At 55.5% G+C, this 57671-nt stretch carries 50 protein-coding genes (1 of these 50 only partly in view); 16 read left to right on the top strand and 34 right to left on the bottom strand.

Annotated features, from left to right (window positions below):
• The 4 genes from metQ to proS all read left to right on the top strand — a co-directional run.
• Positions 1–778, top strand: the 3' portion of a protein-coding gene (gene metQ / locus ACOTX7_RS04610) for a methionine ABC transporter substrate-binding lipoprotein MetQ (RefSeq protein ID WP_006810023.1). The gene continues 38 nt to the left of window position 1, outside the view; the window shows 778 of its 816 coding nt (coding positions 39–816); its start codon lies off the left edge, out of view; the stop codon is at positions 776–778.
• A gap of 106 nt (positions 779–884) precedes the next feature.
• Positions 885–1289 carry an Rcs stress response system protein RcsF gene (gene rcsF / locus ACOTX7_RS04605; protein WP_003856133.1) on the top strand — a complete coding sequence of 135 codons (405 nt, stop codon included), beginning with the start codon at positions 885–887 and terminating at the stop codon, positions 1287–1289.
• Positions 1286–1993 (top strand): tRNA (N6-threonylcarbamoyladenosine(37)-N6)-methyltransferase TrmO, encoded by a 708-nt coding sequence (tsaA, locus tag ACOTX7_RS04600; protein WP_006810024.1) that lies wholly within the window; start codon positions 1286–1288, stop codon positions 1991–1993. The genes rcsF and tsaA overlap by 4 nt, the downstream gene beginning before the upstream one ends.
• 112 nt (positions 1994–2105) lie before the next feature.
• A complete protein-coding gene (proS, locus tag ACOTX7_RS04595; protein WP_006810025.1) occupies positions 2106–3824 on the top strand; it encodes a proline--tRNA ligase in 1719 nt (572 codons plus the stop codon).
• Between the two features lie 45 nt (positions 3825–3869).
• Here proS and nlpE read toward each other — a convergent pair whose 3' ends face one another.
• From nlpE to ACOTX7_RS04580, 3 genes are read right to left on the bottom strand one after another with little or no spacing between them, the layout of a single operon-like run.
• The gene (gene nlpE, locus ACOTX7_RS04590) at positions 3870–4568 is read right to left on the bottom strand and encodes an envelope stress response activation lipoprotein NlpE (RefSeq protein ID WP_221256947.1); all 699 of its coding nucleotides are present in this window, start codon (positions 4566–4568) and stop codon (positions 3870–3872) included.
• A 39-nt stretch (positions 4569–4607) separates the two neighbouring features.
• Positions 4608–5024, bottom strand: a complete 417-nt coding sequence (arfB, locus tag ACOTX7_RS04585; RefSeq protein ID WP_006810027.1) for an alternative ribosome rescue aminoacyl-tRNA hydrolase ArfB — start codon at positions 5022–5024, stop codon at positions 4608–4610.
• Entirely contained in the window at positions 5021–5566 is a 546-nt protein-coding gene (locus ACOTX7_RS04580) for a YaeQ family protein (protein ID WP_006810028.1), read from the bottom strand. Before ACOTX7_RS04580 ends, arfB begins: the two co-directional genes overlap by 4 nt.
• Before the next feature lie 195 nt (positions 5567–5761).
• Here ACOTX7_RS04580 and ACOTX7_RS04575 point away from each other — a divergent pair, with 195 nt between their 5' ends.
• Together ACOTX7_RS04575 and rof are read left to right on the top strand one after the other, a co-directional pair.
• Positions 5762–5962, top strand: coding sequence for a YaeP family protein (locus ACOTX7_RS04575; protein ID WP_221256946.1), 201 nt, complete (start codon positions 5762–5764; stop codon positions 5960–5962).
• Positions 5949–6209 carry a Rho-binding antiterminator gene (rof, locus tag ACOTX7_RS04570; RefSeq protein ID WP_221256945.1) on the top strand — a complete coding sequence of 87 codons (261 nt, stop codon included), beginning with the start codon at positions 5949–5951 and terminating at the stop codon, positions 6207–6209. Before ACOTX7_RS04575 ends, rof begins: the two co-directional genes overlap by 14 nt.
• A gap of 26 nt (positions 6210–6235) precedes the next feature.
• Here the strand turns inward: rof and tilS are convergent, their stop codons facing one another.
• From tilS to rpsB, 20 genes are all read right to left on the bottom strand, one after another.
• On the bottom strand, positions 6236–7522 hold the full coding sequence (gene tilS, locus ACOTX7_RS04565) for a tRNA lysidine(34) synthetase TilS (RefSeq protein ID WP_221256944.1): 1287 nt from the start codon (positions 7520–7522) through the stop codon (positions 6236–6238).
• Positions 7523–7580: 58 nt separating this feature from the next.
• Positions 7581–7970: a VOC family protein gene (locus ACOTX7_RS04560; protein WP_033486498.1), complete on the bottom strand. Its 390-nt coding sequence runs from the start codon at positions 7968–7970 to the stop codon at positions 7581–7583.
• Positions 7971–8036: 66 nt separating this feature from the next.
• A complete protein-coding gene (locus tag ACOTX7_RS04555) occupies positions 8037–10169 on the bottom strand; it encodes a lysine decarboxylase LdcC (RefSeq protein ID WP_221256943.1) in 2133 nt (710 codons plus the stop codon).
• A 100-nt stretch (positions 10170–10269) separates the two neighbouring features.
• Positions 10270–11229 (bottom strand): acetyl-CoA carboxylase carboxyl transferase subunit alpha, encoded by a 960-nt coding sequence (accA, locus tag ACOTX7_RS04550; protein WP_006810033.1) that lies wholly within the window; start codon positions 11227–11229, stop codon positions 10270–10272.
• A gap of 12 nt (positions 11230–11241) precedes the next feature.
• Positions 11242–14724, bottom strand: coding sequence for a DNA polymerase III subunit alpha (dnaE, locus tag ACOTX7_RS04545; protein WP_221256942.1), 3483 nt, complete (start codon positions 14722–14724; stop codon positions 11242–11244).
• Positions 14725–14762: 38 nt separating this feature from the next.
• The gene (gene rnhB, locus ACOTX7_RS04540) at positions 14763–15359 is read right to left on the bottom strand and encodes a ribonuclease HII (protein WP_006810035.1); all 597 of its coding nucleotides are present in this window, start codon (positions 15357–15359) and stop codon (positions 14763–14765) included.
• Positions 15356–16504, bottom strand: coding sequence for a lipid-A-disaccharide synthase (gene lpxB, locus ACOTX7_RS04535; RefSeq protein WP_006810036.1), 1149 nt, complete (start codon positions 16502–16504; stop codon positions 15356–15358). Before lpxB ends, rnhB begins: the two co-directional genes overlap by 4 nt.
• A complete protein-coding gene (gene lpxA / locus ACOTX7_RS04530; protein WP_003856164.1) occupies positions 16504–17292 on the bottom strand; it encodes an acyl-ACP--UDP-N-acetylglucosamine O-acyltransferase in 789 nt (262 codons plus the stop codon). Before lpxA ends, lpxB begins: the two co-directional genes overlap by 1 nt.
• A gap of 3 nt (positions 17293–17295) precedes the next feature.
• Positions 17296–17751, bottom strand: coding sequence for a 3-hydroxyacyl-ACP dehydratase FabZ (gene fabZ, locus ACOTX7_RS04525; protein WP_003856165.1), 456 nt, complete (start codon positions 17749–17751; stop codon positions 17296–17298).
• A gap of 104 nt (positions 17752–17855) precedes the next feature.
• On the bottom strand, positions 17856–18881 hold the full coding sequence (gene lpxD, locus ACOTX7_RS04520) for a UDP-3-O-(3-hydroxymyristoyl)glucosamine N-acyltransferase (RefSeq protein WP_006810038.1): 1026 nt from the start codon (positions 18879–18881) through the stop codon (positions 17856–17858).
• 3 nt (positions 18882–18884) lie between these two features.
• Positions 18885–19379 carry a molecular chaperone Skp gene (gene skp, locus ACOTX7_RS04515; protein ID WP_006810039.1) on the bottom strand — a complete coding sequence of 165 codons (495 nt, stop codon included), beginning with the start codon at positions 19377–19379 and terminating at the stop codon, positions 18885–18887.
• 123 nt (positions 19380–19502) lie between these two features.
• The gene (gene bamA, locus ACOTX7_RS04510; RefSeq protein ID WP_125359086.1) at positions 19503–21920 is read right to left on the bottom strand and encodes an outer membrane protein assembly factor BamA; all 2418 of its coding nucleotides are present in this window, start codon (positions 21918–21920) and stop codon (positions 19503–19505) included.
• A 31-nt stretch (positions 21921–21951) separates the two neighbouring features.
• Positions 21952–23304, bottom strand: a complete 1353-nt coding sequence (rseP, locus tag ACOTX7_RS04505; protein WP_006810041.1) for a sigma E protease regulator RseP — start codon at positions 23302–23304, stop codon at positions 21952–21954.
• Between the two features lie 11 nt (positions 23305–23315).
• On the bottom strand, positions 23316–24173 hold the full coding sequence (gene cdsA, locus ACOTX7_RS04500; protein WP_214592327.1) for a phosphatidate cytidylyltransferase: 858 nt from the start codon (positions 24171–24173) through the stop codon (positions 23316–23318).
• A gap of 12 nt (positions 24174–24185) precedes the next feature.
• Positions 24186–24944, bottom strand: a complete 759-nt coding sequence (gene ispU / locus ACOTX7_RS04495; RefSeq protein ID WP_032673638.1) for a (2E,6E)-farnesyl-diphosphate-specific ditrans,polycis-undecaprenyl-diphosphate synthase — start codon at positions 24942–24944, stop codon at positions 24186–24188.
• 185 nt (positions 24945–25129) lie between these two features.
• Positions 25130–26329 carry a 1-deoxy-D-xylulose-5-phosphate reductoisomerase gene (gene ispC / locus ACOTX7_RS04490; protein ID WP_221256941.1) on the bottom strand — a complete coding sequence of 400 codons (1200 nt, stop codon included), beginning with the start codon at positions 26327–26329 and terminating at the stop codon, positions 25130–25132.
• A 92-nt stretch (positions 26330–26421) separates the two neighbouring features.
• Positions 26422–26979 carry a ribosome recycling factor gene (gene frr, locus ACOTX7_RS04485; protein WP_003856180.1) on the bottom strand — a complete coding sequence of 186 codons (558 nt, stop codon included), beginning with the start codon at positions 26977–26979 and terminating at the stop codon, positions 26422–26424.
• A 167-nt stretch (positions 26980–27146) separates the two neighbouring features.
• Entirely contained in the window at positions 27147–27872 is a 726-nt protein-coding gene (gene pyrH / locus ACOTX7_RS04480) for a UMP kinase (protein ID WP_008501910.1), read from the bottom strand.
• Positions 27873–28021: 149 nt separating this feature from the next.
• Positions 28022–28873: a translation elongation factor Ts gene (gene tsf, locus ACOTX7_RS04475; RefSeq protein ID WP_006810044.1), complete on the bottom strand. Its 852-nt coding sequence runs from the start codon at positions 28871–28873 to the stop codon at positions 28022–28024.
• A gap of 117 nt (positions 28874–28990) precedes the next feature.
• Positions 28991–29716, bottom strand: coding sequence for a 30S ribosomal protein S2 (gene rpsB, locus ACOTX7_RS04470; protein ID WP_003856207.1), 726 nt, complete (start codon positions 29714–29716; stop codon positions 28991–28993).
• Positions 29717–30037: 321 nt separating this feature from the next.
• On the opposite strand from rpsB, the gene map reads away from it, so the two are divergent.
• From map to ACOTX7_RS04450, 4 genes are all read left to right on the top strand, one after another.
• Positions 30038–30832: a type I methionyl aminopeptidase gene (gene map, locus ACOTX7_RS04465; protein WP_006810045.1), complete on the top strand. Its 795-nt coding sequence runs from the start codon at positions 30038–30040 to the stop codon at positions 30830–30832.
• A 62-nt stretch (positions 30833–30894) separates the two neighbouring features.
• The gene (gene glnD / locus ACOTX7_RS04460; protein WP_032673788.1) at positions 30895–33570 is read left to right on the top strand and encodes a bifunctional uridylyltransferase/uridylyl-removing protein GlnD; all 2676 of its coding nucleotides are present in this window, start codon (positions 30895–30897) and stop codon (positions 33568–33570) included.
• Positions 33571–33602: 32 nt separating this feature from the next.
• Positions 33603–34427, top strand: a complete 825-nt coding sequence (gene dapD / locus ACOTX7_RS04455) for a 2,3,4,5-tetrahydropyridine-2,6-dicarboxylate N-succinyltransferase (RefSeq protein WP_006810047.1) — start codon at positions 33603–33605, stop codon at positions 34425–34427.
• A 111-nt stretch (positions 34428–34538) separates the two neighbouring features.
• A complete protein-coding gene (locus ACOTX7_RS04450; protein WP_003856216.1) occupies positions 34539–34925 on the top strand; it encodes a DUF3461 family protein in 387 nt (128 codons plus the stop codon).
• A gap of 92 nt (positions 34926–35017) precedes the next feature.
• Here the strand turns inward: ACOTX7_RS04450 and ACOTX7_RS04445 are convergent, their stop codons facing one another.
• The 3 genes from ACOTX7_RS04445 to dgt all read right to left on the bottom strand — a co-directional run bounded on the left by ACOTX7_RS04445 (position 35018) and on the right by dgt (position 39402).
• Positions 35018–36175, bottom strand: coding sequence for a CdaR family transcriptional regulator (locus ACOTX7_RS04445; protein WP_003856217.1), 1158 nt, complete (start codon positions 36173–36175; stop codon positions 35018–35020).
• 146 nt (positions 36176–36321) lie between these two features.
• Positions 36322–37755, bottom strand: a complete 1434-nt coding sequence (degP, locus tag ACOTX7_RS04440) for a serine endoprotease DegP (RefSeq protein WP_221256940.1) — start codon at positions 37753–37755, stop codon at positions 36322–36324.
• Between the two features lie 132 nt (positions 37756–37887).
• Complete coding sequence (gene dgt, locus ACOTX7_RS04435) at positions 37888–39402, bottom strand: dGTPase (protein ID WP_006810050.1); 1515 nt, start codon at positions 39400–39402, stop codon at positions 37888–37890.
• An 82-nt stretch (positions 39403–39484) separates the two neighbouring features.
• Here dgt and mtnN point away from each other — a divergent pair, with 82 nt between their 5' ends.
• The 3 genes from mtnN to ACOTX7_RS04420 are packed head-to-tail and all read left to right on the top strand — an operon-like array spanning position 39485 to position 41632.
• Positions 39485–40183, top strand: coding sequence for a 5'-methylthioadenosine/S-adenosylhomocysteine nucleosidase (gene mtnN, locus ACOTX7_RS04430; protein ID WP_003856223.1), 699 nt, complete (start codon positions 39485–39487; stop codon positions 40181–40183).
• On the top strand, positions 40176–40985 hold the full coding sequence (btuF, locus tag ACOTX7_RS04425; protein ID WP_221256939.1) for a vitamin B12 ABC transporter substrate-binding protein BtuF: 810 nt from the start codon (positions 40176–40178) through the stop codon (positions 40983–40985). Before mtnN ends, btuF begins: the two co-directional genes overlap by 8 nt.
• 23 nt (positions 40986–41008) lie before the next feature.
• Positions 41009–41632 (top strand): TRIC cation channel family protein, encoded by a 624-nt coding sequence (locus tag ACOTX7_RS04420; protein WP_006810052.1) that lies wholly within the window; start codon positions 41009–41011, stop codon positions 41630–41632.
• 58 nt (positions 41633–41690) lie between these two features.
• Here the strand turns inward: ACOTX7_RS04420 and erpA are convergent, their stop codons facing one another.
• Entirely contained in the window at positions 41691–42035 is a 345-nt protein-coding gene (erpA, locus tag ACOTX7_RS04415; RefSeq protein ID WP_003856230.1) for an iron-sulfur cluster insertion protein ErpA, read from the bottom strand.
• An 85-nt stretch (positions 42036–42120) separates the two neighbouring features.
• The gene (clcA, locus tag ACOTX7_RS04410) at positions 42121–43521 is read right to left on the bottom strand and encodes a H(+)/Cl(-) exchange transporter ClcA (protein WP_006810053.1); all 1401 of its coding nucleotides are present in this window, start codon (positions 43519–43521) and stop codon (positions 42121–42123) included.
• Between the two features lie 177 nt (positions 43522–43698).
• On the opposite strand from clcA, the gene hemL reads away from it, so the two are divergent.
• Positions 43699–44979, top strand: a complete 1281-nt coding sequence (hemL, locus tag ACOTX7_RS04405; RefSeq protein ID WP_205924850.1) for a glutamate-1-semialdehyde 2,1-aminomutase — start codon at positions 43699–43701, stop codon at positions 44977–44979.
• An 80-nt stretch (positions 44980–45059) separates the two neighbouring features.
• Here the strand turns inward: hemL and fhuB are convergent, their stop codons facing one another.
• The 6 genes from fhuB to hrpB form a co-directional block, all read right to left on the bottom strand.
• Positions 45060–47042 carry a Fe(3+)-hydroxamate ABC transporter permease FhuB gene (gene fhuB, locus ACOTX7_RS04400; RefSeq protein ID WP_047353529.1) on the bottom strand — a complete coding sequence of 661 codons (1983 nt, stop codon included), beginning with the start codon at positions 47040–47042 and terminating at the stop codon, positions 45060–45062.
• A complete protein-coding gene (gene fhuD / locus ACOTX7_RS04395; protein WP_205922238.1) occupies positions 47039–47929 on the bottom strand; it encodes a Fe(3+)-hydroxamate ABC transporter substrate-binding protein FhuD in 891 nt (296 codons plus the stop codon). The genes fhuB and fhuD overlap by 4 nt, the downstream gene beginning before the upstream one ends.
• The gene (fhuC, locus tag ACOTX7_RS04390) at positions 47929–48726 is read right to left on the bottom strand and encodes a Fe3+-hydroxamate ABC transporter ATP-binding protein FhuC (RefSeq protein WP_003856242.1); all 798 of its coding nucleotides are present in this window, start codon (positions 48724–48726) and stop codon (positions 47929–47931) included. The genes fhuD and fhuC overlap by 1 nt, the downstream gene beginning before the upstream one ends.
• 50 nt (positions 48727–48776) lie before the next feature.
• On the bottom strand, positions 48777–50987 hold the full coding sequence (gene fhuA, locus ACOTX7_RS04385) for a ferrichrome porin FhuA (RefSeq protein WP_006810058.1): 2211 nt from the start codon (positions 50985–50987) through the stop codon (positions 48777–48779).
• A 232-nt stretch (positions 50988–51219) separates the two neighbouring features.
• Complete coding sequence (mrcB, locus tag ACOTX7_RS04380; RefSeq protein WP_421626051.1) at positions 51220–53742, bottom strand: bifunctional glycosyl transferase/transpeptidase; 2523 nt, start codon at positions 53740–53742, stop codon at positions 51220–51222.
• A gap of 145 nt (positions 53743–53887) precedes the next feature.
• Positions 53888–56317: an ATP-dependent helicase HrpB gene (hrpB, locus tag ACOTX7_RS04375; protein ID WP_221256937.1), complete on the bottom strand. Its 2430-nt coding sequence runs from the start codon at positions 56315–56317 to the stop codon at positions 53888–53890.
• Positions 56318–56390: 73 nt separating this feature from the next.
• Between hrpB and thpR the strand changes: the two genes are divergently transcribed.
• Entirely contained in the window at positions 56391–56945 is a 555-nt protein-coding gene (thpR, locus tag ACOTX7_RS04370; protein ID WP_205922240.1) for an RNA 2',3'-cyclic phosphodiesterase, read from the top strand.
• Positions 56935–57639: a DNA/RNA nuclease SfsA gene (sfsA, locus tag ACOTX7_RS04365; protein ID WP_006810062.1), complete on the top strand. Its 705-nt coding sequence runs from the start codon at positions 56935–56937 to the stop codon at positions 57637–57639. Before thpR ends, sfsA begins: the two co-directional genes overlap by 11 nt.
• Positions 57640–57671 lie beyond the last annotated feature (32 nt).

Raw genomic sequence — 57671 nt, 5'->3', positions numbered from 1 at the left:
ACTGATTGGTTCGCTGGCACTGGTGGGTTGCGGTCAGGACGAAAAAGATCCCAACCACATCAAAGTAGGCGTTATCGTCGGTGCAGAGCAGCAGGTTGCTGAGGCCGCGCAGAAAATCGCGAAAGAGAAATATGGTCTGGACGTTGAACTGGTGACCTTCAACGATTACGTTCTGCCGAACGAAGCGCTGAGCAAAGGCGACATTGACGCTAACGCCTTCCAGCATAAACCGTATCTGGATCAGCAGATCAAAGATCGCGGGTACAAGCTGGTTGCTGTCGGTAACACCTTCGTTTACCCGATTGCCGGTTACTCCAAGAAAATTAAATCGCTGGATGAACTCCAGCCAGGTTCACAGGTTGCCGTCCCTAACGACCCAACCAACCTCGGCCGTTCCCTGCTTCTGCTTCAGAAAGTGGGCCTGATTAAACTGAAAGAGGGTGTTGGCCTGTTGCCGACCGTTCTGGACGTAACCGAAAACCCGAAAAATCTGAAAATTGTTGAACTGGAAGCCCCTCAGCTGCCACGTTCTCTGGACGATGCACAGATCGCGCTGGCCGTTATCAACACCACTTACGCCAGCCAGATCGGCCTGACCCCAGCGAAAGACGGCATCTTCGTTGAAGACAAAGATTCCCCGTACGTCAACCTGATCGTGACTCGCGAAGACAACAAAGACGCGGAGAATGTGAAGAAATTCCTCCAGGCATATCAGTCTGAAGAAGTGTACCAGGAAGCCAATAAGGTGTTTAACGGCGGCGCTGTTAAAGGCTGGTAATCTCCCCTCAGTGTAATATCATCAAGACGGGCATTTGCCCGTCTTGTCATTTATGCGGTCAACTGCTTCAATATCTGACGTTTTGATTATCCACTGAGGAATTATTATGCGTGCTTTACCGATCTGTCTTTTAGCACTGATGCTGAGCGGCTGTTCTATGCTAAGCAGATCTCCTGTTGAACCTGTTCAAAGCACTGCAACCCCGCCAAAAGCGGAGCCAGCAAAACCGAAAGCGCCTCGTGCTGCGCCGGTACGTATCATTACCAAAGCCGACGAACTGGTCGGTAAGCCATTCCGTGAACTGGGCGAAGTAAGCGGCGAATCCTGCCAGGCAACGAATCAGGACTCCCCACCCAATATCCCGACAGCCCGCAAGCGCATGCAGATTAACGCGTCGAAGATGAAAGCCAACGCGGTACTGCTGCACAGCTGCGAAGTCACCAGCGGTACGCCAGGTTGCTATCGCCAGGCGGTATGTATCGGTTCTGCGCTTAACATTACGGCGAAATGAGTTCATTTCAGTTCGAGCAGATAGGCGTTATCCGCTCCCCTTATAAAGAAAAGTTCGCCGTGCCGCGTCAGCCGGGTCTGGTCATGAATGGTGGCGGCGAGCTTCACCTTGTCGCGCCGTATAATCAGGCCGATGCGGTGCGCGGGCTTGAGGCGTTCAGCCATTTATGGGTAGTCTTTGTGTTTCACCAGACCATGGAAGGTGGCTGGCGTCCCACCGTGCGTCCTCCTCGTCTGGGCGGAAATGCCAGAATGGGTGTCTTTGCCACCCGCTCAACCTTTCGTCCCAACCCCATCGGGATGTCTCTGGTCGAACTGAAAGGCATACGCTGTCAGAAAGATCAGGTGATCCTGGAGTTAGGTAGCCTTGACCTGGTTGATGGCACGCCGGTCATAGATATTAAGCCTTACCTGCCCTTTGCCGAAGCGCTGCCGGATGCCCGGGCAAGCTATGCTCAGGACGCACCGCAGGCCGATATGCCGGTTCACTTCACTTCTGAAATAACCACGCAACTCAGCCAGCTGGAAACGCGTTATCCTCGACTGCGTGACTTTATCGTTGAAGTGCTGGCGCAGGACCCCCGTCCCGCCTACCGCAAAGAAGAGGAAGCCGGAAAAACGTACGCCGTCTGGCTGCTGGACTTTAACGTGCGCTGGCGCGTGACTGCGGCGGGTTTTGAAGTGTTTGCCCTGGAACCCAGGTAATTTTGTTCTCCTCTCTTTTGGCATCTTTGCCACACTGGTAAACTAAACCACTTTTTTTGTGTCAGGCTGGTGTTTCAGCCTGTTCCAATCGTCGAAATGGAACCGTAACAACATGCGTACTAGCCAATATCTGCTCTCCACTCTGAAGGAGACACCTGCCGACGCCGAGGTGATCAGCCACCAGCTGATGCTGCGCGCCGGGATGATCCGCAAGCTGGCCTCCGGGTTATACACCTGGCTGCCGACCGGCGTGCGCGTCCTGAAAAAAGTCGAAAACATCGTGCGTGAAGAGATGAACAACGCCGGTGCTATCGAGGTGTTAATGCCGGTCGTTCAGCCCTCTGAACTGTGGCAGGAGAGCGGTCGCTGGGAGCAGTACGGTCCTGAACTGCTGCGTATTGCCGATCGTGGCGATCGTCCATTCGTGCTCGGCCCAACGCATGAAGAAGTCATAACCGACCTGATTCGTAACGAGCTGAGCTCTTACAAACAGCTGCCGCTGAACTTCTTCCAGATCCAGACCAAGTTCCGTGACGAAGTGCGTCCACGCTTTGGCGTCATGCGCTCTCGCGAGTTCCTGATGAAAGATGCTTACTCTTTCCATACTTCTCAGGAATCGCTGCAAGAGACCTACGACAAAATGTACGCGGCCTACAGCAAAATCTTCTCCCGCATGGGTCTGGATTTCCGTGCTGTCCAGGCTGATACCGGTTCAATCGGCGGTAGCGCCTCCCATGAGTTCCAGGTACTGGCGCAGAGCGGTGAAGACGATGTGATCTTCTCTGACTCCTCTGACTACGCCGCGAACATCGAATTTGCAGAAGCGCTGGCACCAAAAGAACCACGCGGCGCGGCAACGCAAGAGATGACGCTGGTTGATACGCCAAACGCGAAAACCATCGCCGAGCTGGTTGAGCAGTTTAATCTGCCGATCGAAAAAACCGTAAAAACCCTGCTGGTGAAATCGGCTGAAGGTAGCGCTTATCCGCTGGTTGCCCTGCTGGTGCGAGGCGATCACGAGCTGAACGAAGTGAAAGCCGAGAAACTGCCGCAGGTTGCCAGCCCGCTGACCTTCGCAACGGAAGCGGAGATCCGCGCCGTGGTGAATGCAGGTCCTGGTTCTCTGGGTCCGGTGAACCTGCCTGTTCCGGTGGTCATTGACCGCACCGTTGCGGCGATGAGCGACTTCTCTGCTGGCGCAAACATCGACGGTAAACACTATTTCGGCATCAACTGGGATCGTGACGTAGCGACGCCGGAAGTGGCTGATATCCGTAATGTGGTCGCAGGCGATCCAAGCCCGGACGGCAAGGGTACCCTGATGATCAAACGCGGTATCGAAGTGGGGCACATCTTCCAGCTGGGCGACAAGTACTCGCGCGCAATGAACGCTGCCGTTCAGGGCGAAGATGGTCGTAACCAGGTTCTGACCATGGGCTGCTACGGCATTGGCGTAACGCGTGTTGTTGCTGCCGCTATCGAGCAGAACTATGACGAACGCGGAATCGTCTGGCCGGATAACATCGCGCCGTTCCAGGTGGCGATCCTGCCAATGAACATGCACAAGTCTTACCGCGTGCAGGAGCTTGCTGAGAAACTCTACGCTGAGCTGAGCGCGAAAGGTATCGACGTGCTGATGGATGACCGTAAAGAGCGTCCTGGCGTGATGTTTGCTGACATGGAACTGATCGGTATTCCACACACCATCGTCATCGGCGACCGTAACCTCGACAGCGACGAGATTGAATACAAGTACCGTCGCAACGGCGAAAAACAGATGATCAAGACGGGCGACATTCTTGATTACCTGGTGAAAGCCATCAAAGGTTAAGCAATAAAAAACCCCGCCAGAGCGGGGTTTTTTAATGGCTATATCTTATTTGCTTTCGCAGTCTTTACCCGCAGCAAATTTCGCGTCTTTATCTGCTACCAGCGTTTTCACCAGCTCGCCGCTATCCGGATTTGGCTCCAGCGTAAAATGCCCTTCAACCGTCAGCAACACGGGCTTACTGTCGTTGCCGCGCGCGACGGCATAGTCACGCTCCAGTTGGGCATTGTTCGCCACGCTGACTTTCTTCCCGGTTACACAGTCCGTGAATATCGCCGCATCCGCCATGTAGAAATACATCCCTCGCATCGCCATTGGGGTGGCTGGCAGGGTCGCTTTCACCGGGGCCAACGTGTAGTTGAACTGGGATTCAATCGGATTGCCTTCGCGATCGAGCATTTCCATCCCCTCGCCTTTGGCGCGGAAATACGTTTTATCGCCCGTGGTATCCGTCAATACCAGCTTCTCAGCCGTACGCGCCCATGTTCCGTAAGTTGCGAAAGAAGACGGCTCTTTCGCCCCCTGGTAACTCTGGTTCATTACCCAGGTGCCATCTTTTTGCAGGAACAGAGAGGTTTCGATGCCCTCGCAATCTGCACATGGCAATACGCCGCGCCAGCTCTGCTGCATCGGCTTTAATTCTTCGTTTTGCGTTGGCTGTAGTACCTGCGTTTCTGAACGGTTGTTACAGCCAAAAAGCGCGAACAGGCTTGTCACGGCCAGCGCTGATAATAATGCTTTTTTCACAATACTTTCCTTATGAAAAAGGGTGTCCCTTTCGTCACATTACGGGTGACGGACTTTGCCACGCAGTGATTTTACAGTGGATTTTTGCGCCTTCGATGACAACCGACGTTCTTTCGATGCCCGTGTTGGACGGGTTGCCCGGCGACTTTTTTGCACAGCCGTCAGCTCCTTGATGACCGCGACCAGCCGGGCTATTGCCGCTTCCCGGTTAAGTTCCTGGCTGCGATACTCCTGCGCTTTAATCACCATCACACCCTCGCTGGTGATCAGGTGATGGCTGGCGGCAAGCAGGCTTTCTTTATAATACTCTGGCAGGCTGGAGGCCCGAATGTCAAAGCGCAAATGGATAGCAGTTGAGGCCTTGTTAACGTGCTGCCCCCCTGCTCCCTGGGCACGGATGGCGGTGATCTCCAGCTCGTTATCAGGGATGCTGACGTTTCGGGACAAAACAATCATGATGCGGGCTGCCAGGCTGTGAGATGTATTTCCAGATTATTCTGAGAATCGGAAAGCCAGATAGCCCCGTCCTGAATGGTTGCCTGTAGCGCCATCGTCCGGCTGGCGAACGCACTCAGCTGCGAAAGCTGTTCATCATCCAGATACCAGACGGTCAGGTTTTTGAACTGCGCACATTTATTTTTGATTTGTTGCCACCAGATCTCCGCGGCGCGCTGGTTGTAGGCAAACAACGCCACTTCAGCAGACTGGGTGCACGCCTTTTTGATCCGGCGTTCATCAGGCAGGCCAAGCTCAATCCATAAATCAATACCCAGATGATCGTTGCGCAGCCAGGCTTCCGGTTCATCTTCCGCGCTTAAACCACGGGTAAATTGCAGACGGTCGTCGGCATACTTAATCCACGCCAGCAGACGCAGCATCATGCGCTCCTGGGTTTCAGAAGGGTGACGCGCCAGCGTCAATGACGCATCCAGAAACTGGTTACGGTCAAGATCCGCCACATTGACCACAGCTTTATAAATTGTCGCTTTCAGCGCCATGAGAGAACTCCTTTCGATTCAGGCGTACATTGTAGCGAAAACCACGGCAAAAGGCTGTTACGAGGTGGTGCTTCCCTCTCATCAAGGCGCTGATATTGCTTAAATGAGTATGGTATAGTCACCTTGCTAAACCGAGTTTAACTTCGTAGGCTTAATGATATCTCACAGTAAGTCAGTACGCTGGCAGGAGGTGATGTGAATAATTATTGTGAGTTGATTCGCAAACGGTATGCGGAAATCGCCAGAGGAGATCTGGGGTACATCCCGGATGCGTTGGGCTGTGTATTGAACGTGCTAAATGAAGTGGCCTCTGATGAGAGCCTTTCTGAATCGGTCAGGGAAAAAGCAGCGTATGCTGCGGCGAATTTACTGGTGAGCGATTATGTCGATGAATGATACTTATCAACCCATCAATTGTGATGACTATGACAACCTCGAACTCGCCTGCCAGCATCATTTAATACTGACGCTGGAGCTAAAAGATGGCGAAGTGCTAAAGGCTAAGGCCAGCGATCTGGTTTCCCGTAAAAATGTGGAATACCTGGTTGTGGAAGATGCAGGTGCAATGCGTGAGCTACGCCTCGACAAGATTGCCAGTTTCAGCCATCCGGAAATCGGCACCGTTGTGGTGAGCGAATCCTGATAACAAACGGGCAGCCAGGCTGCCCGTTACGCTTTCCATTCAAACTTCACACCGGCTTCGGCCCACCCTGCCTGAGTAATAAACACCCCTGCCGCCGCGATGAGCGTGTCGCCGTAAAACAGAAGCGGCGTGGTATCACGTCGCCAGGGCGGAACGCTCTGTTCCTGCCAGATTTTCTTCAGCTTACGCCCGCCGTTACGCCCGACGATATGCAGCATGCCGCTGGCCCTGAAGCGGATGGTAACGTTCTCGTCCGGCTCAGGTAGACGCACATTACCCGATGGGCTTAACGCAACGATACCCGCATTCAACGGCAGCGTTAATGCTTTCTCTGGCGATGGCCAGTCGAGCACAGCGTCAGCCATCGACGGCACAGATTTTACCCACCAGAGTTGCCCCTTATAACGCCTGACGTCAAATCCATTCAGATGTATACACGGTGCGGCATCTTCCCGCGCCTCTGCTACTTCCTCCCAGATACGGTTGAGCATCGCCCGGGACGGCATTGCTGCACGGTGGGTAGCCAGCCAGCGACGAATAAGAGCAGCCCGACGCACGGGACTCATCACGTTTAACGGCGCAATGTTCAGGGCACCGTCAGCGGTAATCAGCGTATTCAGCTCCTCGTTCAGCAACTCATCCAGCAAGCTTTCCTGTTCAGCACAAAGCATGGCGCTTCTGGCCGCCGCTTCGGAAAAATGCGCCCAGCGTTCGCTCAAAAGCGGTAAGACACGCAGACGCAGGAAGTTACGGTCGTAACTGTCGTCCTGATTGCTTTCGTCTTCAATCCAGCGCAGATGATGCTGCTGCGCCCAGGCTTCCAGTGACGCGCGTGTCTCGCCCAGCAGCGGACGGATGAGCTCTGTTCCGGCAAAATCAGCGCGCTCAGGCATGGCGGATAAACCCGCAGGTCCGCTGCCCCGCTTGAGCGCCAGTAAAAATGTCTCGCACTGATCGTCCAGATGCTGCGCGGTAACCAAGGCTTCTCCAGGCTGTAATGCGCCGGAAAACGCGGCGTAGCGGGCTTTCCGTGCCTGCGCCTCAATACCCAGCCCTTCATCCTCAAGCGTAACGCGCTCAACAATCAGCGGGATTGCCCACCCTGAGCACACCGCTTCGCAGTGCGCCACCCACTCGTCGGCATGGGGGCTTAAGCCGTGATGGATATGCATCGCCCGCAGCTGGACGTCAGGCTCACGGTCACGCCAGAGTTTTAGACGGTGAAGCAATACGGTGGAATCCAGGCCACCGCTAAACCCCACCAGAAGCTGGCGGTAGGGCGAAACGGCGTGCGCGATAGCGGGTAGGGTCATAGAAAATTACACATAAAAAATGCCCGAAGTGAACGGGCATTATCACACAAGACGGTGATTACTGCTGGTAAAGCTCCAGCGGAAGGCCGTCCGGATCGTTGAAAAAAGTGAAACGTTTATCAGTAAAGGGATCGACGCGAATCGCTTCACAGGCCACGCCGTGGGCATCCAGATGCTTTACCGCGCTGTCCAGGTCATCGACGCTGAAGGCCAGGTGGCGCAGGCCGCAGGCTTCCGGGCGCGAAGGACGTGCTGGCGGGAAAGGAAAAGAGAACAGTTCAATCACATATTGTCCGTTTAACGCCAGATCGCCTTTCCAGGAGTCGCGCTCCTCACGGTAGGCCTCGCTTAACAGCGTAAAGCCGAGAACGTCGCAGTAGAACGCCTTACTTTTCGCGTAATCGGTGGCAATGATCGCAATATGATGAACAGCTTTTAAACCCAGCATAGTTTCTCCTTTTTATGATGCCCAGAACGTTACAACCGACAACCCGCCCCTGGCAAGCGGCCCCTTTTATTTTAGGACTCTCACCCAGTACACGCCGTTATCATCGCGTTTTGCACCATGAATATCCGTCTCAAAACCGGGATAGTGGCGCCCCACCGAACAGAGCATCAGCAGGAAATCAAGCACCGCCCGGCTCTCCTCGGTGATCATCTCACCCGGCATCAGCAGCGGCACGCCCGGCGGATAAGGCAGGATCATGTTGGCCGACACGCGTCCGACCAGGTTCTCCAGCTCAACGGTTTCAACCTCCCCTTTCACCTGGCGCTGCCACGCCCTGTGCGGCGTCAGCTTCATTTCCGGCAGGACATCAAATGCCTGCAACATCAGGCGCGGCAGATCGTGCTGGCGGATCAGCCTGTGGATCCCCTGGGCCAGATCCTTAATACGCATATTGCGGTAAAAGTCAGGATCTTCCGCGTAGAGATCAGGCAGCATATTCTTCACCCGCAGGTTCAGATCGTATGCGCGCTTGAACTCCATCAGTCCACGCAGCAGCCCCATCGCGCGGGTTTTATCGATCCCGATGCTGAACAGGAACAGCAAATTATAGGGGCCGGTTTTCTCCACCACCACGCCGCGCTCATCGAGGAACTTCGCCACCAGCGCAGCAGGGATCCCTTCCTCACCCATCACGCCCTGCTCATCCATGCCCGGCGTCAGGATCGTTACCTTAACCGGATCGAGGAACATGTGGTCCGCATCCGCATCCCGGAAGCCGTGCCAGCTCTCCCCCGGCGCGACGGGCCAGCATTCCGCCTCGTCGATCTCTTCCGGCTGCCAGATATCAAAGAACCAGCCGTCCGCTTCATCTTTAAGCCGCTGAACCTCTTTACGGAAATGCAGCGCCCGCTCGACCGAACGATTGATCAGGCGTTTACCCGGATTACCCCGCAGCATCGCCGCCGCCGTTTCGATGGACGCCACCAGCGGGTAGCTCGGCGACGTAGTGGTGTGCATCATAAAGGCTTCGTTAAAGGTGTCCTCGTCGTACTCGCCTTTAATATGGATTAACGAAGCCTGCGAAAACGCGGCCAGCATTTTGTGCGTTGACTGCGTTTCGAAGAACACTTTGCCCGGCACCCGCTCGCCGCTCATCCCGCTTTTACCGGAATAAATCGGGTGGAAATTGGTATAGGGCACCCACGCAGAATCAAAGTGGATCGACGGCACATCCAGCGTCTGCTTGATCCAGTTCGTGTTGTAAAGCAGCCCGTCATAGGTGGAGTTGGTGATCACCGCATGGACGGGCCAGCTTGCCTCGGGGATCCCCGCGATCTTGGTTTCAATGGCGTCATGCGCGAACTCACGGCGAGGAATGCCGCCGAGAATACCCAGCGCATTACGCGTGGGCGACAGCCAGAGCGGCACCACGTCACTCATCATCAGTAAATGCGCCAGTGATTTGTGGCAGTTCCGGTCAATCAGCAGCGTACTGCCGGCAGGCGCGGCATACATCCCGACAATTTTGTTCGACGTCGAGGTGCCGTTGGTCACCATGTAGCTTTGCTCAGCGCCAAAGGTCCGGGCGATGTACTCTTCGGCTTCCAGATGCGGGCCGGTATGATCCAGCAGAGAGCCTAACTCGGTGACCGAAATCGACACATCCGCTTTCAGCGTGTTGCCGCCGAAGAAATCGTAGAACAGACATCCCACCGGACTTTTTTGATAGGCCGTTCCCGCCATATGGCCTGGCGTACAGAAGGTGTACTTCCCTTCATTCACATAGGTGAACAGCGCGCGCGTAAACGGCGGTGTGATGTTATCAAGGTATTCACCGGTGTACTGTTGAATGCGGGTCGCGATGTCCTCGGCAACGCCGAGTGAGTATTCAAAAAACCACAGCGCCATACGCATATCGTGCGCGCTGACGTCCATGGTTGAGTGAGTGTTGATAAAGGCGTACAGCGGAAGATATTCGTTGAGCTTATTGATATCGCTGCACAACTCCATGTCGTATTCGTCCCAGTCGAATATCACGCCACAGATACGCGGATTGTGTTCGATAAATTTCAGCAGGTCGGCGCTGTTTTGCGGCCATATCAGCTGATATCCGCGTGCTTTAAGGGCTTGCTCCAGCTCCTTGATGGGTTCGTCTTTATAAAAGACGCCGTGTGGCCCCATGATGGCAATGATGTTCATGGTTTACCTCCTTGAAAAACATCAGATAAGCATAGTTAAGGTAAACGGCAGGTATAAAAAAAGCCGCAACAATGTGCGGCTTTTAGGATAATTGTGAGGCTTACGCGTAACCGTAGGTCATCAGACGCTGATAACGACGGTTGAGCAGATCTTCTTTGCTCAGCACGTCCAGGTCCGCCAGGTCTGCCAGCAGTTGTGCTTTCAGGGAAGCCGCCATCACTTCCGGCTTACGGTGTGCGCCACCCAGTGGTTCAGGGATAACGGTGTCGATCAGCTTCAGCTCTTTCAGACGCGGGGCAATGATGCCCATCGCTTCCGCAGCCAGTGGCGCTTTATCGGCGCTTTTCCACAGAATGGAGGCACAGCCTTCCGGAGAGATAACGGAATAGGTGCTGTACTGTAGCATATTCACTTTATCGCCCACGCCAATTGCCAGCGCACCGCCGGAACCACCTTCACCGATAACGGTACAGATGACCGGCACGCTCAGGCGAGACATCTCACGCAGGTTGCGTGCAATGGCTTCAGACTGACCGCGCTCTTCCGCGCCAACACCCGGGTAAGCACCCGGCGTGTCGATGAAAGTGATGATTGGCATATTGAAACGCTCAGCCATCTCCATCAGACGCAGGGCCTTACGGTAGCCTTCTGGTGCTGGCATACCGAAGTTACGACGGATTTTCTCTTTGGTTTCACGGCCTTTCTGGTGACCAATGATCATCACCGGACGTCCATCCAGACGCGCGATCCCACCGACGATAGCTTTATCGTCAGCGTATGCGCGGTCGCCTGCCAGTTCGTCAAATTCGTCAAACGCCAGGCGGACATAATCCAGGGTGTACGGACGCTGTGGATGACGCGCCAGCTGGGCGATCTGCCATGCGCCGAGATCGGCAAAGATTTTGCGCGTCAGTTCTACGCTTTTTTCGCGCAGACGATGCACTTCTTCGTCGATGTTAATATCCAGTTTTTCATCCTGACGGCTTACGGCTGTCAGAGAATCGATTTTCGCTTCCAGCTCTGCAATCGGCTGTTCGAAATCAAGGAAATTCAGACTCATAGTATTCCTGTATTAGTCAAACTCCAGTTCCACCTGCTCCGAACCAATGAGGCCACGGAGATCGTTCAGTAAACGATCGCTCGGAGAGACACGCCACGTTGCACCAAAGCGCAACCGCGCACGTGCATCCGCCCTCTGATAGTAGAGATGTACTGGAATGGTCCCCGAGCGGTGGGGTTCCAGAGACTGACGGAGTCGGTTTAAAAGCTGGTCATCAATTTGCCTGTCCGTCAGCGAGATAGCAAGCCCGCGAGCATATTTTTCCCGGGCTTCGTCAATGTCCATCACTTCGCGGGCGGTCATTTTAAGCCCCCCGCTGAAGTCATCAAAGCTGACCTGTCCGCTGACGATAAGTATGCGGTCTTTTTCCAGCAATTGCTGGTATTTATCCAGCGCGTCGGTGAACAACATCACCTCCAGACGCCCGGAACGGTCATCCAGGGTACAGATGCCGATACGATTGCCGCGCTTGGTGACCATTACCCTTGCAGCAATCACGAGCCCCGCAGCCGTGGTGATTTTACCACGTTCTGTCGGATGCATGTCTTTAAGCCTGTGGCCGCCGACATAGCGCTCAATTTCTTTCAGATACTGGTTGATCGGGTGCCCCGTCAGGTACAGACCTAACGTCTCACGCTCCCCATCCAGCACCACCTGTTCTGGCCAGGGCTGGCAGTTGGAATAAGACTGCTCAATCTGCTCTGGCTCTTCCGCCAGCACGCCGAACATATCCGCCTGGCCAATGGCTTCCGCTTTCGCATGCTGATCGGCCGCTTTCAGCGCATCGCCGAGCGAGTTCATCAGCGCGGCGCGGTGTGGCCCCAGCCTGTCAAACGCGCCGGACATAATCAATTTTTCCAGCACGCGGCGGTTCAGTTTTTTGGTATCGGTGCGGGCGCACAGATCGAACAGCTCACGGAAATAACCGCCGTTGTTACGCGCTTCGATGATCGCCTCGATCGGCCCCTCACCCACGCCCTTGATCGCGCCGATCCCATAGACGATTTCCCCGTCATCATTAACGTGGAAATGATACAGGCCCGAGTTAATATCCGGCGGCAGGATCTTCAGGCCCATGCGCCAGCACTCGTCCACCAGGCCAACAACCTTCTCGGTGTTGTCCATATCGGCGGTCATTACCGCCGCCATAAACTCAGCGGGATAGTGAGCCTTCAGCCACAGCGTCTGATACGACACCAAAGCATAGGCGGCGGAGTGAGATTTGTTAAATCCGTACCCGGCGAATTTCTCCACCAGGTCGAAGATTTTCATCGCCAGTTCGCCATCGACGCCGTTTTTCTTCGCCCCATCCTCAAAGATGGAACGCTGTTTGGCCATCTCTTCCGGCTTTTTCTTACCCATCGCACGACGCAGCATGTCTGCGCCGCCAAGGGTATAACCAGAAAGCACCTGGGCGATCTGCATGACCTGTTCCTGATACAGGATGATGCCGTAGGTCGGCTCCAGTACCGGTTTCAGGCTTTCATGCTGCCACTGCACGTCCGGGTAGGAAATCTCTTCGCGCCCGTGTTTACGGTCGATAAAGTTATCCACCATCCCCGACTGCAACGGCCCCGGACGGAACAGGGCCACCAGCGCGATCATATCTTCGAAGCAGTCAGGTTGCAGACGCTTAATCAAATCTTTCATGCCGCGGGATTCAAGCTGGAAGACGGCTGTCGTCTCCGAGCGTTGCAGCATGTCGAAACTTTTCTTGTCATCAAGCGGGATGGCCGCGATATCCAGCGGCGGTTCGCCGTTCTTCTCGCGGCGGGCGTTGATCATCTCCAGCGCCCAGTTGATGATGGTGAGCGTACGCAGGCCGAGGAAGTCAAACTTCACCAGCCCGGCGTATTCTACGTCGTTCTTATCAAACTGGGTGACCGGGTGCTGGCCCGCTTCGTCGCAGTACAGCGGCGCGAAGTCGGTAATTTTGGTCGGGGCGATAACCACGCCCCCCGCATGCTTACCGGCATTTCGCGTGACGCCTTCCAGCTTGCGCGCCATGTCGATCAGCGCTTTCACCTCTTCGTCGGCTTCGTAGATTTCCGGCAGCTGAGGTTCGGCTTCAAAGGCTTTCGCCAGGGTCATGCCCGGATCGGGCGGCACCAGCTTAGAGATACGATCGACAAAACCGTACGGGTGGCCCAGGACGCGGCCCACGTCGCGGATAACCGCTTTCGCCGCCATCGTACCAAAGGTAATGATCTGCGAAACCGCATCACGACCGTACATATCGGCCACGTGCTCAATCACCTGGTCGCGTTTTTCCATGCAGAAGTCGACGTCGAAGTCGGGCATGGAGACACGTTCCGGGTTAAGGAAACGTTCGAACAGCAGGTCGAATTCCAGCGGATCGAGGTCGGTGATTTTCAGCGCATACGCCACCAGCGAGCCAGCGCCGGAGCCACGGCCCGGACCAACCGGTACGCCGTTATCCTTCGACCACTGGATAAACTCCATTACGATCAGGAAGTAGCCCGGGAACCCCATCTGGTTGATCACCTGGAGTTCAATATCCAGGCGCTCGTCATATTCAGGGCGCTTCTCTTTACGGACCGCTTCATCCGGGAAGAGGAATTCCAGACGCTCTTCAAGACCCTCTTTCGATTTCATGACCAGGAAATCTTCCGTGGTCATGTCGCCCGTCGGGAACTGCGGCAGGAAGTATTCGCCGAGACGCACGGTAACGTTACAGCGCTTGGCAATCTCTACGCTGTTTTCCAGCGCTTCCGGGATGTCGGAGAAGAGCTCGCACATCTCCTCTTCATTGCGCATGTACTGCTGCGAGGAGTAGTTGCGCGGGCGTTTTGGATCGTCGAGGGTGAAACCGTCGTGAATAGCGACGCGAATTTCGTGCGCGTCAAAATCGCCCGGCTCAAGGAAGCGCACATCGTTGGTGGCCACCACAGGCAGACCACGCTCTTCCGCGAGGGCGACTGCCGCATGCAGATAGCTCTCTTCGTCCGCACGTCCGGTACGGATCAGCTCCAGATAATAGCGATCCGGGAAATACTCTTCGTAGAACGAGATGCACTGATCCACCAGCGCGTTGTTACCGCGCAGCAGACATTTGCCGACATCCCCCATACGGCCACCGGAGATCAGCAGCAAACCTTCGTTCAGCTCCGCCAGCCAGTCGCGGTCAATCCATGGACCCAGTGCGCCGTAGCCACGCTGGTAGGCTTTTGAGATCAGCAGAGTGAGGTTCTGATAACCCGTGTTATTCATGGCTAACACGGAGATTTGCGTCAGTTCATCGCCGATGAGATCGCTCTGCACGTGAAAATCCGCGCCGACGATAGGCTTTAATCCTGCGCCATGCGCCGTTCCGTAGAACTTCACCAGGCCACACAGGTTGGTAAAATCGGTGATCGCCAGCGCAGGCATGCCAAGCGAGGCCGCCTTTTTTACCAGCGGCCCGGTCTTTGCCAGCCCATCGATCATGGAGTAGTCGCTATGCACCCGCAGGTGTACGAAACGTGGTTCAGCCATCTTCAGATCCCGCGTTACTTAATTGCTTGCGTCTTGATTCAGGACACCAGTCCCAGCGCGCGTTTCACCGGGCCAAAGCTGCGCCGATGATGTTCAGTTGCGCCATGTTCAGCCAGCTTTTCCAGATGGAAAGCCGTTGGATATCCCTTGTGCTGGGCGAAACCATACGCGGGATAAGTGAGGTCCAGCGCGGCCATTTCGGCATCGCGCGTCACTTTGGCAATGATTGACGCCGCACTGATTTCTGCGACGCGGCTATCGCCTTTTACAACAGCCATTGAAGGCATCGGCAGCGCCGGGCAACGATTACCGTCGATCAGCACATATTCAGGCACAATCTTCAGACCAGCAACGGCACGCTGCATCGCCAGCATGGTGGCATGCAGAATATTCAGATCGTCGATCTCTTCCGGCTCTGCGCGCCCGAGACTCCAGGCCAGCGCCTTCTCTTTAATTTCATCGAACAGCGCCAGGCGACGCTTTTCGCTCAGTTTTTTCGAGTCGTTCAGGCCAACGATCGGGCGGGCTGGATCGAGGATCACCGCCGCGGTAACAACGGCACCGACTAACGGGCCACGACCGACTTCATCCACACCAGCAACGAGGTGGGTATGGGGATAAATAAATTCCATCATTGTGCTAACTCCAGCACCGCATCGGCCGCCTGCTCATCAGCATTACAGCGGATCAGTTGATGCAGTTCGCGGAAGGTATCGTGCATCTGGTGACTGGTTTTACCGTTGGCGAGCAGCGGCAGTAATGCCTCCGCCAGCGCCTGCGGCTGGCATTCATCTTGCAAAAGCTCTTTCACCAGCTCGCGACCCGCAAGCAGGTTTGGCAGGGATACGTAATCTGTTTTTACCAGACGCTTTGCCAGCCAGAAGGTAAAGGGCTTCATGCGATAGCCGACCACCATCGGGCATTTCGCCAGCATACACTCCAGCGCAGCCGTACCAGAGGCCAGCAGTGCGGCATCGCTCGCAAACATCGCTTCCCGCCCTTTCCCGTCCAGCAGGCGGACGTGAAGATCCGGGGCGACATCGGCCTTGATACGCTCAAACTGCTCGCGGCGTTTGGCATTCACCAGCGGCACGACCACTTCAAGATCGGGGTACGTTTTGCGAAGAATCTGCGCCGTTTTCAGGAAATCGGCACTGAGCATTTCAACTTCCGCACCCCGGCTTCCCGGCAGCAGCGCCAGACAGTGCACATCATGCGGAATGCCCAGTGCGTCACGCGCGGCGTTTTTATCCGGATCCAGCGGCATGGCATCCGCCATGGTATGACCGATAAAACGGCACGGAACATTAAATCTGTCGTAAAACGCTTTTTCGAAAGGCAGAAAAGCCAGCACCAGGTTGGTGGACCGTCCGATTTTGAAAACGCGTTTCTGTCGCCACGCCCACACGGACGGACTGACGTAATGGATCGTTTTGATCCCCTGCTTTTTCAGGTTCCCTTCAAGGGTAATATTGAAATCAGGCGCATCAATGCCGACAAACACATCGGGCTTGAGGTCGGTAAAACGGCGGGTAAGGTCTGCGCGGATATGCAGCAGGCGGCGCAGGCGGCCCAGCACCTCGACGATGCCCATCACGGCCAGCTCTTCCATTTCGTACCAGGCTTCACAGCCTTCGGCCTGCATCAGCGGCCCAGCCACGCCCACAAAGCGGGCATTGGGTACACGGGCTTTAAGCGCGCGGATAAGACCTGCACCAAGAATATCGCCGGAGGTTTCTCCGGCGACCAGGGCGATGGTAAGCGGACGACTGTCGACCATTAACGAATCAGACCACGGGTTGAACGCTCAAAGAATTCCATGAACGTTTTCACTTCAGGGTGCTTATTCGCCAGCTCGGCAATTTCCGGCTTAGCCTCTTCCAGCGTTTTACCGCTACGGTACAGCAATTTGTACGCGTTGCGGATCGCGGTAATTGCTTCGCGGCTGAAGCCACGACGCTTGAGGCCTTCAATGTTCACGCCAAACGGCGTGGCATGGTTGCCCTGCGCAATCACAAACGGTGGGACGTCCTGCGCCACACCGGAGCATCCGCCGACCATCACGTGTGCACCAATGATGCAGAACTGATGGACTGCGGTCATGCCGCCAATAATCGCGAAATCATCGACCGATACGTGTCCCGCCAGCGTTGCGTTGTTGGCGAGAATACAGCGGCTACCCACGGTACAGTCATGCGCAATATGCGCATTAACCATAAACAGGTTGTCGCTGCCCACCTTCGTCAATCCACCGCCTTGCGTTGTACCACGATGAATGGTGACGCTTTCGCGAATGCGGTTACGATCGCCGATTTCCACGCGGGTCGGTTCGCCAGCATACTTAAGATCCTGGTTAACTTCGCCGATGGAGGCGAACTGATAGATCTCATTGTTGCAGCCAATGGTGGTATGACCATTCACGACAACGTGAGATTTCAGTACTGTACCCTCACCAATTTCGACATGGGGTCCAACAATACAAAACGGGCCAATGTGGACGTTAGCGCCAATGATGGCACCCGTTTCCACAATGGCGGTAGGATGAATAAAGGCGGATTTATCAATCACGTATCAGGCCTCCCGGCTACGCGCACACATCATTGTCGCTTCGCAAACAACTTTGCCGTCAACCATAGCTACGCCTTTGAAGCGAGTCAGGCCGCGACGCGTTTTTTCAAAAGTGACTTCCATGATCATTTGATCACCAGGCACGACCGGACGCTTGAAGCGCGCTTCATCGATACCCGCGAAGTAATAGAGTTCACCCGGCTCCAGTTTACCTACGCTTTTAAACGCCAGAATACCGGTTGCCTGTGCCATCGCTTCCAGGATCAACACACCCGGGAAGATAGGCTTACCAGGGAAGTGCCCCTGGAAGAACGGCTCGTTAACGGAGACATTTTTCACTGCGCGCAGAAAACGACCTTCTTCAAAATCCAGCACACGGTCTACCAGTAAAAACGGATAGCGGTGCGGCAGAAGTTCTAAAATCTCTTCAATATGCAGAGTATGAGTGTCAGTAGTCAAAATACTCTTCCTGTCAAATGTACTAAGTAGCAATAATAACACGGCCTGCCGGTTTATAAACAAAGCCGACAGGCCGGGAAATTTAGCGTTAAACGGATGAACGCTTAGTCTTGTTGATCGATTTTGCGCTCAATCGCTTTGAGTCGCTTGCTCATATCATCAATATTCATCACCAGTGCAGCTGTTTTACGCCATACCTTGTTCGGTTGCAGCGGAATACCTGAGGAATAAACGCCTGGCTCAGTGATTGGACGCATCACCATGCCCATCCCCGTCACCGTGACTTTGTCGCATATTTCCATATGACCATTGATCACGCTGGCACCGCCAATCATGCAGTAACGGCCAATTTTCAGGCTGCCTGCCATGATAACACCACCCGCAACTGCGGTATTGTCGCCAATCACAACGTTATGTGCAATCTGGCACTGATTATCTATGATAACACCGTTACCAATAATGGTGTCGTCAAGCGCACCACGGTCAATGGTTGTGCAAGCGCCGATCTCAACACGATCGCCGATAATCACGCGACCCAATTGAGGGATCTTAACCCAGTTACCCCGATCGTTGGCGTAACCGAATCCGTCAGAACCAATCACCGTGCTGGACTGTACGAGGCAATTCTCGCCAATCTCAACCTCATGGTAGACAGAAACATTGGCCCACAGACGAGTCCCTGCGCCAATTTTCGTATTTTTTCCAACAAAGCAGCCAGGACCAATCACCACGTTATCACCCAGCACTACGCCGGACTCGATAACGGCGTTTGCGCCGATTGCTACGTTGTTACCCAGCTGAGCCGTCGGATCAATCGCAGCACTGGCTGCAATGTTCTGCGCCGGCTGCGGCGTGGTATCAAGAATTTGAGCCATGCGCGCATAGGTCAGGTAGGGATTTTTCACTACCAGTGCAGCGCCAGAGGCAAACGGAAGATCGTCCTGCGTCAGAACAACGGCAGACGCCTGGCACTGGGCCAGGTGTTCACGGTACTTAGGGCTTACCATGAAGGTAATAGTGCCTGCTTTAGCAGATTGCATGGACGCAACAGCGGTGATGACGATATCGCCATCACCGTGTAATTCTGCATCCAACTGCTGAGCTAAATCAGCCAGTCGAATTGAAGGCATTACTTATTTAACCTGTTTCAGAACATCAGCGGTGATGTCTTTAACATCGCTGCTGTTGAATGCAACGGCGTTCGCATCAACAACCAGATCGATGCTCTGATCGGCTGCTACTGCTTTAACGGCAGACTGAATACGCGTCACCAGTTTGCCACGCTCTTCGTTAGAACGACGCTGACGATCCTGCTCGAAAGCCTGCGCTTTCTGAGAGAAGGTCTGGCGCTGAGACATGACATCTTTTTCCAGTTTGCTGCGCTCGCTCGCTTTCATGGTAGAACCATCACGCTGAAGACGCTGCATCTTGGACTGAAGATCACCTTCCATACGTTGCAGTTCGCTCGCACGGCCTTTGAATTCGTTTTCCAGCGTTGCAGAAACACCGGTTTTCTGTGCAACTTGCTGGAACAAATTACCCATGTTGACGATTGCAATTTTGTCCGCTGCCTGAGCAGAAGTTGCCATCGCTAAACCGAGACCTGCAGCTAATAACCACTTTTTCACAATTAACTCCTTACCATCCCATTGGCACCCGAGGGGTGCCGTTCTTTGCGTGGCAAGGCGACCGTTTTACCGATCGCCGGTTGTCAGCGCTACACTGCCAACGCATTCCATTGCAGCGGATTATTACCAGGTTTTACCAATGTTAAACTGGAACTGCTCCGCTTTGTCTCCATCGTATTTCTTAAACGGCTGGGCGTAAGAGAAGACCAACGGCCCCAGCGGTGACATCCATTGTAATGCGATACCTGCGGACATGCGAATGTTGCCCGGATCGCTGTAGTCTGGCACACCGGCTGCACGCATCTGGGCAGTGTTCTCCCAGTTGGTGTCCCACACCGTACCTGCGTCCATAAAGAAGGAGGTACGCACAGAGTTCGCATACTTGTCGCTGATAAACGGCGTCGGCGTGATGAACTCGAGGCTCGCCACGGCCATAGCGTTACCGCCTACCGCATCATCAGAGCTACATACTTGCTTAGGATCACGGCTTGCGCAGTTATCTTCGTCATTACCGCCGTAATAAACCGCTTTCGGACCAATGTTATTGGACTGGAAGCCACGCACGGTGCTTGAACCACCGGCGTAGAAGTTCTCATAGAACGGCAGCTCTTTGCTTCCGATACCGTCACCATAACCCCAACGGGTACGACCCAGAACGACCCACTTGTGATCTTCATCAATTGGGAAGTAGGACGCCGTATCCAGCGTGACCTTGTAGAACTCGTTATCCGAGCCAGGGATAGTCACTTTACCGTTCAGGTTGACGCGTGAACCTTCCGTCGGGAAGTAACCACGGTCAAGACGGTTGTAGGTCCAACCGTAGTTGAAGGTGAAGTCATCCGCGGCGAAACCGTTGTCATCGCTGGAGGTACTCGCCGACTGACCGATGGAGTCCAGATAACGCCACATCGCCACCTGCGGTTGCATGTTGGACAGGTCGTTGTGCACGTACCCTAAACCTGCACGCAGGGTGTTGTATTCGTTAACCGGGAAGCCGAGCGTACCATCCAGACCGTAACTCTTGTTGGTATACGAGGAGAGGTCCGCGTCGTCCGCTTTAAAGTCGTTATAGAAGATACGACCGCCCAGGCTTACACCGTCAACGGTGAAGTATGGGTTGGTAACGGAGAACTCAGAGTAGGTCTGGTAGTCGTTTTTCGTCCCGTTGATACCGACAGAGTAGCCTGTACCCAGCCAGTTATCCTGCTGAACACCGACCTGGAAGCTCACGCCACTTTCAGTACCGTAACCAATACCGAAGTTGAAGCTACCGGTATTACGTTCTTTAACTTTATAAACGACATCAACCTGATCCGGACGACCCGGTACACGCTGAGTATCGGTATCAACCGTTTCGAAGTAGCCCAGACGGTTCAGACGCTCTTTACCCTGGTCTACCAGATCGCTTCCCAGCCATGCCCCTTCCATCTGGCGCATTTCACGGCGCAGAACAGAATCTTTAGAGGTGTCGTTACCTTCGAAGCGGATCTTACGCACGTAGAAACGGTTGCCCGCATCAACGTTAACGTGAAGCTTAACGGTTTTATCCGTGTCGTTAATTTCCGGCTGCGTTTGCACACGCGGATACGCATAACCATAACGGCCGAGCAGCTTCTTAATGCTGTCTTCCATTTTGGTGACTTTAGATCCGCTATACAGATCGCCCGGCTGAATTTTGGTCAGCGATTCAATTTCAGCTGAATGCCCTGCCAGGTTGCCGCTGACTTCAACACCCGAAAGCGTGTACTTATCGCCTTCTGTGATGTTAACGGTAATGTAGATACCTTTCTTGTCCGGAGTCAGACTCACCTGAGTTGAATCGATGTTGAAACGGGCGTAACCGCGATCCAGATAGTAGCTGCGCAGGGTTTCAAGGTCACCTGCCAGTTTCTGTTTCTGGTATTTACGATCGCCCACCACGTTCCACCACGGCACTTCGTCACGCAGCTGGAAGTTGGAGATCAGTTCGTCGGTGCTGAACGCGTGGTTACCCACGATGTTGATTTGCTGGATCTTCGCAGAAACACCTTCCTGGAAGACCAGTTTCAGATCAACACGGTTACGTGGCAGCGGTGTAACAACCGCTTTAACGCTCGCGCTGTATTTACCGACGCTGTAGTAGAAGTCTTCCAGACCTTTTTCAATGTCTGCAAGGGTTGTGCGGTCCAGAGATTCCCCCACACGAACACCCGATGCCTCAAGGTTCTGCTTGAGCATGTCATCTTTCACCGATTTGTTACCGGAGAAAGTGATGCTGGCAATCGTTGGACGTTCTTTTACCTGAACCACCAGCGTATCACCATCGCGCAGGACGCGGACGTCCTCAAAGTTGCCAGTGGCAAACAGAGCACGGATGGTGTTACTGATATCTTCATCATTAACCGTATCGCCGGGGCGCACAGGCATACTGAGGAGGGCCGCACCAACGGCGACACGCTGAAGGCCTTCGAAATGAATATCTTTCACTACGAACCCGTCAGCACCGTATACGGTCGCGCTGCTAAACAGCAGCGACGCTATGAGCAACTTTTTCATCGCCATCGTTATTATGCGTTCTTCCTAACTAACTCTCTTACAACCGAGAGAAATCATTGAAAAGTGCAAGCCCCATTAACAGCACCAGCAAAATCGAGCCAATGCGATAACTAAAGTCTTGAACTCGCTCGGATACCGGTCCGCCTTTTAGCTTTTCAATCGCTAAAAACAGCAGATGGCCCCCATCTAATACGGGAAGCGGGAACAGGTTGATTATCCCCAGGTTCACGCTAATCAGCGCAAGGAACATGAGATAGTAAATCACCCCGAACTCCGCTGACATCCCAGCCCCCTGAGCAATCGAAATTGGCCCACTGAGGTTGTTCAGTTTCACATCACCGGTTATCAATTTCCCCAACATGTTGACCGTTAGCTTCATCAGCTGCCATGTTTTATCCGTGGCCTCAACGATGGCGCTAAACGGCCCATACTGGCGTATTGTTTTGTACTCGTCTGGCAGTGGGATCACTTTCGGCACAACGCCTGCAAACCCTTCCGCCTTACCGCCGCCCGATTTGGTATCCGGGGTGAGGGTCAGTGAGAGCGCACTCCCCTGCCTTTCCACCTCCAGCGCAAGCGGCGTGCCTGGATTATCGCGCACCAGAGTAACAAAGGTCATCCATTGTGTTAATGGCTGACCATCGACTTTAACGATCCTGTCACCCGCTTGTAAACCTGCTTTACTTGCCGCCGACTTGGCCTGTACTTCGGCTAATACTGGCTCGATCTGCGCGCCGCGCGGTCGAATCCCCAATGCGGCGACAGGATCTTCTTTGTCTGGCTCAAAGCGCCAGTGGCGTAAATCCAGCACTTTTTCCTGCCGCTGGTCGGAACCAAAAGGAGATACGCTGACGGTTGTCTGCTCATCACCGATTTTGGCAACCAGTTGTAACCTTACGGCATCCCAATCAGGGGTTTCGATACCATCAATCGCTTTAAGTTCCATTCCCGGTGTAATTTGCGCCGTTGCCGCAACAGAACCCGTGGTGATTTCGCCCACAACCGGGCGTACGCCAGGCACGCCGATGATGAACACCAGCCAGTAGGCGAAGATAGCGAAGATGAAATTGGCTACCGGACCGGCAGCAATGATGGCAGCACGTTGTCCAACGGTTTTGTTGTTAAACGCGCGATGTCGAAGTTCAGGGGCGACAGGCTCAACGCGTTCGTCGAGCATTTTGACGTAGCCGCCCAGGGGAATCAGAGCAATGACAAACTCGGTGCCATGCTTGTCGGTGCGCTTCCAGAGCGATTTGCCAAAGCCAATCGAGAATCGCTCTACCCGCACACCACAGCGCCGGGCAACCCAGAAATGGCCAAATTCATGCACGGTAATCAGTACACCCAGTGCAACAATGAACGCCGCCAGATTCCAGAGAATGCTCAGCATAAAACCTTCCGTTATATCGTCCCAAACACCAGTAAAAGCAGGCAAGCAAACACTGGAACAGCCGCGGTAAGGCTGTCAATGCGATCCAGTATTCCGCCATGTCCTGGAATCAGGTGACCACTGTCCTTAATCCCTGCTTCACGCTTAAACATACTCTCGGTTAAATCACCCAGTACCGATGCCAGCGCCGCGAAAATCGAACATACCAGCAGCGTAGTGGGGGCAACCTCAAGATTCGCCCAGACGCCGTAGCCCCAGGAGATGATCGCTGCCGTAAACAGGCCGCCGATGAAACCTTGCCAGGTTTTGCCCGGAGACACCTTTGGCGCCAGTTTATGTTTGCCGAACAGTTTACCAAACATATAGGCCCCGGAGTCAGCCCCCCAGACGAGAATCATCACATAAAGCAGCCATATCGCACCGCTATAGTGGTTTTCATCATAGTGCCAGGCGCGCAGCGCAACCATACCCCAGAAAAACGGCACAATGGTGAGCAGGCCAAAAATAAGGCGCAACACTTTAGAGTTACGCCAGATTGCCGCAGAGCCCGGATAGAAAAGCACTAAAACAAGCGCAGCAATCCACCAGGCCAGCGATATCCATAAGGATCCGGCAACCAGCGGCTGGTGAACATCGTGATGATATTCAGGCAAGGTATACAGCATCAGGGCCAGTAAAAAACCACAGAGTACCGCCAGCCATACCCGCTGAGTGCGCGAGGTAAAGCCGCTAAGCTGCCCCCATTCCCACGCGGCGAGCATACACACCACCAGCGTAACAATGGCGAATCCCACCGGAGGCAGTAAAAACAGCGCTGCGATGACGACGGGTATTAATACAAAAGCGGAAATCAGGCGATACTTCAGCAAAAGCTACCCCCATCAGGCGTTATCGCCACCAGGCTCGGTGCCGCCGAAACGACGCTCTCGATTGGCAAAGGCATGCAGCGCACCTTCAAAGTCTTGTTCATCAAAATCTGGCCAAAGAACATCCGTAAAGTAAAGTTCGGCGTAGGCGATTTGCCACAGCAAAAAGTTACTTATGCGATGTTCCCCCCCTGTCCTTATAACCAAATCCACGGGTGCCAGTTCATTCATGCAGATTTGCTGACTCAGCGCCTCTTCATCAATCTGGTCGGGACTTAACAGCCCTTCCTGAACCTGCTCAGCCAAATGCCGAACCCCCTGGATAATATCCCAGCGTCCGCCGTAATTCGCCGCGATATTGAGCGTCAGGCCGGTATTATTTTCCGTCAGCGCTTCTGCTTTGCGAATCCGTTCCTGTAGACGTGAGTTAAAACGACTGGTATCGCCAATAATACGCAAGCGGACGTTGTGGCGGTGCAGGCTTTTTACTTCACTATCGAGCGCCCACACAAACAGTTCCATCAACGCAGTCACTTCCTGCGCAGGTCGATTCCAGTTTTCACTGCTAAAAGCATAGAGCGTTAACGCATCAATGCCGTTATTGGCGGCAAAAGAAACGGCGCGGCGAACAGATTTCGCCCCAGCTTTATGCCCAAAGGCTCGTATCTTCCCTTGTCTTTTCGCCCAGCGGCCATTGCCATCCATGATGATTGCAACATGGCGACAGCCATGTGCTGGCAAGTTTTCGCTTATTGGTTGATTCGCAGACAACATAACGCGTTTTTAGTCCCTGAAAGGATTTAACGGTACACAGGAATACTGAAGCCTATACATAAAAAAGCCGTGTCAAACCACGGCTTACCTGACCACTTAAAGCCAAATACCTGCGATCAGGTGGCGCAGACTATATCACTGAAGCCCAACGCTAACAAATAGCACGACGACTAGTGCTTGCTTTATCACCAGCTTGCGAGACGTGTCACTTGTTTACGCGCAACAATACGTGCCTGTTCATCCACGGCCAGCATCTCTTCCACGCTCTGCGGCTCACGCAAATCCATCATCTCCAGCACGGATAAATTCAACGCAGCGATGTCGGTAAAGCGGATCTGCTGATTCAGGAATGCGTCAACGGTCACTTCATTGGCTGCATTAAGCGCGGTTGTTGCCGCCTGCCCCTGATCGAAGGCCGTCATCGCCAGTTTCAGGCACGGATAACGGTCGTAATCAGGCTCGCTAAACGTCAGTGAACTCAGCTTGCAAAAATCGAGTGGCTTAACGCCTGATTTTACGCGGTTTGGCCACGCCATCGTATGAGCGATAGGCGTGCGCATATCCGGTTCACCCAACTGTGCCAGCACGCTGCCGTCCTGATAGCGCACCATCGAGTGAATCACCGATTGCGGGTGGATCAGCACTTCCATCTGTTTCGCCGACGCATTGAACAGCCAGCGAGCTTCAATGTATTCCAGACCTTTGTTCATCATGGTGGCCGAATCGACGGAGATCTTACGCCCCATTGACCAGTTCGGATGGCGACACGCCTGATCCGGCGTCATTGCGCTCAATTCAGACAGTGGCGTTTCACGGAACGGGCCACCAGACCCGGTAAGCAGAATCGACACAACGCCATTCTGCTCCAGGTCAGCGTACCCCAGGTTTTGTTGAAAAGGTTGAGGCAAACTCTGAAAAATCGCGTTGTGCTCGCTATCGACCGGCAAAAGTCGCGCCCCACGCTTTTTAACCGCCTCCATAAAGAGGCGTCCGCAGGTGACCAGCGACTCTTTGTTCGCAAGCAGGACATCTTTTCCCGCATCAATAGCGGCAAGCGTCGGCAGAAGACCCGCCGCCCCGACGATTGCCGCCATGACCTGATCAACTTCATCAAGCGCGGCCATCTCGCACGCCGCCTGTTGCCCGCTGAGCACCTCGGTACGGCAGCCCTTCTCCTGCAACAGCGCTTTCACCTGCCGGGCGCTCTCTTCATCATCCATCACCGCAAAACGGGGGGTAAACTCCAGGCACTGTTCGACCATTCGCTGCACGTTTTTTCCGGCCACAAGCGCGGCCACGGTGTAACGGTCAGGATTATGACGTACAACGTCGAGAGTGCTGCAACCGATAGAGCCGGTCGAGCCGAGGAGAGTGAGATGCTTCATGAGATGCCCAAAAGTTAGACCAGATAAAAGCAAAACGCCGCCAGCAAGACTCAACGTCCTTCTGAACGGCGTTTATCAGTGTACAGCGAAAATCAGAACTGCATCAGTTCCGCTTCTTTTTCTGCTAGCGCCGCATCAATTTTCTTGATGGCAGCGTCAGTCATTTTCTGAATGTCGTCCTGAGAACGACGATCGTCATCTTCGCTGATCTCTTTTTCTTTCAGCAGTGCTTTCACTTTATCGTTCGCGTCGCGACGTACGTTACGCACGGAAACACGACCCTGCTCAGCTTCACCGCGAACCACTTTGATCAGGTCTTTACGGCGTTCTTCCGTCAGCGGAGGCAGTGGAACACGGATGTCAGCGCCCGCAGAGCTTGGGTTCAGACCCAGGTCAGATGCCATGATCGCTTTTTCAACGGCCGGGCTCATTGAGCGGTCGAACACGTTGATTTTCAGGGTACGGGTATCTTCTACCGTCACGCTCGCCAGCTGACGCAGAGGCGTTGGCGTACCGTAATATTCTACGATGATGCCATCCAGCAGGCTTGGGGAAGCACGGCCAGTACGGATTTTGCTGATTTGGTTTTTGAACGCTTCTACGCATTTGTCCATGCGTACTTCAGCATCTTTTCTGATGTCGTTAATCACGTTACGAATCCTTGAAAACTTGTCTCAGGCAGACTATCCGCCAGCACAGCGCTACAGGTGTGCTAAGTATAGTCGCGTTTAATTCATGACAACGCCAAAGGCGCGCCCGGGTAAGATACCACTTCGAAATAAAGCGGAATCTTACCTGTATTTATCGCCGACGGAAATTATTCCGTGATCAAAGTGCCTTCTTTTTCGCCCATAACAACGCGACGCAGCGCGCCAGGCTTGTTCATGTTGAAGACACGGATCGGCAGTTTGTGATCACGAGCCAGCGTAAAGGCGGCAAGATCCATCACTTTCAGCTCTTTATCCAGCACTTCGCTGTAGCTCAGCTGATCGTACATGGTCGCAGACGGATCTTTTGCCGGATCGGCAGTAAACACGCCATCCACTTTGGTCGCTTTCAGCACCACATCGGCTTCGATTTCGATACCGCGCAGGCAGGCTGCGGAATCGGTGGTAAAGAACGGGTTACCCGTACCGGCGGAGAGGATCACCACGCGGTTGTTGCGCAGCAGGCTGATAGCCTCTGCCCAGCTGTAGTTATCGCATACACCATTCAAAGGAATAGCGGACATCAGGCGAGCGTTCACATAGGCGCGATGAAGCGCATCACGCATCGCCAGGCCATTCATCACGGTTGCCAGCATACCCATGTGGTCGCCCACTACGCGGTTCATCCCCGCTTTCGCCAGACCAGCACCACGGAAAAGGTTGCCACCGCCAATGACCACGCCAACCTGAATACCCAGTTCGACCAGTTCTTTGATTTCCTGTGCCATGCGATCAAGGATGCTTGCGTCAATACCGAAGCCTTCCGATCCTTGCAGCGCTTCGCCACTCAGCTTAAGCAGAATGCGTTTGTACACGGGTTTTGCATTGGTAGCCATGTTTCTTTCCTGAGACTGTCAACGATTAAGATGGGGTTAATTCTGGCGACATGATATGTCGCATATCAGCACAGCGATACTGGAGCCTGTCTGATTTCGTGAGACGGGTGACAAAAAGAAGCCGCCCTCAGGCGGCTCCTTTTCCATCATTAAGACTGCTTGGACATTGCAGCAACTTCTGCTGCGAAGTCAGTCTCAACTTTCTCGATGCCTTCGCCAACTTCGAAGCGGATGAAGCCAGTCACGTCAGCGTTGTGCTCTTTCAGCAACTGAGCAACAGACTTGCTTGGATCCATTACGAAAGGCTGGCCAGTCAGAGAAACTTCGCCGGTGAATTTCTTCATGCGGCCTTCAACCATTTTCTCTGCGATTTCTTTTGGCTTACCAGACTGCATCGCGATGTCCAGCTGAACCTGGTACTCTTTCTCTACCACTTCAGCAGACACGTCTTCTGGCTTAACGAATTCTGGTTTGCTTGCAGCGATGTGCATTGCCAGCTGTTTAACCAGCTCTTCGTCAGCGCCTTTAGCCGCAACCAGAACACCGATACGCGCGCCGTGCTGGTAAGAGCCCAGAACGTCACCTTCCAGAGAAGCAACGCGACGGATGTTGATGTTCTCACCGATTTTAGCAACCAGCGCAACACGCTCTTCTTCGAACTGTGCTTTCAGAACTTCAACGTCAGTGATTTTGCCTGCAACCGCGGCGTCCAGAACTTTGTTAGCAAATGCCTGGAAACCAGCATCTTTAGCAACGAAGTCAGTCTGGCAGTTAACTTCCAGAATGATGCCGTAGGTGCCGTCGATTTTGGTGATGATCACGCCGTCAGCAGCAACGTTGCCTGCTTTCTTAGCTGCTTTGATCGCACCGGATTTACGCATGTTTTCGATTGCCAGCTCGATGTCGCCGTTCGCTTCGGTCAGCGCTTTTTTGCAATCCATCATGCCTGCGCCAGTACGCTCACGCAGCTCTTTTACCAGGGATGCGGTAATTTCAGCCATTCTTAAATCCTCGGGAGATGTGAACTGCCCGGCCGGGAGCCAAACAGTATAAATTGAAAAAAGGGGCCGATAATGGGCCCCTATTCATACACGGTACTAATAAGGGGTAAAACCTTATTATTCAGCTTCTACGAAGCTTTCTTCCGCCTGAGAAGCCAGATCCTGGGAACGGCCTTCACGAACGGTAGCAGCTACAGCGCTCAGGTACAGGCTAACAGCACGGATTGCGTCGTCGTTACCCGGGATAACGAAGTCAACACCGTCCGGATCCGAGTTGGTATCAACGATAGCGAATACCGGGATACCCAGGTTGTTAGCTTCTTTGATTGCGATGTGCTCGTGGTCTGCATCGATTACGAACAGCGCGTCTGGCAGGCCGCCCATATCTTTGATACCGCCCAGGCTGTTTTCCAGCTTGTCCAGTTCACGAGTGCGCATCAGCGCTTCTTTCTTAGTCAGCTTATCGAAAGTACCGTCCTGAGACTGGGTTTCCAGATCTTTCAGGCGCTTGATGGACTGACGAACAGTTTTCCAGTTGGTCAGCATGCCGCCCAACCAGCGATGGTTCACGAAGAACTGGTCGCAGCTGTTAGCAGCATCTTTCACAGCTTCGCTTGCAGCGCGCTTAGTACCAACGAACAGAATCTTACCTTTACGGGAAGAGATCTTGTTCAGCTCAGCCAGGGCTTCGTTGAACATTGGTACAGTCTTCTCAAGGTTGATGATGTGAACTTTGTTACGTGCGCCGAAGATGAAAGGCTTCATTTTCGGGTTCCAGTAACGGGTCTGGTGACCGAAGTGAACACCAGCCTTGAGCATGTCGCGCATGGAAACAGTTGCCATGTTTAAAACCTCTATATTGAAAGTTGGGGTTATGCCTCCACGTATCCCATATTACCGACCCCGAAGGGCACCCCGGAATATGTGCCGATACGTGTGTGTTGTTACACAAAGTGAGATTTGTCGCTCCCGTCCAGCCTGTGTATCTGAGATGGATCGGAAGTCCGGCGCGCTTTATACCACAAAACACGGTCAGAAACCAATAATTGTTGGCGGAGTGTGCTGTTAATGATTCTCAATTTGGCACGGGGTGCGCCTGACTGATACCATTGACAACACTTACACTAGTATTGTCGAAAAAATCGACACCGATGGACAGATTACATGGCTATCTCTATTAAGACACCTGAAGAAATTGAAAAGATGCGCGTCGCCGGTCGTCTGGCCGCGGATGTGCTGGAAATGATCGAACCGTTTGTGAAACCGGGCGTCAGCACTGGCGAACTGGATCGCATCTGTAACGACTATATCGTCAACGAGCAGCACGCGGTTTCCGCCTGCCTCGGCTATCACGGCTTCCCGAAATCCGTCTGCATCTCTATTAATGAAGTGGTGTGCCACGGCATTCCGGATGACGAGAAGCTGCTGAAAGATGGCGACATCGTCAACATCGACGTGACCGTCATTAAAGACGACTACCACGGTGATACCTCTAAGATGTTCATCGTTGGCAAGCCCACCATCCTTGGCGAGCGCCTGTGTAAAGTTACCCAGGAGAGCCTCTACCTGGCGCTGAAGATGGTTAAGCCGGGTATCCGCCTGCGTACCCTCGGTGCGGCTATTCAGAAATTTGTAGAAGCGGAAGGTTTCTCCGTGGTGCGCGAATACTGCGGTCACGGCATTGGTCGTGTGTTCCATGAAGAACCGCAGGTTCTGCACTACGATGCAGACGACGGCGGCGTGGTACTGCAAAAGGGCATGACCTTCACTATCGAACCGATGGTCAACGCGGGTGATTACCGCATCCGTACCATGAAAGATGGCTGGACGGTAAAAACCAAAGACAGAAGCTTGTCTGCCCAGTACGAGCATACTATTGTGGTAACAGACAACGGCTGCGAAATTATGACGTTGCGCAAGGATGACACCATCCCGGCGATACTGACGAACATTGAGTAATAAGAAGCCGGCGAATGCCGGCTTTTTTAATGGCGATAGCTTTTTCTTATGGGTGGCGCACGATGAGTAATCTCTTACCCGAACAGTATGCTAACACAGCACTTCCCACCCTCCCCGACCAGCCTGACAACCCGGGCGTCTGGCCGCCGCACGAGCTGACCTGCGCGCATATCAAAGCCCACATGGCGGTTTTCCATCGCTGGCTGGGGAGCGCGTTCGACGCGGGCGTGTCTGCCGAACAGCTTATTGAAGCGCGTACCGAATTTATCGACCAGCTCCTGCAACGTTTGTGGATCGACTACGGTTTCGGCCAGGTGAGCGACGTCGCGCTGGTTGCGGTCGGCGGCTATGGCCGGGGTGAACTGCATCCGCTCTCGGATATCGACCTGCTGATCCTCAGCCGCAAAAAGCTGCCGGACGAACAGGCGCAGAAAATCGGTGAACTGCTGACGCTGCTGTGGGACGTCAAACTGGAAGTGGGCCACAGCGTGCGCACCCTGGAAGAGTGTCTGCTGGAAGGGTTATCTGACCTGACCGTTGCCACCAACCTGATTGAAACCCGCCTGCTGATTGGCGACGTCGCGCTGTTCCTCGAACTGCAAAAGCACATATTTAGCGACGGCTTCTGGCCCTCGGAAAAATTTTTCGCCGCGAAGGTCGACGAACAAAACCAGCGTCACCAGCGTTATCACGGCACCAGCTATAATCTCGAACCGGATATCAAAAGCAGCCCCGGTGGCCTGCGCGATATTCACACCCTGCAATGGGTCGCCCGACGCCATTTTGGGGCAACATCGCTGGACGAAATGGTCGGTTTTGGTTTTCTGACCGAAGCCGAACGTAACGAACTCAATGAGTGTCTGCATCTGCTCTGGCGCATCCGTTTTGCCCTGCACCTGGAAGTCACCCGCTACGATAACCGCCTGCTGTTTGATCGTCAGCTTAGCGTGGCGCAGCGCCTGAATTATCAGGGCGAAGGCAACGAGCCGGTCGAGCAGATGATGAAGGATTTCTTCCGCGTCACCCGCCGCGTCTCTGAGCTGAATCAGATGCTGTTACAGCTGTTCGATGAGGCGATCCTCGCGCTGACGGCAGACGAAAAACCGCGTCCGATTGATGACGAATTTCAGCTGCGCGGCACGCTGATCGATCTGCGCGACGAAACGCTGTTCATTCGCGAACCGGAAGCGATCCTGCGCATGTTCTACACCATGGTGCGTAACAGCACGATCACCGGGATCTACTCCACCACCCTGCGCCATTTACGCCATGCACGGCGTCATCTGAAGCAGCCTTTGTGTTACATCCCAGAGGCGCGCTCGCTATTTCTGAGCATGCTTCGTCATCCGGGCGCCGTCAGCCGCGGTCTGCTGCCGATGCACCGCCACAGCGTATTGTGGGCCTATATGCCGCAGTGGTCGCATATTGTCGGGCAGATGCAGTTCGACCTGTTTCACGCCTATACGGTAGATGAGCACACGATCCGCGTCATGCTGAAGCTGGAAAGTTTCGCTAAAGAAGAGACGCGATCCCGCCATCCGCTGTGCGTTGATCTGTGGCCGCGTCTTTCTCACCCGGAACTGATCCTGATCGCCGCTCTGTTCCATGATATCGCCAAAGGACGCGGCGGCGACCACTCGGTGCTGGGCGCACAGGACGTGCTGAAATTTGCCGAGCTGCACGGCCTGAACTCGCGTGAGACACAGCTTATCGCCTGGCTGGTTCGCCATCATCTGTTGATGTCGGTTACCGCTCAACGTCGTGATATTCAGGATCCGGAAGTCATCAAGCAGTTCGCCGAAGAGGTGCAAACGGAGAACCGCCTGCGCTACCTGGTTTGTCTGACGGTGGCCGATATCTGCGCCACCAACGAAACCCTGTGGAACAGCTGGAAGCAGAGCCTGCTGCGCGAACTGTATTTCGCCACCGAAAAACAGCTGCGACGCGGGATGCAAAACACCCCGGACATGCGCGAGCGTGTGCGCCACCATCAGTTGCAGGCGCTGGCCCTGCTGCGCATGGATAACATCAACGAAGAGGCGCTGCATCAAATTTGGGCGCGCTGTCGCGCTAACTACTTTGTGCGCCACAGCCCAAACCAGCTTGCCTGGCACGCCCGGCATCTGCTGAAGCATGACCTGACGAAACCGATGATTCTGCTCAGCCCGCAGGCCACGCGTGGCGGGACGGAGATCTTTATCTGGAGCCCTGACCGGCCTTATTTGTTTGCAGCGGTCTGTGCCGAGCTGGACAGGCGTAACCTGAGCGTTCACGACGCGCAGATTTTTACCACCCGCGACGGCATGGCGATGGATACCTTTATTGTGCTGGAGCCAGACGGTAGCCCGCTGTCGTCGGATCGTCACGAAGGAATACGCTTCGGTCTGGAGCAGGCTATCACCCAGCGCAGCTGGCAGCCACCGCAGCCGCGTCGCCAGCCGGCAAAACTGCGCCACTTTACCGTCGATACCGAGGTCAATTTCCTGCCGACCCATACGGACCGTAAATCGTTTCTTGAGCTGATCGCGCTCGACCAGCCAGGGCTGCTCGCCCGCGTCGGCCAGGTTTTTGCCGATCTGGGAATTTCGCTTCATGGCGCCCGAATTACAACCATTGGCGAGCGAGTAGAAGATTTATTTATAATCGCCACCGCCGACCGGCGTGCCCTTAATAATGACCTGCAACTTGAAGTGCAACAACGGTTGACAGCAGCCCTCAATCCAAACGATAAAGGGTGACGTGTTTTTTAGTGAAATGGAAAGAGTAAACAATGCAGCAGTTACAGAACGTTATTGAGTCCGCTTTTGAGCGTCGCGCCGACATCACTCCGGCAAATGTGGATACCGTGACCCGTGAAGCGGTTAACCAGGTTATTTCCCTGCTGGATTCCGGCGCGCTGCGCGTGGCAGAAAAAATCGACGGTCAGTGGGTCACTCATCAATGGCTGAAGAAAGCTGTGCTGCTCTCTTTCCGTATCAACGATAACCAGGTTATCGACGGAGCAGAAAGCCGCTACTTCGATAAAGTGCCAATGAAATTTGCGGAGTACGACGAAGCGCGCTTCCAGAAAGAGGGCTTCCGCGTAGTACCACCGGCGGCGGTTCGTCAGGGTGCCTTCATCGCACGCAACACCGTGCTGATGCCATCCTACGTGAACATTGGCGCCTACGTTGACGAAGGCACCATGGTGGACACCTGGGCTACCGTCGGCTCCTGTGCGCAGATTGGTAAAAATGTTCACCTGTCCGGCGGCGTGGGCATCGGTGGTGTTCTGGAGCCACTTCAGGCTAACCCAACCATCATTGAGGACAACTGCTTCATCGGCGCACGTTCCGAAGTGGTTGAAGGCGTGATCGTAGAAGAAGGTTCTGTGATCTCCATGGGCGTCTACATTGGCCAGAGCACCCGCATTTACGATCGCGAAACCGGTGAAATCCACTACGGCCGCGTTCCGGCCGGTTCCGTTGTGGTTTCCGGCAACCTGCCGTCTAAAGATGGCAAATATAGCCTGTACTGCGCGGTCATCGTGAAAAAAGTGGACGCGAAAACCCGCGGTAAAGTGGGCATCAATGAACTGCTGCGCACCATCGATTAATCGGGTATAACAAAAAGCGGGGGCAACCCCGCTTTTTTTATAACCGAAGGTGGCGAAAATAGATTTTTTCGTTAATTATTCATAGGTTATGTTGAGATCAAGGGTACCGCTATGTACGATAATCTGAAAAGTCTGGGCATTACCAATCCTGATGAAATTGATCGTTATAGTCTCCGCCAGGAAGCCAATAACGATATTTTGAAAATCTATTTTCACAAGGACAAAGGAGAGTTTTTCGCCAAAAGCGTGAAGTTTAAATATCCACGCCAGCGTAAGACCGTTGTCGCTGACGGTATCGGTCAGGGATATAAAGAAGTACAGGAAATCAGCCCTAACCTGCGCTACGTGATCGACGAACTTGATCAAATCTGCCAGCGCGATCGCAGCGAAGTCGATCTGAAACGTAAGATCCTTGACGACCTGCGTCACCTTGAAAGCGTTGTCACCAATAAGATCAGCGAAATTGAAGCGGATCTTGAGAAATTGACGCGGAAATAAAAGCAAAACGGCAATCCTTGATTGCCGTTTTTAATGTTTGCGCCCTCTCCCCGTGGGAGAGGGATGGGGTGAGGGCACCAGACCGCACTCAGTCATCTCTGTTCATCCAGCTGCAACGCCACATACAGCAGTAGCCGGTCGTCGAAATTTCCTAAATCCAGCCCCGTCAGTTCCGAGATCCGGTTTAGCCTGTACTCCAGCGTATTACGGTGAATAAACAGCGCTTTTGACGTTGCCAGCGGCTGCACGTTATGCCGGAACCACGCCTGCAACGTGCGGCGCAGCAGCCCGTTGTTGTCCATCGCTTTCAGACGCACCAGCGGGCGCGCCAGCTCGTTGGCCTGCCAGCCGCCGCGCAAACTGTCGAGCAGGACCGGCAGCATCAGATCCTGATAAAAATAACTGCGGCTCTCCGGCATGCGCTGTTTACCCACCATCATAGTAGTGCGCGCCGTTCGCCATGAACGGGCGATACTTCCCGGCCCGGTAAAGTAATTCCCCAGCGCGACGCGAAAACGGAGCTGACCGTTCTCCTTCATGCGCTCGATGAGTAACTCAACGCGACGACGATGATCTTCCGCGTCCCAGCGACCAAACTGATTAAGCGCGGGCTTGAGCACCACCATCTCCGTTAAAGAGACAATCGCCACCAGGTTGTTACGCTCGGGGGTCGCCAGCATATTTTGCAGCTGCTGTAGCTCCACCATGGCGCTGTCCACACCAAGCTGGCCGCTATCCACCTCGATAACGGCGACCACGCGCGGCTGATTCAGGTCGATCCCCAGACGCTGCGCCCACTCGCTCAGGGCAGGCGTGTGCTCTTCCGCCTGAATCAAATTCATCACCAGCTCTTCGCGCAGGCGGCTGTCCTGGGCAAGCAGGTGCATCAGACGCGACTGCTCCAGCATCATCTCCGCCGTCATGCAGACCAGTTCGCCGTATTTACGCAGCGATTCAGGATCGCCGGTCAGACCGATAACGCCAACAATTTCCCCTTCCAGACGCAGCGGCAGGTTGATCCCCTGTCGGACCCCGTGCAGATGTTTCGCCACGGCGTCATCGATGTCGACCACGCGCCCCTGAGAAAGCACCAGCAACGCTCCTTCGTGCAATTCACCAATACGCTCACGATCGCCGCTGCCAATAATGCGCCCTCGGGCGTCCATTACGTTGATATTGGTATCAATGATGCGCATGGTGCGCGCCACGATATCCTGCGCCATTTTGGTATCAAGATGCCAGCCAGCCATATAACCCTCCCGTGAGCAGAGCTCAAGCATAGGGAAGTTCAGCTAAGGCTGCATTGTGCAGATGCCCAAAGGCAGAGAGAGATGTATGGAGTTGTGGGAAAGGTCACAGAAAAGAGAAAGCCCCTGCGAACAGGGGCTTAAGAAGATTACTGCATCAGGAGATAAATAGAGGTATCACCACGCTGAATATTCAGCGCCAGCACGGACGGCTTGCTGTCGAGAATTTTGCGCAGTTCAGCGATGTTTTTCACCGGCTGCTGGTTCGCGCCCATGATCACATCACCTTTTTTCAGGCCGATACGGGCAGCAGGTGAGTTCGCTTTCACGTTGTTCACCACCACGCCTTTATCTGCCCCTTTGTTGCTCATCTCAGCACCTTCAATACCGCTGAAGATGGTGCTGGAATCCACCTGATTCTGGCTGCTCTGTTGCAGTTCCAGGCTCACGTTAACCGGCTTACCTTCACGCAGCAGGCCGAGGGTCACTTTACTGCCGATTGGCATAGAACCCACTTCCGCACGCAGGGCCGCAAAGCTGCTGATCGGTTTACCGTTCAGCGAGGTGATCACGTCACCCGCTTTAATGCCGGCTTTCGCCGCCGGGGAGTTCGGCATAACCTGGCTTACGAATGCGCCGCGCTGAGCGTCCACTTTCATCGCTTTCGCCAGCTCGGAGTTCAGTTCGGTGCCCATGATACCCAGCTCACCGCGTTTCACCTGTCCATACTGCACCATCTGCGCAGTCAGGTTTTTCACCATGTTGCTCGGGATAGCAAAGCCGATACCGATGTTGCCACCGTCCGGTGCCAGGATAGCGGTGTTGATACCGATCAGCTCACCGTTCAGGTTAACCAGCGCACCGCCGGAGTTACCGCGGTTAATGGCCGCATCCGTCTGGATGAAGTTTTCATAGTTTTCCGCGTTCAGGCCGCTACGCCCCAGCGCAGAGACGATACCCGAAGTCACGGTTTCGCCCAGACCAAACGGGTTACCGATGGCGACGGTGTAGTCACCGACGCGCAGCGCGTCAGAGTCGGCAAGTTTAATCGCCGTCAGGTTCTTCGGATCCTGGATTTGGATCAGCGCGATGTCGGAGCGCGGGTCTTTACCGACCACTTTGGCGTCGAATTTACGACCATCGCTCATCTGCACTTTAATGGTGCTGGCGTTATCTACCACGTGGTTATTGGTCACCACGTAGCCTTTCGCTGCATCAATAATGACGCCCGAGCCGAGTGCCATGAATTTCTGCTGCTGGCCGCCGCCCTGACCGTCATCCCCTGCACCGCCGCCCTGACAGAACGGGGAACTCTGGAATGGCGAACCGTCCTGGCAGAATGGCGAATTGTCGCCGAAGAACTGCTGGAAATTACGCGGCATGCGCGGCGTATTGACGGTTGTGCTGCCCTCAACGTTAATACTCACCACCGATGGCATCACTTTTTCGAGCATCGGGGCCAGGCTTGGCATCTGCTGCGCAGTCGCTGCCGAGGAAGCTGTCTCGGCCGCCATCGCCAGAGGGGACAGCGCTAAACCTAAACTCAGAGCCAGTGCACTCATTGCTAATGTGGTTTTTTTCATGTTTCTCAATCTCGATTTACCAGATAACGCAAAATTGCTGTGTAACTCAGATTCGTTTTATACCGCTTAGTTCCGGGAATAAGTTTATGGAAAAAGTAAAAATTTATTGGTCGTCTTTACAAAACTCATGGCTTATTCAACGGCCATAAGCTTGCGGTATTCATCCCAGGCATACAAATCTGTCATTCCACTGATATAGTCCTGGATAAGACGACAGCGATAATAATATTCCAGAACTGGCCATTGGGAAGAATGGCGATCTATTTTACTGACGGCTTCAATGTATGCCAGCCGGTGGCGGGTTGAAAGCTTCTGATAGAGACGCGATTCAATCGGCAGGCGGCGAACACGTTCATTTTCGACCAGCTCGCTAAACTCATCGACCGTCAGCTGGAGCAGCGGGCCATAAATTTCCAGCAACCCGCTGATAACCCGGTATCCTTGCAGCTCCAGCTGTTCGACATCCGGGTGACTGAAAACGTGGCGAACGGCCACGTTTTTATATAATTCAAGCAGCTGACTAAAACTGCTCTCATCTTCCAGCAGGGCATGATTAAATTCCCCGCTAAATATCATCGGCAAATTATCAATGAAACGGGCAGCCGCATACGGCACCAGTTTATTCAGCGTGTTGACCCGCAAATACATAAAGAACTGGTCTTCGGTACTACGACTTAGCGAATTTGAACGCGATTTATCCCAGGCATTCTCGACGACCTGCGCAAACAGAGAACCTTTTTCATGCTCTCCCCAGGCATCATGAAGATGCTGGTACAGTTCCTCGACGCTGAATATTCTTTTTTCCACTGCGTCTTCCAGATCGGCCACGCAATAAGAAATGTCGTCAGCGGCCTCCATAATCCACGTCAATGGAAAACGGCCATTGGGCGTCAGGGAAAGTTCTTTACGCAACCGCGCGATGTACCCTTCTTCTGATAGGTAATAGCCCGGTTTTTTCATCAGGTAGCTATGGGTGGCGGGCGTTTCTCCGGTCCACCATGCGGGACGCGTATATTTAAGAATACAGCCCACCTGCGCCCAGGTCAGATTCATGCGCATCAGGGAGTGCACCAGGCGGATCCCCTGCGCGTTACCTTCGAAATGGCACAGATCCTGACGCACCTTACGGCGCAGATCGTTCAGGCTATCTTCACCTTCACGCAGGCATAAATCGCGTACCACACAGCGGTCGTCGCTGAGCGGCTGGCTTATGGCGTCAGAGGGAAAAAGCCGCTGTTTAAACCAGTCGTTGATGGCGGCCTCGCCGAAGTGACCAAAGGGAGGATTGCCGATATCGTGCATCAGGCAGGCCATCTCAACGATACTTTCGAAAGGCCCGGTCAGTTCATCCAGCCCGTAGGTGTCGAGCAGACGTTGCTCTTTAAGGCGGCTGAGGATCTCTTTTGCAATGTAGCGCCCCACCTGCTGCACTTCCATGGAGTGCGTTAACCGCGTACGCACCGCGGCGTTACGCTCCAGCGGGAACACCTGGGTTTTTTGCTGTAACCGACGGATGGCGGGCGAGTTGATGATGCGTCCGCGATCGCTCTCGAAAATACGCAGGATTTCATGTTCATTCTTTTCGCCCTGCGGCGAACGGTAACGTCGGTGCCAGTTAATTTTGGTGCGAAAATCGATTGGTGACATGTGCTCCCCCGCGTGAGAATGCGTTTCCCCTTAACCGCATGATAGACTATGCATCTTAACAAGGCACATCGCGAGTAAATCTATGAAAATCGGCATTATTGGTGCAATGGAAGAAGAAGTTACGCTGCTGCGTGACAAAATTGAGAACCGTCAGACCCTCTCCCTCGGTGGCTGTGAAATCTATACCGGCCAGTTGAACGGCGTTGACGTGGCTCTGCTGAAATCAGGCATCGGTAAAGTTGCAGCTGCACTGGGCGCGACCCTCCTGCTTGAGCGCTGCAAGCCTGACGTTATCATTAATACGGGTTCTGCGGGCGGGCTGGCACCGACGCTGAAAGTGGGTGATATCGTGGTTTCCGACGAAGCGCGTTACCACGATGCAGATGTCACCGCATTCGGCTACGAATATGGTCAGCTTCCGGGCTGCCCGGCCGGGTTTAAAGCGGATGATAAGCTGATTGCCGCCGCTGAAAGCTGCATTAACGAGCTTAACCTCAATGCGGTGCGTGGCCTGATCGTCAGCGGCGATGCCTTTATCAACGGCTCTGTTGGTCTGGCGAAAATCCGTCATAACTTCCCGCAGGCTGTCGCCGTTGAGATGGAAGCCACGGCCATTGCACACGTGTGCCATAACTTCAGCGTGCCGTTCGTGGTCGTTCGCGCGATTTCTGACGTGGCGGACCAGCAGTCCCACATCAGCTTCGACGAATTCCTGGCCGTGGCGGCCAAACAGTCCACCGTGATGGTGGAAACCCTGGTGCAGAAACTGGCGCGTGGGTAAGTTGTCGTTCAGGGCGCTGGCCGCCCTGCTTCTGCTCGCCCCGGCCTGGCTCATCGCCGCGCCGCGGGTGATCACTCTCTCCCCTGCCAATACGGAACTGGCGTTTGCCGCCGGGATCACGCCCGTTGCGGTGAGCAGCTTTTCCGATTATCCCCCTCAGGCCACCCACATCGAACAGGTTGCCACCTGGCAGGGAATGAATCTGGAACGCATCGTGGCGCTGAAGCCCGATCTGGTCCTCGCCTGGCGCGGCGGTAATGCCGAACGGCAGGTAAATCAGCTCTCGTCGCTGGGAATAACGGTGAAATGGGTGGACGCGGTGAGCATCGAACAGGTCGCGCAGGCCCTTCGCGACCTCGCGCCCTTCAGCCCTACCCCACAACGCGCCGTGCAGGCTGCACAGCAGATGCTCAACGACTATGCTGCGCTAAAAACCCGGTACGGCACGCAACCGAAACAACGCGTTTTTCTGCAATTTGGCAGCCAGCCGCTGTTCACTACCGGGAAAGGTTCGATCCAGAATCAGGTGCTTGAGACCTGTGGGGGTGAGAACATCTTTGCCGAAAGCCGTATCCCCTGGCCGCAGGTCAGCCGTGAGCAGGTTCTGGCGCGACAACCGCAGGCCATCGTGGTGGTCGGAAATGCGAGCGAGATTCCTAAAATAGAACAATTCTGGCATCAGCAGCTTAAAATTCCGGTCATCGCACTCAACAGCGACTGGTTTGAACGCGCCAGCCCGCGTATTATCCTCGCCGCAAAACAACTCTGTGCCAAACTGGCAGAGAGTCACTCAAACAGATAAATACCCCCTTCGAGGATTTAACGATGCTCGTGTATTGGCTGGATATTCTTGGCACAGCCGTTTTTGCTATCTCCGGCGTTTTGCTTGCCGGAAAACTACGCATGGATCCGTTTGGCGTCCTGGTGCTCGGCGTCGTTACGGCGGTGGGAGGCGGAACGATCCGCGATATGGCGCTGGCAAACGGCCCGGTATTCTGGGTAAAAGATCCCACGGATCTGGTGGTGGCGATGGTCACCTGTCTGTTAACCATCGTGCTGGTTCGTCAGCCTCGCAGACTACCAAAATGGATATTGCCGGTGCTGGATGCCGTCGGTCTGGCGGTCTTTGTGGGGATAGGCGTGAATAAAGCCTTTAATGCCGGGACTGGCCCGCTGGTGGCAATCTGCATGGGCGTGTTGACCGGCGTGGGCGGAGGGATCATTCGCGACATACTGGCGCGAGAAGTCCCGATGATCCTGCGAACGGAAATCTACGCGACGGCCTGTATCATCGGGGGGATTGTTCACGCCACGGCGTATTACACCTTTGCTGTCCCGCTGGAGAATGCGGCGATGCTGGGGATGGTGGTGACGCTGGCGATACGTTTAGCGGCGATACGCTGGCATCTGAAGCTGCCGACGTTTGCGCTGGATGAGAATTCAAGATAGGTGTCGTTTATAGGCCCGGTAGCGCTGCGCTTACCGGGCCTACAATCTGCATTCAGGCTTAAATACTGAACGAAGAACCACACCCGCAGGTGCTGGTCGCATTCGGGTTAGTCACCACAAAGCGAGAACCTTCCAGACCTTCAGTGTAGTCCACTGAACCGCCTACAAGATATTGCAGGCTCATCGGGTCAACCACCAGCGCGACGCCCTGTTTCTCGATAGTCATATCACCATCGTTGACCTGGTCGTCAAAGGTAAAACCATACTGGAAGCCACTACAGCCGCCACCGGTAATATAAACACGCAGTTTCAGATCCGGATTGTCCTCGTCGGCAATCAGGGTTTTCACTTTTTTCGCTGCTGCTTCTGTAAATTCCAGCGGCAACGCTACGTCATCACTCATCTTATGCTCCCATGAATACTGCGACTGCTATTGGGCAAAAATCACCCAATTCTTGTTGTCATTATCTAATACCCTGGTAATTCATTCAAGTATTCTGCTTCAGGGCCTGCTCAGCTTCCTGTTTCGCCAAGGTACGCGCAAGAATGGTGGAGTATAGCGGTTTTCCACCCAGGAATTGGGCTAATAGTGTCGCGCCGAGACAGGTAATGATCATTGGCAAAATGAGCTGGTAATTGTCGGTCATTTCCAGCACCAGCACGATCCCGGTCAGCGGCGCGCGCAGGGAGGCCGCCAGCAGCGCCCCCATTCCCGCAACCGCAAACGTCCCCGCATCCAGATGGTAGGCCGGGAAGCCTGCCGCCGCCGCCATCCCGAACGCCGTGCCCAGCAGCGTACCCAGCGCCAGCATTGGGGCAAAAATGCCGCCCGGTGCGCCGGAGGAGAAGCATAATACGGTGGTGATGACGCGAGAAATAAACATAAACAGCAGCAGGCCTACGCTGAAATTCCCCGCCGCGGCAATGGGAATCAGACCGAAACCGCCGCCCGCCGCATTCGGTTCGATAAAACCGAGGATGCCGCACACGCCGCCGAGCAGGCCGCCCACCAGCACCCATTTGGTGGTATTGCCGCCGTGGATGCGCTGAAACATATCCTGCGCACGTAAAATCAGGGTATTGAACAGCGGGCCGACGATGCCAAAAATCATCCCCAGCACCAGATACAGCCACAGGGTATTGACCGGCGCGTTGGTCAGCTTGCCTACCTCAATCACCGCGCCTTCGCCGTTGACGATGCGAAAGACGATGCTCGACATAATCACGCCGGTAAACACCGCTTTAATGGAGATAAGGTTGTAGCGGAACTGAGCGCGCATCTCTTCGATGATAAACAGTATCCCCGCCAGCGGTGCGTTAAACGCCGCCGACAGCCCCGCCGCGGCCCCCGTCGCCAGCAGCGTATGGCGCGCTTCAGCGCTGCGCATGCGGAACAGATCGCCAACCATGCGTCCGACGTTGCCGCCCAGCTGTACCGTCGGCCCTTCCCGTCCGAGCACCATGCCCGCCCCGAGCGTCCCCATGCCACCGATAAATTTTACCGGGAGCACCCGCCACCAGCGGACCGGACGCAGCTCCTCCAGCGCCCCCTCAATTTCAGGGATCCCCGAGCCGCCAGCTTCGGGCGCGAATTTACGCACCAGAAAATACCCCACCATGGCAAACAGCGCTGAAAGTCCAAAGGCCAGCACCCAGACCAGCCATTCCCGATCGGCAAAGCTGGCGACGGTACCAATGCGCCAGTTGAGTACCGCATTGACCGCTTTCTCGAACGCGACACCCACCAGCCCAGCCAGCGTACCGACCACGGCGGCTGCCAGCAGAATGGCTAACGGGGTTTTGTCACGGTTGAGCAGCCGTCGGATACTGACCCGGTGCTTCGCGCGCGTAAATTGTTGTTGTTCAAATGAAGGCGTGTTCTCGTTCATTACCTGTTCTGTTTCGTCATACAAAAGGCCGCAGGGATTCTACCAGAGACAATCCCCTCGTCCTCTGAAAAATACTTAACAATTGTTAAGCCTTCTGAGGGGCAAAAATTTTATAACCTCTTCCGAATCACTTAGAATAGCTGCCTTAACTTATTTCTACGAACCAGGAACGACGCCATGAGCAAGTCTGAAAACCTCTACAGCGCAGCCCGCGAGCTTATCCCAGGCGGCGTGAACTCACCTGTGCGCGCCTTTACCGGCGTGGGTGGCACCCCGCTGTTTATCGAACGTGCGGATGGCGCATATCTGTATGATGTGGATGGCAAAGCCTATGTCGATTATGTCGGCTCCTGGGGCCCGATGGTACTGGGGCATAACCACCCGGCGATCCGCAACGCGGTGATTGAAGCCGCTCAGCGCGGCCTGAGCTTCGGCGCGCCAACCGAGATGGAAGTCAAAATGGCGGAGCTGGTCACCGAGCTGGTGCCAACGATGGACATGGTGCGTATGGTGAACTCCGGTACCGAAGCGACCATGAGCGCTATCCGTCTGGCACGCGGTTTTACCGGCCGTGACAAGATCATCAAGTTCGAGGGTTGTTATCACGGTCACGCCGACTGCCTGCTGGTGAAAGCCGGTTCCGGCGCGCTGACCCTCGGTCAGCCAAACTCGCCTGGCGTACCTGCGGATTTCGCGAAGCACACCCTGACCTGCACTTACAACGATCTGAACACCGTTCGTGCGGCGTTCGAGCAGTATCCGCAGGAGATTGCCTGCATCATCGTTGAACCGGTGGCGGGCAACATGAACTGCATTCCACCGCAGCCGGATTTCCTGCCGGGCCTGCGCGCGCTGTGCGATGAGTTCGGCGCGCTGCTGATTATCGACGAAGTGATGACCGGTTTCCGCGTGGCGCTGGCGGGGGCGCAGTCATACTACGGCGTGGAGCCGGATCTGACCTGCCTCGGTAAAATCATCGGCGGCGGCATGCCTGTCGGCGCGTTTGGTGGTCGTAAGGACGTGATGGAAGCCCTGGCTCCAACCGGTCCGGTTTACCAGGCGGGCACGCTCTCCGGTAACCCTATTGCGATGGCGGCGGGCTTTGCCTGCCTGACCGAAGTGGCACAGCCGGGTATCCATGAAACCCTGACGGACCGGACGACGCAGCTGGCAAACGGTCTGCTGGAAGCCGCAGAAGACGCGGGGATTCCGCTGGTGGTAAACCACGTGGGCGGGATGTTCGGGATTTTCTTCACCGATGCAAAAACCGTGACCTGCTATCAGGACGTGGTGAAGTGCGACGTGGAACGCTTCAAACGCTTCTTCCACCTGATGCTGGAAGAAGGCGTGTACCTGGCGCCGTCAGCGTTTGAAGCGGGCTTTATGTCCGTAGCGCACAGCGAAGAAGATATCAATAACACCATCGACGCAGCGCGTAAGGTGTTCGCGAAGCTCTGAGTCGCCTGCAAATCGCCCGGTGGCGCTGCGCTTACCGGGCCTACGGGTTGGGTGTTCTCCCTCTCCCACAGGAGAGGGCATTACCGACTCTGCTTTCTCAACAGATAAATAAAGTACGGCGCGCCAATAAAGGTCGACAGCAGGCCCGCCGGGATCTGATACGGGAACAGCACCATCCTTCCACACCAGTCAGCAAAGACCAGGATCACCCCACCCGTCAGCGCTGAGATCACGATATGCGGCAAAGTCCTGCGAAAGCCCATCATACGGGCGATATGCGGCGCCATTAATCCGACAAAACTGAGCGGGCCGATAGTCATGGTGGCCGTCGCCGTCAGGCACGCGGCCAGCAGCAACAGGGCGATACGCGTTGGCGTCAGCGCCACCCCGACCGCGCGTGCAGTGTCCCCACCCAGCGGCAGAATAGTCATCCAGCGACGACACAGCGGCACAATCGCCAGCAGCACGATCATCACGATCCCGGTATGCACCACCTGACTGCCGGTGGCGTTGTATGTTGAACCGGAAATCCAGGTCAGGATCTGCGCCATGCGCGGATCGCCGCTCGCCTGCAACATCATCAGCAGCATGGTAAACGCGGTGCTGAGCGCCATCCCGGCCAGCAGCATGCGGTGAGGTGAGAACCCCCCTCGCCCGGAAGCGATCAGAATAATCATCAGCGTGACTGCCGCACCGATGCTGCCGGCAGGCATCAGCCAGCCGAACGCATTCCCCGGCACGAGGAACAGCATCAACACTACGCCAAACGCGGCCCCGGAACTGATCCCTAATACTTCCGGGCTTGCCATCGGGTTGCCGGTGAGACGCTGGATTATACAGCCCGCCACCGCCAGCATGACGCCCGCAATCAGCGCGGAGAAGATCCGCGGCCAGCGCCACTGCATGAGTTCATGCAGCAAATCCCCCGTCGCCCAGTGCCAGCCCGTGGCGTCGCGTCCCAGTGAAAGTGCGGCAAACGAGGCGATAATCAACACCACAAGCCCGGCAAGGCTGAACCACACCACCGACTGGCGCTCGGCATGTACTTTATCTCCGGCATCCATTGCCGGGGCGCTAATGCTGCGCAGGCGCGGCAGCAGCCACAGCAGCAGCGGCGCGCCGATCAGGGCGGTCACCGAGCCGGTGGAGACTTCCATCCAGACGCGCGCCAGCCAGAGAATGAGTTGATCGGAAAGCCAGAGGATGAGCGCGCCAATCAGCGGGGCCAGCATCAGACGCGCCAGCAGACGGCGTGCGCCGAGCATTTTTGCCAGCAACGGCGCAAACAGGCCGATAAACCCGATAATGCCGACGGCGTTAACCAGTAACGCGCTTAGCACAATCGCCAGGGTCAGGGCCGCCAGACGCGCCAGCGACAGCGCCAGCCCCAGATTGCGCGCCACACCGTCATCCAGGCCCATCAGCGTGAGCGGACGCAGCAGCAGCAGCGTCAGCACCACGCCGCCGAACAGCTGCGGCCACAGGCGCTGGACGATACTCCAGTCGGTCTGGGTGAGCGTGCCGGTACTCCACATAAACATGCTTTGCAGCTGGTCGTGGTGAAACAGCACCAGCAGCTGGTTGATCGCCCCGCAGTAGAGGCTGACGACCAGCCCCGCGAGGATCAGCGTGACCGGCGAGAGACGTTTTCCCCAGGCCACGCCAAAGACCAGCGCACCGACCACGCATGCGCCTGCCAGCGCGGCAAACTGCGAGGTTAATGCGCCCGGCAGGGTCCAGAGAGTGGTGATGGTGATCCCCAGCTGAGCCCCCGTCGCCACGCCCAGCGTGGTTGGCTCCGCCAGCGGGTTACGCAGCACCTGCTGAAACAGTACGCCCACCAGCCCCAGCCCCGCCCCGACCAGCAGAGAGATAGCCAGACGCGGCAGCAGGCTGTAGTGGAACAGCATTTGCTGAATATTATCGATATCCGGCGCGGCAAACGCGGCTACCCACTGATCCCGGGGTAACGCCGTGGTCAGGTTAAAGCCGGTTAACGCCAGGGCCGCCAGAAAAATGAGCGCCAACAGTAACATCGGGAAACGGGCCATCCGCGTGCTCATGCCTTGCCTCCCAGTGCATTGTCCAGCACGCGAGCAAAATGCATGGCCGACAGCGTCGCACCGTAAAACCATACCGCTGGCGCGCGCAGGAAGCGCCGCTCGCGCACGAACGGCATTGCCTGCCAGAGCGGGGTCGCCATCAGGGTCTGCATTTCGCGCTCATTGCCGTGGTCAAAGCACAGAACATCGACATCACGAAATGCCGCCAGGCGGTCAATACCTACGGCGGTACTGCCCCAGAACGTCATCTCGCCTTCCCAGGCATTACGAATGCCAAAGCTGTCGAGCACTTCCTGGAACAGACAGTTATTTCCAAAAACCAGCATATGGCGGGCATCCAGCAGGGTCACCATCAGCAAAGGCCGATCGCCACGGTGGGCAAAGCGCGGCTTAAGGGAACTAATCAGCGCATCAAATTCATCGAGGTGTTTTTTCGCTTCAGCCTCACGGTTGAGGAACTGCGCCATCTCGTGGATGGAATTTTTGGCCATGGTCAGCGGCTTTTTACCGTCGCTAAAGGAAAAGCCCCGTCCGGGCGCAATCTTCGCCATGGTCTCTTCCGACGGGCCATACCCCGCAGACCAGAATAAATAAGACGGTTTCATCTGAGTGAGAAGCTCAAGGTTCGGCTCCGTACGCAGACCGATGTCGATGACGGAGTCCGGCAGTTTTGGCTCATTCACCCACAGGGTGTAGTTGGGAATATCGGCCACGCCGTAAGGCGTCACGCCCAGCGCCATCATCAGTTCGACGGGCAACCACTCCAGCGCCACGATGCGGTGCGGATCGATAGCGGCAGCGCGGGCCTGGCCCATCTTTAACAGCAGCGGTGAGAGCGCCATGGCCGTCAGCAGGCGACGGCGACTAATGAATGTTGAATCCAGCATCAGTAGACAAAGCTCACGGGTGCAGCCCCGGCCGGGTGAGGCAGGATGCCCATAGGAATGCCGTAGATATGCTCCAGCGTTTCGCTGCGCATCAGTTCGGCAGGCGTGCCCTGAGCGATCATTTCACCGCCGCGCAGCGCCACCAGATAGTCGCAATAGCGCGCCGCCATATTGATATCATGCAGAACGGCAATCACCGTCAGGCCACGCTGTTGGCTTAAGCGATGCACCAGCGCCAGGACGTCGACCTGATGCGCAATGTCCAGCGCCGACGTGGGTTCGTCGAGCAGCAGGCAGCGGCTGTCCTGTGCCACCAGCATCGCGATCCACGCGCGCTGACGCTCGCCACCGGACAGGCTATCCACCAGACGGTGCGCCAGCGGTTTTAACCCAACCAGCGCGATCGCCTCTTCCACTTTCTCTCTGTCAGCGACGCCAAAACGCCCGAGTGCACCGTGCCACGGATAACGTCCAATCGCCACCAGCTCGCGCACCGTCATGCCCTCCGCCTGCGGTAACTGCTGCGGCAGATAGGCCACCTTGCGGGCAAAGGCCTTGCTGCTCCAGCTCGCCAGCGGCTGGTCATCCAGCAGAATGTCACCCTCGGACGGCGGCTGATGGCGGCCCAGCATCTTCAATAACGTCGATTTACCGGAACCATTGTGCCCGATTAAACCGGTCACTTTACCTGCGGGAAACGTCAAAGAGAGCGGATGCAGCAAGGTGCGCCCGGGTACGCGAAAGGAGAGATTGTTGAGCGTGAAGGTGGAGTCGGATTGCGTTTTATTATCCTGCATGTCAGCCAACTTAAATAAAAAGGGCACGGCGAACCGTGCCCATAAAGAGGTTAGAAGCGGAAGGTCGCCGTGGCAACAACCTGGCGTCCTGCTCCCCAGTAGCATGCATACTCGCTGTAGCAGCTGGAGACGTATTCCCGGTCAAAGATGTTGTTCACGTTGACGCCGACGGAAGAGCCCGGCAGACCGAAGCGCGCCAGATCGTATTTCACGGTCGCATCCGCCAGGGCATAACCCGCGACGTTAAAGGACTCATAGGCTTTAGGCGACGCTGCGGAGTAGTACGTCACCGTGTTTCCGATGTAACGCGCACCCGCACCGACGGTCAGGCCACTCAGCGCCGTCTCGTGGAAGGTGTAGTCCGCCCACAGGGATGCCATATTACGCGGTACTTCCGCCGGACGACGGCCTTCATACCAGGTATCGTGGGTATATTCCGCATCGGTATAGCTGTAAGCCGCCGTCACGTTCACGTTAGCCGACACCGCCGCTTTCGCTTCCAGCTCAAAGCCACGGGAGCGAATTTCACCGCCCTGCACGCTAAAGCCGCTGGTCGGGTTCGCCGGATCGGCAGTCAGGTTGTTGTTCTTGGTCAGCTGGTATACCGCTGCCGTCACCACAACAGGCAGATCTTTCGGAACATACTTCACGCCTGCTTCATACTGCTTGCCGCGCGCCGGATCGAACGGTTTGCCGCCCTGGGTGGTACCAGAGAGCGGTTCGAAGGATTCACTGTAGCTGAAGTATGGGGTAATCCCGTTGTCGAACAGGTAGTTAATGCCCCCGCGCCAGGTGAACGCCTGATCGTTAATTTCCGCGGTGGTGCCGTTATTACGGTTAAAGGCAGACGTTTTCGCAAAGTCATAGCGGCCACCCAGGGTGAGTACCCACTTATCCCATTCCGCCTGATCCTGCGCATAAAGCCCGGTCTGCTCCTGGCGATTGAGCATGGCATACGGGAAGTTCACATTGACGTTCGCATTGCCGTGCTGCGGATTGTTCATACTGATCGGATCGGCAGTACCGTAGTCAGCATCGATGTCATTGCGCATACGAAGGTAATCCACGCCCGTCAGCAGCGTATGGTCAACGGCGCCGGTCGCGAATTTCGACTGGAGCTGTGTATCAACGGTGAACGAGTTGAGATCTTCATCTGAGCGCACGTACGCCCGGCTGATCTGGGCCGGGGCGATATAGCCGTTACCGTACACTGAACGGTAAAGCGTGTTGATTTTGGTGTAACGCAGGTTCTGACGCACGGTGAAGGTGTCGTTGAATTCATGCGCGAAGCTGTAACCCACCATTTTCTGACGACGGGAGATCTTATTGTCTTCATCGCCTTCGTTAAAATCGGTCGGCAGCTTGTGCGCCTTTCCGGCTGCATCATAGTAAGGCACAACGGTACCTTCACGCGGCAGCCAGCCGTAGTAGCCTGCATCCGGATCGCTCTGGAAGTTGCTCAGGAAAGTGAAATCGGTTTTATCATCAGGACGCCAGCTGAAAGACGGTGCAATCGCGTAACGAGTAGACTTCACCATTTCCTGCTGCGCGTTCTCGCTGCGGCCCAGGCCGGTCAGACGGTAGGACCACACGCCGTCATCGTCAATCGCGTCGCTGAAATCAAACCCAGTCTGCCAGAGGTTATCCGTCCCCATTTTGAACTGAATTTCTTTCAACGGTTCCGTGGTAGGACGCTTGCTGACCATACTCACTACGCCGCCCGGATGGCTTTTGCCATACAGTACGGACGTCGGGCCACGCAGCAGCTCTACGCGCTCAAGGAAGTACGGATCCATGGACGCTTCCGAGTAGTTGTCACCCTGCAACTTCATACCATCCAGATACTGGTTGGTATTCACGGTGCTGGAGGTCGTGAAACCACGAATCGAAACCACATCGTACGTTGTTGATGCGCCGCGCGTTGCGAACACGCTTGGGGTATAGGCCAGCGCCTGTTTCACCGTCCCCGGCTGTTTCATGTCCATCTCTTCACGTGTGACCACGGAAATAGACTGCGGGGTTTTCTCGATCGGCGTATCGGTTTTCGTCGCCGTTGCGGTACGTTTTGCCGCAATGGTCGGTGCAGGACCCCAGGCACTTTCCTGCGCTGCCGGTGCGGCAGTCACGGTGATAGTTTCTTCTTTGTTGGGGGTTTCAGCGGCCTGTGCATAAGCAGACATGCCGGCAACCGCTGTGGCTACGACGGCTGCGAGTTTACGCAGCGACGTGTTAATTGGCTGAGCAGTATTGGAAAGCGCCATGATGGATCTCTGATGGAAAAGGTGAATGATAACGTAAACGAGAATTATTATTATGACCGCAGAATAATATGCGAAACGCTGACGGCATAGCAAGCGATATGCGGCCCTACAAGAATTAAGGGTTTAAGAAATAATCAACGGAAAATAGGTCGTTAATCAGGATTGAAAACGGGGTTAAGAAAATGAGTTGCTGAGGTAAAAAAATACCCCCTTCCGCAGAAGGGGGTATGTGTCAGTTCCCGCCGAACATATCCTTGATCCAGCCAGCGACGCCGTCGCTGTCCTTCTTCTCTTCCTGCGGCTGTTGCTGTTGCTGTTGCTGCTGCGGCTGAGAAGACTGGTCAAACGGATTGCCCGTTGGCTGCTCAGGCTGGCTTTGCTGGCACAGCGCATCCGGATTGGTCGTCCAGACCGGCAGCGAACGTACACCACCGCCGCAAATGAAGTTACCCGAGCTGTCCACGCCCATATCGACGATATCTTCCGGCGCAACGAGGTTCAGCGGCACCGGAGACTGATTCGCGAGGTAGCGCTGGTAAATCGACATCGCGCCGCTTGCACCATACAGTCTGGTCGGCTGGTTGTTATCGCGGCCTACCCAGGTGATGACCACTTCACGACCATCAATACCGGCAAACCAGGTATCCACGTTGTTGTTGGTGGTCCCGGTTTTCCCCGCCAGATGCAGGCTAGGATATTTCGCCCCCAGCTGACGGCCCGTACCACGCTGGACAACCTGCCGCATGGTCCACAGCGTCATGTAAGCCGCCTGCGCCGGAACGGCACGTTCAGCCTGCGGGAAGCTTTGATACAACACGGAGCCATCTTCGGCAATCACCGAACGCAGGGCGGAAAGCGGCGCACGGTTACCGCCGCTGGCGATGGTCTGGAACGCCTGGGCCACTTCGATTGGCGTCAGGTTAAGCGCCCCCAGGATCATGGCTGGCACAGGGTGCAGCTGATCTTTCGGCACGCCCAGCTTCTGCCAGGTATCGGTGATGGCGGGCAGACCCAGCGCCATCCCGAGGTTCACCGTAGGCACGTTCATCGAGCGGGTTAACGCATCCACCAGCATCACCTGACCGCTGAACTGTCTGTCATCGTTCTGCGGAGACCATACCTGGCCGTTAGGCTGGCGCAGGGAGATAGGCGCATCGGCAATCCAGGTGTTCAGGCGGTAAAGATTCGGCTGGCTCAGCGCGGTCAGATACGTTGCCGGTTTTGCCAGAGAACCAATTGAACGACGCGCCTGCATCGCGCGGTTATAGCCCGCATACTGCGGCTCGGCACCGCCCACCATCGCGCGAACTTCGCCGGTGTTGCGGTCAACCACCACCATCGCGGTTTCCAGATCGCTCAGCTTACGCTGCTTCTTCAGAACCGGAATGCCTTCTACCGCCGCTTTTTCTGCCGCATCCTGCGCCACGGAATCAAAGGTAGTGAAGATCTTCACGCCGGAGAGATCTTTAACTTTATCCCCGAGCTTCGACTGCAACTCCTGACGCACCATCTGCATAAACGCAGGCTGCGGAGAGATCACCCCACCGCGCGGCTGAACGCCCAGCGGACGCGCGCTCAGCATGTCGTACAGCTCCTGGTCAATTACCTGCTGTTGTTGCAGCAGACGCAGCACCAGGTTACGACGCTCCAGCGCCAGTTTCGGGTTACGCCACGGGTTGTAGATCGACGCGCCTTTCACCATGCCCACCAGCAGTGCCTGCTGGTCGAGACTCAGCTCTTCCACCGGACGGCCAAAGTAGTACAGGCTCGCCAGCGGGAAGCCGCGGATCTCGTTATCACCGCTCTGACCGAGGTACACCTCATTCATGTACAGCTCAAGGATACGATCCTTGCTGTAGCGCGCATCCATCAGCACGGCCATGTACGCTTCGTTGGCTTTACGCCAGTAAGAGCGTTCGCTGGAGAGGAACAAGTTTTTCACCAGCTGCTGGGTGAGCGTACTCGCGCCCTGCACCGTACGTCCGGCGGTCAGGTTCGCCAGCACCGCACGACCAATGGAGTAGAGGCTAATACCGTCGTGCTCGTAGAAGTGGCGATCCTCGGTTGCCAGCAGGGTATCCACCAGCAGATCCGGGAAGCCGTTACGCGCCACGAACAGGCGCTGTTCGCCGTTTGCAGACGACAGCATGGTGATGAGACGCGGATCGAGACGGAAGAAACCGAACTGGCGATCGTTATCCATGTTCTCAATGGTTTCCAGACGATCGCCATCAAAGGTCAGACGCGCGCGCACCTGCCCCTCTTTGCTGTCCGGGAAGTCGAACGGACGGCGGATCATCTCAATGCTTTTCGCCTGGACGGTAAATTCGCCCGGACGGGTCATTTTCGTGACCTGCCGATACTGCGTGGCTTGCAGCAGCTTCACCATCTCGTTCTTGCTGATGGACATGTCCGGCTCAAGGTTCACCATGCGGCCATACACTGCCGCAGGCAATTGCCACACTTTCCCGTCGATACGGCTGCGGATCTTCTGATCCAGATAAACGCCGTAAATCGCAATCAGAACAACAAAAACAATGAACAGCTTCAGCAACAGCCAGAACCAGCCGCGCTTACCACGAGGCTTACGCCCTTTGCCTTTCCCTTTACGCGGCATCGGTTCTTCATCCTCATAATCGTCTTCATAGTCATCGTCATACTCCTCATCTCTGAGGCGACGACGGCTTACCTTTTCTTTCGCCGGACGCGTTGGCTTTCCCTTACGTCCTATTGGCTCGCGGTCATTCCCCGCCATGCTTTTTCTCCGCAACATTCAGGCGCAAAGGCCAGATTTTCTTATCCTGCACAGGTCAGTGAAAGAAGAAATCTCTCAAAGTGTGTTTCTCCCTCTCCCCGTGGGAGAGGGCCGGGGTGAGGGCATCAGGCCGCACTCCCCTCTTTCACGAATATTTCTTCGTGCGCCGTGTCGGCGCGGTATTCGCCGGATCGTCCGGCCAGACGTGTTTGGGATAGCGCCCTTTCATCTCTTTCTGCACTTCACGATAGCTCCCCGCCCAGAACGCCCCGAGATCGCGGGTGATCTGCAATGGACGATGCGCAGGCGAAAGCAGCTCAAGCACTAACGGCACACGCCCTTCAGCAATGGACGGCGTGGTGGCCTCACCAAACATCTCCTGCATCCGAACCGCCAGCGCGGGCGGATTATCCTCATGATAACGAATGGCAATCCGGCTTCCGGTTGGCACAGTGTAATGCCCAGGCAGTTCACTATCCAGACGTTGACGTAACGACCAGTCCAGTAAATTCTGTAACGCTGCCTTAACATCAAGCGCCTTAAGAGCACGCAGCGAGTGTACGCCGCTCATCTGCGGCAGTAGCCACTGTTCCAGCGTCGCGAGCAGCGTCTCATCATCCACCGTCGGCCACCCCTGTTCCGGCAGCCACTTCGCGGCACAGTGCAGGCGAATGCGATACTGTTCGGCCTCCGGCGTCCAGTTCAGTACGCTCAGCCCTTTTTCCCGAATGCCGTTCAGCATCGCCTGGTGTAACTCTTCTTCCGACGGCTTCGCCAGCGGTTTCGTCCCGAGCGTCAGTTTACCAATCTGACGACGACGAAACGCCTTCAGCGTTCCCTGGGCATCGTCCCACTCCACGATGTCCGATTGCTGAAGCAACTGCGGGCAGGCGCGCGTCAGGGCGTCAATATCCACGGCTATCGCCTGCAAGATGCGCGCATCCGGGGAGTGGCTGCCCTGTAACAGCAGAGGGGCAATCAGCCACTCATGTCGCGTCAGCGCATCGTCGCTGTCCAGCATCGCGCCCATCCCGTTTGCCAGCTGATAACGACCATCCAGCCCGCGACGGCGCGCAATCCTGTCCGGGAAGGCCTGTGCCAGCAGAGGGAAAATTTTATCGCTGTCAGGTGAACCGCCCCGGCAATTCAGGCGTTTACACAGCTGCTGCGCCCGTTGTTGCCAGTTTCCCTGGTTGCGTGAAAAGGCCTGCCCCAGATCGCTGCTGCCACCGCGCGGCGGCTCCTCAAGAATAGCCGCCAGTTTTGCCGCCGTGGCAATTTCATCTTCGCCCTGCGCGGCCACCAGCATCGCCGCCAGACGCGGATCGTTGCCCAGTGCCGCCATTTTCTGGCCGCGCGCCGTCAGACGCTCGCCTTCCAGCGCGCCAAGCTGGGTCAGCAAGGTGCGTGCGGCGGCGAGGTTCACGACAGGCGGAGGATTAAGCCAGGTGAGCTGGTCAGGGTCCGGGCAGCCCCACTGCATCAGATCCATCACCAGCCCGGAGAGATCGCTTTGTAAAATCTCTGGCGTGCTCTGCAATGCCGCACGCTCCGCCTGCTCGGCGCTGGTTAAATGCAGGCAAATACCCGGTTCAAGACGCCCTGCTCGCCCTGCTCGCTGCACCATCGAGGCCTGGCTGATGCGCTGCGTCAGCAGCCTGGTCAACCCGGTACGCGGATCAAAACTGGCCACCCTCTCCTGCGTACTGTCCACCACCAGACGAATACCTTCGATGGTCAAACTGGTTTCCGCGATATTGGTCGCCAGCACCACTTTGCGCTGCCCCGCCGGTGCGGGAAGGATCGCCTTGCGCTGTTCGGCCAACGGCAGCGCACCGTAGAGCGGGCACAGCATAACGTCACTGTTCACCCGGGATGACAGTTGCTCCTGTACGCGCTGGATTTCGCCTACGCCGGGTAAAAACAGCAGCAGCGAGCCGGGTTCCTGACGAAGTAATTCGGCGGTGGCGGTGGCAACGGCTTCGTCAAAGCGCTGATGGGCAGGAAGCGGCTGGTAGCGGCGCTCGACCGGGAATGCACGCCCTTCAGAGGAGATCATCGGCGCGTCAGGGAGCGTCTGCCGGAGCCGCTCGTTATCCAGCGTCGCCGACATGATCAGCAGCCGAAGGTCGTCACGCAGCCCCTGCTGAACGTCGAGCAGCAGCGCCAACGCCAGATCGGCCTGGAGGCTACGCTCGTGAAATTCATCAAGGATCACCAGCCCGACGCCGGTCAGCTCCGGATCGTTTTGCAGCATACGGGTGAGAATGCCTTCAGTTACCACCTCCAGCCGCGTGGACGGGCCAACGCAGGTGTCTGCGCGCATCCGGTACCCTACCGTCTCGCCCGGTTTTTCATTCAGCAGTTCCGCCAAGCGCTGCGCCACATTGCGCGCCGCCAGCCTGCGCGGCTCCAGCAGGATAATTTTCCCGCTGATGTTCCCCGCGCGCAGAATTTGCAGGGGCAACCAGGTGGATTTACCCGCTCCCGTGGGCGCGCTGAGCAAAACCTGCGGTGCATGTGCTAAGGCGGCGAGAAGCTCAGGAAGGACGACGGCAACGGGCAAAGAGGACACTTACGGCTCCAGAGGGTTAACATTAATCGGCGTACATTGTAGCATCGGCGCATATCATTACCGAGTCTTGCGCATGTCTGAAACAAAACGGCTATTCTTCGCCATTGAATTACCCACCACGCTTCAACGGCAAATTGTTCGCTGGCGCGCCAGCCACTTCCCCGCGGACGCGGGCCGCCCTGTCGCCGCCGCCAATATGCACCTGACGTTAGCGTTTCTCGGCGATGTAAGCGCTGAAAAGCAGCGGGCGTTAAGCGCAATGGCCGGACGCATTGCTCAGCCGGGGTTTACGCTGCATCTTGATGATGCCGGGCAATGGCTGCGCTCTCGGGTGGTCTGGCTGGGGACGCGTCAGCCCCCTCGAGGGCTGCTCCAGCTCGCAAACATGCTGCGGGCGCAGGCCGCGCGCAGCGGCTGTTATCAAAGCCCGCAGCCGTTTCATCCCCACATCACCCTGCTGCGCGATGCGGGTCAGGCCACGGCCATCCCGCCACCGGGCTTTCACTGGTCCTTTCAGGTGAATGAATTTGCGCTTTACGAATCTGTCTTTGTACAAGGACGCACCCGCTATACGCCGCTCCAGCGCTGGACGCTGGGCGACACGCTAAGGAATTCTGATGAAGTTTAGCCCTGCCCTCCAGCCCGCCACGCTGATCCAGCGTTACAAACGCTTTCTCGCTGACGTGATCACGCCTGAGGGCGAAACGCTCACCCTGCACTGCCCCAACACCGGTGCCATGACCGGTTGCGCCACGCCGGGTGACACGGTCTGGTATTCCACATCAGAAAATACTAAACGCAAATATCCCCATACCTGGGAAATGACCGAGACGCAAAACGGGGCATTTATTTGCGTGAATACCCTGCGCGCAAATCAGCTGGTTAAGGAAGCCCTGACAAATGGAATTTTTCCTGAACTGATTGGTTACGGCACGCAAAAAAGCGAAGTGAAATATGGCGATGAAGGCAGCAGAATTGATTTCCTGTTACAGGCGGAAGACCGGCCTGAGTGCTATATTGAAGTGAAATCAGTGACGTTAGCGGAACAGGAAAACGGCTTCTTTCCGGATGCGGTAACGCTACGTGGCCAGAAGCATCTGCGAGAGCTAATGAGTGTAGCGGCGGCGGGCAAGCGCGCCGTGTTGCTGTTTGCAGTTCTGCATTCAGCCATTGAACGGTTTTCCCCGGCCCGTCATATTGATCCTAAATACGCGCAATTGTTGAATGAGGCACAAAAGCAGGGGGTAGAGATTTTCGCTTATAAAGCGGAACTTTCTGCCGATAATATGACTCTGAGATCGTCTCTTCCCATTGTCTTATAAGGGATTAGACGATTGACTAATAAGTGTTCTGG

Source organism: Enterobacter cloacae complex sp. IR5418, assembly GCF_049238105.1.
In the GTDB taxonomy this organism is placed as follows: domain Bacteria; phylum Pseudomonadota; class Gammaproteobacteria; order Enterobacterales; family Enterobacteriaceae; genus Enterobacter; species Enterobacter hormaechei.
Note: the sequence above shows the minus strand (reverse complement) of the source record. Positions and strands in the feature narration are given on the sequence as shown.

Bases quoted from the DNA above. Each gene is read 5' to 3' on its own strand.
- map (WP_006810045.1), top strand. From the start codon at position 30,038: ATGGCTATCTCTATTAAGACACCTGAAGAAATTGAAAAGATGCGCGTC.
- erpA (WP_003856230.1), bottom strand. From the start codon at position 42,035: ATGAGTGATGACGTAGCGTTGCCGCTGGAATTTACAGAAGCAGCAGCG.
- hemL (WP_205924850.1), top strand. From the start codon at position 43,699: ATGAGCAAGTCTGAAAACCTCTACAGCGCAGCCCGCGAGCTTATCCCA.
- degP (WP_221256940.1), bottom strand. From the start codon at position 37,755: ATGAAAAAAACCACATTAGCAATGAGTGCACTGGCTCTGAGTTTAGGT.
- proS (WP_006810025.1), top strand. From the start codon at position 2,106: ATGCGTACTAGCCAATATCTGCTCTCCACTCTGAAGGAGACACCTGCC.
- fhuD (WP_205922238.1), bottom strand. From the start codon at position 47,929: ATGCTGGATTCAACATTCATTAGTCGCCGTCGCCTGCTGACGGCCATG.
- ACOTX7_RS04450 (WP_003856216.1), top strand. From the start codon at position 34,539: ATGTACGATAATCTGAAAAGTCTGGGCATTACCAATCCTGATGAAATT.
- fhuA (WP_006810058.1), bottom strand. From the start codon at position 50,987: ATGGCGCTTTCCAATACTGCTCAGCCAATTAACACGTCGCTGCGTAAA.
- dnaE (WP_221256942.1), bottom strand. From the start codon at position 14,724: ATGGCTGAACCACGTTTCGTACACCTGCGGGTGCATAGCGACTACTCC.
- bamA (WP_125359086.1), bottom strand. From the start codon at position 21,920: ATGGCGATGAAAAAGTTGCTCATAGCGTCGCTGCTGTTTAGCAGCGCG.
- arfB (WP_006810027.1), bottom strand. From the start codon at position 5,024: ATGATTGTTTTGTCCCGAAACGTCAGCATCCCTGATAACGAGCTGGAG.
- tsaA (WP_006810024.1), top strand. From the start codon at position 1,286: ATGAGTTCATTTCAGTTCGAGCAGATAGGCGTTATCCGCTCCCCTTAT.
- mtnN (WP_003856223.1), top strand. From the start codon at position 39,485: ATGAAAATCGGCATTATTGGTGCAATGGAAGAAGAAGTTACGCTGCTG.
- ACOTX7_RS04445 (WP_003856217.1), bottom strand. From the start codon at position 36,175: ATGGCTGGCTGGCATCTTGATACCAAAATGGCGCAGGATATCGTGGCG.
- ACOTX7_RS04560 (WP_033486498.1), bottom strand. From the start codon at position 7,970: ATGCTGGGTTTAAAAGCTGTTCATCATATTGCGATCATTGCCACCGAT.
- rpsB (WP_003856207.1), bottom strand. From the start codon at position 29,716: ATGGCAACTGTTTCCATGCGCGACATGCTCAAGGCTGGTGTTCACTTC.
- rseP (WP_006810041.1), bottom strand. From the start codon at position 23,304: ATGCTGAGCATTCTCTGGAATCTGGCGGCGTTCATTGTTGCACTGGGT.
- ispU (WP_032673638.1), bottom strand. From the start codon at position 24,944: ATGTTGTCTGCGAATCAACCAATAAGCGAAAACTTGCCAGCACATGGC.
- dgt (WP_006810050.1), bottom strand. From the start codon at position 39,402: ATGTCACCAATCGATTTTCGCACCAAAATTAACTGGCACCGACGTTAC.
- ACOTX7_RS04580 (WP_006810028.1), bottom strand. From the start codon at position 5,566: ATGGCGCTGAAAGCGACAATTTATAAAGCTGTGGTCAATGTGGCGGAT.
- tilS (WP_221256944.1), bottom strand. From the start codon at position 7,522: ATGACCCTACCCGCTATCGCGCACGCCGTTTCGCCCTACCGCCAGCTT.
- dapD (WP_006810047.1), top strand. From the start codon at position 33,603: ATGCAGCAGTTACAGAACGTTATTGAGTCCGCTTTTGAGCGTCGCGCC.
- pyrH (WP_008501910.1), bottom strand. From the start codon at position 27,872: ATGGCTACCAATGCAAAACCCGTGTACAAACGCATTCTGCTTAAGCTG.
- rof (WP_221256945.1), top strand. From the start codon at position 5,949: ATGTCGATGAATGATACTTATCAACCCATCAATTGTGATGACTATGAC.
- ACOTX7_RS04420 (WP_006810052.1), top strand. From the start codon at position 41,009: ATGCTCGTGTATTGGCTGGATATTCTTGGCACAGCCGTTTTTGCTATC.
- fhuC (WP_003856242.1), bottom strand. From the start codon at position 48,726: ATGCAGGATAATAAAACGCAATCCGACTCCACCTTCACGCTCAACAAT.
- mrcB (WP_421626051.1), bottom strand. From the start codon at position 53,742: ATGGCGGGGAATGACCGCGAGCCAATAGGACGTAAGGGAAAGCCAACG.
- lpxD (WP_006810038.1), bottom strand. From the start codon at position 18,881: ATGCCTTCAATTCGACTGGCTGATTTAGCTCAGCAGTTGGATGCAGAA.
- ACOTX7_RS04555 (WP_221256943.1), bottom strand. From the start codon at position 10,169: ATGAACATCATTGCCATCATGGGGCCACACGGCGTCTTTTATAAAGAC.
- accA (WP_006810033.1), bottom strand. From the start codon at position 11,229: ATGAGTCTGAATTTCCTTGATTTCGAACAGCCGATTGCAGAGCTGGAA.
- fhuB (WP_047353529.1), bottom strand. From the start codon at position 47,042: ATGAGCACGCGGATGGCCCGTTTCCCGATGTTACTGTTGGCGCTCATT.
- rcsF (WP_003856133.1), top strand. From the start codon at position 885: ATGCGTGCTTTACCGATCTGTCTTTTAGCACTGATGCTGAGCGGCTGT.
- tsf (WP_006810044.1), bottom strand. From the start codon at position 28,873: ATGGCTGAAATTACCGCATCCCTGGTAAAAGAGCTGCGTGAGCGTACT.
- thpR (WP_205922240.1), top strand. From the start codon at position 56,391: ATGTCTGAAACAAAACGGCTATTCTTCGCCATTGAATTACCCACCACG.
- sfsA (WP_006810062.1), top strand. From the start codon at position 56,935: ATGAAGTTTAGCCCTGCCCTCCAGCCCGCCACGCTGATCCAGCGTTAC.
- glnD (WP_032673788.1), top strand. From the start codon at position 30,895: ATGAGTAATCTCTTACCCGAACAGTATGCTAACACAGCACTTCCCACC.
- ispC (WP_221256941.1), bottom strand. From the start codon at position 26,329: ATGAAGCATCTCACTCTCCTCGGCTCGACCGGCTCTATCGGTTGCAGC.
- clcA (WP_006810053.1), bottom strand. From the start codon at position 43,521: ATGAACGAGAACACGCCTTCATTTGAACAACAACAATTTACGCGCGCG.
- lpxB (WP_006810036.1), bottom strand. From the start codon at position 16,504: ATGGTCGACAGTCGTCCGCTTACCATCGCCCTGGTCGCCGGAGAAACC.
- rnhB (WP_006810035.1), bottom strand. From the start codon at position 15,359: ATGATGGAATTTATTTATCCCCATACCCACCTCGTTGCTGGTGTGGAT.